The organism is Mesorhizobium sp. PL10, assembly GCF_053714315.1.
This window is the reverse complement of sequence record NZ_JBSKBR010000006.1, coordinates 111486-165185: the sequence shown is the minus strand read 5'-3', so window position 1 is coordinate 165185 and position 53700 is coordinate 111486. Positions and strand designations below refer to the sequence as shown.

Annotated in this window: 61 protein-coding genes (2 of these 61 running past the window's edge); 35 read left to right on the top strand and 26 right to left on the bottom strand. The window is 61.9% G+C overall.

All coding sequences use genetic code 11. The features are described 5' to 3' along the window. Together ACWGTO_RS12185 and ACWGTO_RS12180 are read right to left on the bottom strand one after the other, a co-directional pair. Positions 1-3718 carry the 5' portion of a cytochrome P450 gene (locus ACWGTO_RS12185; protein WP_454575102.1) on the bottom strand. Its footprint begins 608 nt before the window's first position, so 3718 of the gene's 4326 nt are visible here — the first part of the coding sequence; the start codon lies at positions 3716-3718; its stop codon lies beyond the left edge, outside the window. A gap of 129 nt (positions 3719-3847) precedes the next feature. Continuing rightward, positions 3848-5620: an adenylate/guanylate cyclase domain-containing protein gene (locus tag ACWGTO_RS12180; protein WP_454575101.1), complete on the bottom strand. Its 1773-nt coding sequence runs from the start codon at positions 5618-5620 to the stop codon at positions 3848-3850. A 346-nt stretch (positions 5621-5966) separates the two neighbouring features. On the opposite strand from ACWGTO_RS12180, the gene ACWGTO_RS12175 reads away from it, so the two are divergent. The 3 genes from ACWGTO_RS12175 (at position 5967) to ACWGTO_RS12165 (ending at position 7610) form a co-directional block, all read left to right on the top strand. Further along, positions 5967-6224: a PepSY domain-containing protein gene (locus ACWGTO_RS12175; protein ID WP_454575100.1), complete on the top strand. Its 258-nt coding sequence runs from the start codon at positions 5967-5969 to the stop codon at positions 6222-6224. An 81-nt stretch (positions 6225-6305) separates the two neighbouring features. Further along, positions 6306-7046 (top strand): lysozyme inhibitor LprI family protein, encoded by a 741-nt coding sequence (locus tag ACWGTO_RS12170; RefSeq protein WP_454575099.1) that lies wholly within the window; start codon positions 6306-6308, stop codon positions 7044-7046. A 99-nt stretch (positions 7047-7145) separates the two neighbouring features. After that, a complete protein-coding gene (locus ACWGTO_RS12165; protein WP_454575098.1) occupies positions 7146-7610 on the top strand; it encodes a hypothetical protein in 465 nt (154 codons plus the stop codon). Between the two features lie 91 nt (positions 7611-7701). Here ACWGTO_RS12165 and ACWGTO_RS12160 read toward each other — a convergent pair whose 3' ends face one another. Further along, a complete protein-coding gene (locus ACWGTO_RS12160; protein WP_454575097.1) occupies positions 7702-9576 on the bottom strand; it encodes a L,D-transpeptidase family protein in 1875 nt (624 codons plus the stop codon). Positions 9577-9948: 372 nt separating this feature from the next. On the opposite strand from ACWGTO_RS12160, the gene ACWGTO_RS12155 reads away from it, so the two are divergent. Next, on the top strand, positions 9949-10347 hold the full coding sequence (locus ACWGTO_RS12155; RefSeq protein WP_454575096.1) for a rhodanese-like domain-containing protein: 399 nt from the start codon (positions 9949-9951) through the stop codon (positions 10345-10347). Between the two features lie 45 nt (positions 10348-10392). Here ACWGTO_RS12155 and ACWGTO_RS12150 read toward each other — a convergent pair whose 3' ends face one another. Then, complete coding sequence (locus ACWGTO_RS12150) at positions 10393-11301, bottom strand: alpha/beta hydrolase (protein WP_454575095.1); 909 nt, start codon at positions 11299-11301, stop codon at positions 10393-10395. A 48-nt stretch (positions 11302-11349) separates the two neighbouring features. Here ACWGTO_RS12150 and ACWGTO_RS12145 point away from each other — a divergent pair, with 48 nt between their 5' ends. Together ACWGTO_RS12145 and ACWGTO_RS12140 are read left to right on the top strand one after the other, a co-directional pair. Beyond that, the gene (locus ACWGTO_RS12145; RefSeq protein WP_454575094.1) at positions 11350-11802 is read left to right on the top strand and encodes a MarR family winged helix-turn-helix transcriptional regulator; all 453 of its coding nucleotides are present in this window, start codon (positions 11350-11352) and stop codon (positions 11800-11802) included. 159 nt (positions 11803-11961) lie between these two features. Continuing rightward, on the top strand, positions 11962-13032 hold the full coding sequence (locus ACWGTO_RS12140) for a TolB family protein (protein WP_454575093.1): 1071 nt from the start codon (positions 11962-11964) through the stop codon (positions 13030-13032). Positions 13033-13068: 36 nt separating this feature from the next. On the opposite strand, the gene ACWGTO_RS12135 is transcribed toward ACWGTO_RS12140, so the two are convergent. Then, positions 13069-13680, bottom strand: a complete 612-nt coding sequence (locus ACWGTO_RS12135) for a pyridoxamine 5'-phosphate oxidase family protein (protein WP_454575092.1) — start codon at positions 13678-13680, stop codon at positions 13069-13071. Positions 13681-13747: 67 nt separating this feature from the next. Further along, positions 13748-14101 carry a gamma-butyrobetaine hydroxylase-like domain-containing protein gene (locus ACWGTO_RS12130; protein ID WP_454575091.1) on the bottom strand — a complete coding sequence of 118 codons (354 nt, stop codon included), beginning with the start codon at positions 14099-14101 and terminating at the stop codon, positions 13748-13750. A gap of 200 nt (positions 14102-14301) precedes the next feature. Here ACWGTO_RS12130 and moaA point away from each other — a divergent pair, with 200 nt between their 5' ends. The 13 genes from moaA to ACWGTO_RS12065 all read left to right on the top strand — a co-directional run bounded on the left by moaA (position 14302) and on the right by ACWGTO_RS12065 (position 23973). Further along, positions 14302-15297, top strand: a complete 996-nt coding sequence (gene moaA, locus ACWGTO_RS12125; RefSeq protein WP_454575090.1) for a GTP 3',8-cyclase MoaA — start codon at positions 14302-14304, stop codon at positions 15295-15297. Between the two features lie 55 nt (positions 15298-15352). After that, positions 15353-15865, top strand: coding sequence for a hypothetical protein (locus ACWGTO_RS12120; RefSeq protein ID WP_454575089.1), 513 nt, complete (start codon positions 15353-15355; stop codon positions 15863-15865). A 97-nt stretch (positions 15866-15962) separates the two neighbouring features. Further along, a complete protein-coding gene (locus tag ACWGTO_RS12115; protein ID WP_454575088.1) occupies positions 15963-16319 on the top strand; it encodes a hypothetical protein in 357 nt (118 codons plus the stop codon). Positions 16320-16455: 136 nt separating this feature from the next. Continuing rightward, on the top strand, positions 16456-17376 hold the full coding sequence (locus tag ACWGTO_RS12110) for a DMT family transporter (protein WP_454575087.1): 921 nt from the start codon (positions 16456-16458) through the stop codon (positions 17374-17376). A gap of 4 nt (positions 17377-17380) precedes the next feature. Next, positions 17381-18013, top strand: a complete 633-nt coding sequence (gene mobA / locus ACWGTO_RS12105; RefSeq protein ID WP_454575086.1) for a molybdenum cofactor guanylyltransferase MobA — start codon at positions 17381-17383, stop codon at positions 18011-18013. Further along, positions 18010-18513 (top strand): molybdopterin-guanine dinucleotide biosynthesis protein B, encoded by a 504-nt coding sequence (mobB, locus tag ACWGTO_RS12100; protein ID WP_454575085.1) that lies wholly within the window; start codon positions 18010-18012, stop codon positions 18511-18513. Before mobA ends, mobB begins: the two co-directional genes overlap by 4 nt. Before the next feature lie 216 nt (positions 18514-18729). Further along, positions 18730-19515 carry an ABC transporter substrate-binding protein gene (locus ACWGTO_RS12095; protein WP_454575084.1) on the top strand — a complete coding sequence of 262 codons (786 nt, stop codon included), beginning with the start codon at positions 18730-18732 and terminating at the stop codon, positions 19513-19515. Between the two features lie 77 nt (positions 19516-19592). After that, positions 19593-20312, top strand: coding sequence for an ABC transporter permease (locus ACWGTO_RS12090; RefSeq protein ID WP_454575083.1), 720 nt, complete (start codon positions 19593-19595; stop codon positions 20310-20312). Next, positions 20309-21130, top strand: a complete 822-nt coding sequence (locus ACWGTO_RS12085) for an ABC transporter permease (protein ID WP_454575082.1) — start codon at positions 20309-20311, stop codon at positions 21128-21130. Before ACWGTO_RS12090 ends, ACWGTO_RS12085 begins: the two co-directional genes overlap by 4 nt. Positions 21131-21233: 103 nt before the next feature. Beyond that, positions 21234-22103, top strand: a complete 870-nt coding sequence (locus tag ACWGTO_RS12080; RefSeq protein ID WP_454575081.1) for an NAD(P)-dependent oxidoreductase — start codon at positions 21234-21236, stop codon at positions 22101-22103. A 6-nt stretch (positions 22104-22109) separates the two neighbouring features. Further along, positions 22110-22814: a DNA alkylation repair protein gene (locus ACWGTO_RS12075; RefSeq protein WP_454575080.1), complete on the top strand. Its 705-nt coding sequence runs from the start codon at positions 22110-22112 to the stop codon at positions 22812-22814. Positions 22815-22910: 96 nt separating this feature from the next. Then, positions 22911-23357, top strand: coding sequence for a GNAT family N-acetyltransferase (locus ACWGTO_RS12070; protein WP_454575079.1), 447 nt, complete (start codon positions 22911-22913; stop codon positions 23355-23357). 46 nt (positions 23358-23403) lie between these two features. Then, positions 23404-23973, top strand: a complete 570-nt coding sequence (locus ACWGTO_RS12065; protein ID WP_454575078.1) for a DUF3299 domain-containing protein — start codon at positions 23404-23406, stop codon at positions 23971-23973. A gap of 11 nt (positions 23974-23984) precedes the next feature. Here the strand turns inward: ACWGTO_RS12065 and ACWGTO_RS12060 are convergent, their stop codons facing one another. From ACWGTO_RS12060 to ACWGTO_RS12045, 4 genes are all read right to left on the bottom strand, one after another. Next, positions 23985-24476, bottom strand: a complete 492-nt coding sequence (locus ACWGTO_RS12060) for an Lrp/AsnC family transcriptional regulator (protein ID WP_006333679.1) — start codon at positions 24474-24476, stop codon at positions 23985-23987. 144 nt (positions 24477-24620) lie between these two features. Then, positions 24621-25238, bottom strand: a complete 618-nt coding sequence (locus tag ACWGTO_RS12055; RefSeq protein WP_454575077.1) for a uracil-DNA glycosylase family protein — start codon at positions 25236-25238, stop codon at positions 24621-24623. 1 nt (position 25239) lies between these two features. After that, complete coding sequence (locus tag ACWGTO_RS12050; protein WP_454575076.1) at positions 25240-25851, bottom strand: glutathione S-transferase; 612 nt, start codon at positions 25849-25851, stop codon at positions 25240-25242. A gap of 48 nt (positions 25852-25899) precedes the next feature. Further along, positions 25900-26523 (bottom strand): thermonuclease family protein, encoded by a 624-nt coding sequence (locus ACWGTO_RS12045; protein ID WP_454575075.1) that lies wholly within the window; start codon positions 26521-26523, stop codon positions 25900-25902. Positions 26524-26598: 75 nt separating this feature from the next. On the opposite strand from ACWGTO_RS12045, the gene ACWGTO_RS12040 reads away from it, so the two are divergent. Continuing rightward, the gene (locus ACWGTO_RS12040; RefSeq protein ID WP_454575074.1) at positions 26599-28125 is read left to right on the top strand and encodes a sensor histidine kinase; all 1527 of its coding nucleotides are present in this window, start codon (positions 26599-26601) and stop codon (positions 28123-28125) included. A gap of 13 nt (positions 28126-28138) precedes the next feature. Here ACWGTO_RS12040 and ACWGTO_RS12035 read toward each other — a convergent pair whose 3' ends face one another. Next, positions 28139-29137 carry a nicotinate-nucleotide--dimethylbenzimidazole phosphoribosyltransferase gene (locus ACWGTO_RS12035; protein ID WP_454575073.1) on the bottom strand — a complete coding sequence of 333 codons (999 nt, stop codon included), beginning with the start codon at positions 29135-29137 and terminating at the stop codon, positions 28139-28141. A 200-nt stretch (positions 29138-29337) separates the two neighbouring features. Between ACWGTO_RS12035 and ACWGTO_RS12030 the strand changes: the two genes are divergently transcribed. Together ACWGTO_RS12030 and ACWGTO_RS12025 are read left to right on the top strand one after the other, a co-directional pair. Further along, positions 29338-29571 (top strand): DUF1289 domain-containing protein, encoded by a 234-nt coding sequence (locus tag ACWGTO_RS12030; RefSeq protein WP_454575072.1) that lies wholly within the window; start codon positions 29338-29340, stop codon positions 29569-29571. 13 nt (positions 29572-29584) lie between these two features. Beyond that, positions 29585-30289, top strand: a complete 705-nt coding sequence (locus tag ACWGTO_RS12025; RefSeq protein WP_454575071.1) for a TIGR02281 family clan AA aspartic protease — start codon at positions 29585-29587, stop codon at positions 30287-30289. 5 nt (positions 30290-30294) lie between these two features. Here the strand turns inward: ACWGTO_RS12025 and dusA are convergent, their stop codons facing one another. The 3 genes from dusA to ACWGTO_RS12010 all read right to left on the bottom strand — a co-directional run bounded on the left by dusA (position 30295) and on the right by ACWGTO_RS12010 (position 32104). Further along, a complete protein-coding gene (dusA, locus tag ACWGTO_RS12020) occupies positions 30295-31290 on the bottom strand; it encodes a tRNA dihydrouridine(20/20a) synthase DusA (RefSeq protein ID WP_454575070.1) in 996 nt (331 codons plus the stop codon). A 197-nt stretch (positions 31291-31487) separates the two neighbouring features. Further along, a complete protein-coding gene (locus ACWGTO_RS12015) occupies positions 31488-31802 on the bottom strand; it encodes a hypothetical protein (protein WP_454575069.1) in 315 nt (104 codons plus the stop codon). A gap of 92 nt (positions 31803-31894) precedes the next feature. After that, positions 31895-32104: a hypothetical protein gene (locus tag ACWGTO_RS12010; protein ID WP_454575068.1), complete on the bottom strand. Its 210-nt coding sequence runs from the start codon at positions 32102-32104 to the stop codon at positions 31895-31897. Between the two features lie 523 nt (positions 32105-32627). Here ACWGTO_RS12010 and ACWGTO_RS12005 point away from each other — a divergent pair. Beyond that, positions 32628-33533, top strand: a complete 906-nt coding sequence (locus ACWGTO_RS12005) for a LysR family transcriptional regulator (RefSeq protein ID WP_454575067.1) — start codon at positions 32628-32630, stop codon at positions 33531-33533. Here the strand turns inward: ACWGTO_RS12005 and ACWGTO_RS12000 are convergent. From ACWGTO_RS12000 to ACWGTO_RS11985, 4 genes are all read right to left on the bottom strand, one after another. After that, positions 33517-34221 carry a peroxiredoxin-like family protein gene (locus tag ACWGTO_RS12000; protein ID WP_454575066.1) on the bottom strand — a complete coding sequence of 235 codons (705 nt, stop codon included), beginning with the start codon at positions 34219-34221 and terminating at the stop codon, positions 33517-33519. The genes ACWGTO_RS12005 and ACWGTO_RS12000 overlap by 17 nt on opposite strands. A gap of 353 nt (positions 34222-34574) precedes the next feature. Beyond that, the gene (locus tag ACWGTO_RS11995) at positions 34575-35969 is read right to left on the bottom strand and encodes an NAD(P)/FAD-dependent oxidoreductase (protein ID WP_454575065.1); all 1395 of its coding nucleotides are present in this window, start codon (positions 35967-35969) and stop codon (positions 34575-34577) included. A gap of 42 nt (positions 35970-36011) precedes the next feature. Next, positions 36012-37169, bottom strand: a complete 1158-nt coding sequence (locus ACWGTO_RS11990; protein WP_454575064.1) for a patatin-like phospholipase family protein — start codon at positions 37167-37169, stop codon at positions 36012-36014. Positions 37170-37192: 23 nt separating this feature from the next. Beyond that, the gene (locus ACWGTO_RS11985) at positions 37193-37975 is read right to left on the bottom strand and encodes a 3-hydroxybutyrate dehydrogenase (RefSeq protein ID WP_454575063.1); all 783 of its coding nucleotides are present in this window, start codon (positions 37973-37975) and stop codon (positions 37193-37195) included. A 278-nt stretch (positions 37976-38253) separates the two neighbouring features. On the opposite strand from ACWGTO_RS11985, the gene ACWGTO_RS11980 reads away from it, so the two are divergent. After that, positions 38254-39165: a LysR family transcriptional regulator gene (locus ACWGTO_RS11980; protein ID WP_454575062.1), complete on the top strand. Its 912-nt coding sequence runs from the start codon at positions 38254-38256 to the stop codon at positions 39163-39165. A gap of 61 nt (positions 39166-39226) precedes the next feature. Here the strand turns inward: ACWGTO_RS11980 and ACWGTO_RS11975 are convergent, their stop codons facing one another. The 4 genes from ACWGTO_RS11975 to ACWGTO_RS11960 all read right to left on the bottom strand — a co-directional run bounded on the left by ACWGTO_RS11975 (position 39227) and on the right by ACWGTO_RS11960 (position 42621). Further along, entirely contained in the window at positions 39227-39691 is a 465-nt protein-coding gene (locus tag ACWGTO_RS11975; protein WP_454575061.1) for a DUF302 domain-containing protein, read from the bottom strand. 43 nt (positions 39692-39734) lie between these two features. Next, positions 39735-40937, bottom strand: a complete 1203-nt coding sequence (locus tag ACWGTO_RS11970; protein WP_454575060.1) for an MFS transporter — start codon at positions 40935-40937, stop codon at positions 39735-39737. A 91-nt stretch (positions 40938-41028) separates the two neighbouring features. Continuing rightward, positions 41029-41511 carry a cupin domain-containing protein gene (locus ACWGTO_RS11965; RefSeq protein ID WP_454575059.1) on the bottom strand — a complete coding sequence of 161 codons (483 nt, stop codon included), beginning with the start codon at positions 41509-41511 and terminating at the stop codon, positions 41029-41031. A gap of 195 nt (positions 41512-41706) precedes the next feature. Further along, positions 41707-42621, bottom strand: coding sequence for a LysR family transcriptional regulator (locus tag ACWGTO_RS11960; protein ID WP_454575225.1), 915 nt, complete (start codon positions 42619-42621; stop codon positions 41707-41709). Between the two features lie 376 nt (positions 42622-42997). Between ACWGTO_RS11960 and ACWGTO_RS11955 the strand changes: the two genes are divergently transcribed. The 5 genes from ACWGTO_RS11955 (at position 42998) to ACWGTO_RS11935 (ending at position 46677) form a co-directional block, all read left to right on the top strand. Continuing rightward, a complete protein-coding gene (locus tag ACWGTO_RS11955; protein WP_454575058.1) occupies positions 42998-43846 on the top strand; it encodes a patatin-like phospholipase family protein in 849 nt (282 codons plus the stop codon). Positions 43847-44076: 230 nt separating this feature from the next. Further along, positions 44077-44346 carry a BufA1 family periplasmic bufferin-type metallophore gene (locus tag ACWGTO_RS11950; protein ID WP_378916685.1) on the top strand — a complete coding sequence of 90 codons (270 nt, stop codon included), beginning with the start codon at positions 44077-44079 and terminating at the stop codon, positions 44344-44346. Between the two features lie 42 nt (positions 44347-44388). Then, positions 44389-45417: an MNIO family bufferin maturase gene (gene bufB / locus ACWGTO_RS11945; protein ID WP_454575057.1), complete on the top strand. Its 1029-nt coding sequence runs from the start codon at positions 44389-44391 to the stop codon at positions 45415-45417. Next, positions 45404-46189, top strand: a complete 786-nt coding sequence (locus tag ACWGTO_RS11940; RefSeq protein WP_454575056.1) for an HvfC/BufC family peptide modification chaperone — start codon at positions 45404-45406, stop codon at positions 46187-46189. Before bufB ends, ACWGTO_RS11940 begins: the two co-directional genes overlap by 14 nt. An 11-nt stretch (positions 46190-46200) precedes the next feature. Continuing rightward, on the top strand, positions 46201-46677 hold the full coding sequence (locus tag ACWGTO_RS11935; protein ID WP_454575055.1) for a DoxX family protein: 477 nt from the start codon (positions 46201-46203) through the stop codon (positions 46675-46677). Here ACWGTO_RS11935 and ACWGTO_RS11930 read toward each other — a convergent pair. Then, positions 46638-46847, bottom strand: a complete 210-nt coding sequence (locus tag ACWGTO_RS11930; protein WP_454575054.1) for a helix-turn-helix domain-containing protein — start codon at positions 46845-46847, stop codon at positions 46638-46640. The two genes, ACWGTO_RS11935 and ACWGTO_RS11930, sit on opposite strands and share 40 nt — an antisense overlap. A 101-nt stretch (positions 46848-46948) precedes the next feature. On the opposite strand from ACWGTO_RS11930, the gene ACWGTO_RS11925 reads away from it, so the two are divergent. The 4 genes from ACWGTO_RS11925 to ACWGTO_RS11910 all read left to right on the top strand — a co-directional run bounded on the left by ACWGTO_RS11925 (position 46949) and on the right by ACWGTO_RS11910 (position 49148). Then, on the top strand, positions 46949-47494 hold the full coding sequence (locus ACWGTO_RS11925; protein WP_454575053.1) for a carboxymuconolactone decarboxylase family protein: 546 nt from the start codon (positions 46949-46951) through the stop codon (positions 47492-47494). 213 nt (positions 47495-47707) lie between these two features. Next, positions 47708-48193 carry a DoxX family protein gene (locus ACWGTO_RS11920; protein WP_454575052.1) on the top strand — a complete coding sequence of 162 codons (486 nt, stop codon included), beginning with the start codon at positions 47708-47710 and terminating at the stop codon, positions 48191-48193. Further along, positions 48190-48630, top strand: coding sequence for a GNAT family N-acetyltransferase (locus ACWGTO_RS11915; protein WP_454575051.1), 441 nt, complete (start codon positions 48190-48192; stop codon positions 48628-48630). The genes ACWGTO_RS11920 and ACWGTO_RS11915 overlap by 4 nt, the downstream gene beginning before the upstream one ends. Beyond that, positions 48627-49148: a GNAT family N-acetyltransferase gene (locus tag ACWGTO_RS11910; protein WP_454575050.1), complete on the top strand. Its 522-nt coding sequence runs from the start codon at positions 48627-48629 to the stop codon at positions 49146-49148. The genes ACWGTO_RS11915 and ACWGTO_RS11910 overlap by 4 nt, the downstream gene beginning before the upstream one ends. 129 nt (positions 49149-49277) lie before the next feature. Here the strand turns inward: ACWGTO_RS11910 and ACWGTO_RS11905 are convergent, their stop codons facing one another. The 3 genes from ACWGTO_RS11905 to ACWGTO_RS11895 form a co-directional block, all read right to left on the bottom strand. Then, positions 49278-50636, bottom strand: a complete 1359-nt coding sequence (locus ACWGTO_RS11905; protein WP_454575049.1) for a chloride channel protein — start codon at positions 50634-50636, stop codon at positions 49278-49280. A 189-nt stretch (positions 50637-50825) separates the two neighbouring features. Next, the gene (locus ACWGTO_RS11900; protein WP_454575048.1) at positions 50826-51185 is read right to left on the bottom strand and encodes a hypothetical protein; all 360 of its coding nucleotides are present in this window, start codon (positions 51183-51185) and stop codon (positions 50826-50828) included. 76 nt (positions 51186-51261) lie between these two features. Then, positions 51262-52167 carry a LysR family transcriptional regulator gene (locus ACWGTO_RS11895; protein ID WP_454575047.1) on the bottom strand — a complete coding sequence of 302 codons (906 nt, stop codon included), beginning with the start codon at positions 52165-52167 and terminating at the stop codon, positions 51262-51264. Between the two features lie 171 nt (positions 52168-52338). Between ACWGTO_RS11895 and ACWGTO_RS11890 the strand changes: the two genes are divergently transcribed. Next, on the top strand, positions 52339-53415 hold the full coding sequence (locus ACWGTO_RS11890; RefSeq protein WP_454575046.1) for a class I SAM-dependent methyltransferase: 1077 nt from the start codon (positions 52339-52341) through the stop codon (positions 53413-53415). Positions 53416-53454: 39 nt separating this feature from the next. Continuing rightward, a protein-coding gene (locus ACWGTO_RS11885; protein ID WP_454575045.1) for a putative quinol monooxygenase crosses the window boundary here: on the top strand, positions 53455-53700 show its 5' portion. Its footprint extends 54 nt past the window's final position; only the first 246 of its 300 coding nucleotides appear in the window; it begins with the start codon at positions 53455-53457; the stop codon falls past the right edge of the window.

Below are 53700 nucleotides of genomic sequence, written 5' to 3'. Positions count from 1 at the left end.
AGTAGTCGTTGAAGACGTCGACATGCTGCTCGAACTGGCGAATAACGAGGAATGAGCCGTTGCGGCCGAAATCGCGCGGCGGTGTCGGCAGGCCCGGAATCAGCCGGCTACGGCGCACCTGCGAAAGGATTCCGGTCCGATCGCGTGATGCGCTTACCGAGGGCGAGGCTGGATAGAACCCATGCTCGTCACGATAACCGAACAGGAACTCGCCGGGCGCGACCAGATGCATGGGCGCGGCGCCCCTGCTGGCGCGGGTCGTGCCGCGGACAATCGGCTGTGAAATCCCGTCCGCGAAACCGAAATGCTCGTAGGCTGGCCCACGTTCCGGCCTATCGTCACGCTTTGCCGCGTCGGACGATTTTGTATTCGTGTCGGTCGGACCCCGATTTACGGCGAGCGGCAGTTCGGCGACGACCTTCATGCCTGCACCGGTCGTCTTTCGTTTCACGGTGGCAATCTCGGTCTTCAACCTTTCCGGTTCTTCAGCATAGCAGACGATGACCGCGTCCACAGGGTTCTCCAACGACCCCCACTCCCATTCGTCCGGGCCGTCGCGGGCTCGGTCGTCCAGTATGCGCCCACGCTCCGGATTGCCCATGCCGTGGCGAAAGGCGATCGGAAATGTTTCCAGTGGATCGTCCCCCAGGCTCTCGTCGAGCCCAAGCTGCCGCAGGCCACCGGGACCAAAGGCTACTATCATGGCTCGCCCGGCCGGCCTGCCTTCGCCGAAACTCGTCTGTTCGACAACGAAATCGAGCCAGGCCTTGCGCTTGGGCGCCGGCAATTTGTCCGGCACGCGGATCGCAAGCATATGCGAATAACCGAGCGGGCCGAGCGGGCCGAAGAAGATGGACTGGATCTCGCCGGTTTCCAGCTGCTGCTCGAGAGGTGCCGGAAAGGCAGAGCTGATATTGGCAAGCAGCGAGGTGGTCTTTTGAACGGTGGTTGTTTCGCTCGCCGGGCGCCGTAGCGAACCGAACAAGCTCAGCCAGTCGCGCGCCTCGTTGCCGACGGCGGAAGCAATGCCGCGCCTGACCCGGGAATTGATCCGGATGCGCGTTGTGTTGATTTGGGGATAGGCGGAGTACCAGAACAGTGTCGGCACCTGCTGGCGCCGCGCCCAGCGCTTGAAGCGATCGCCGTCGCGCGCGCCGTCAAGGAACAGCCATCGTGTACGTGGATAGCCCACGGTGTTGCTCCACACGCCGGTCAGGCCAGCAGATGCCTTGGCGATGAAGTCCTCAAGATAGCTTTCCCAGCTGCCACCGTAGTTGGAGAAGAACATCAGGCGGTTGGAGCCGGGCAGCAGTATCCAGCGGGCGAAATGGATGGTGTTGATGGTGTTGAGGAAGCCTGGCTTGAACACCTTCTGGGCAGCTATCGAGATCAGGTAGAAGGAAAACCTGAGCGCCAGCCGCCGCAAGATGCCAGCCTTCATCGTCGAAATCGCGGTCAGATGGTTCTGCGCCGCGTGGTCTTCCTTGACGAGTATCGCGTTCAATTCAGATATGCCGATCGATGTGCTTTCCGGCTTGTCCCGGTCCTCGCGGCGCCGCAGCGCCAGCAAGCACGAAAACACCAGCAGCGCCGCTGCCACCAACACTCCAAGTCCCGACAACAGAAGTGAAGTGATTGCTACGGCTATGGCGGTGAATGAGATTTCCTGGGAACTGATGTCGATAGATCTGCCGAACACCACACTGTAGGTCATGTACCAGCAAGCAACCCAGATGATCGCCACTGTGACGAAGACCGGCGGTACCAGCAAGGTTGTCATCAGAGCACGGCCCCAATGGCCCGGCGGCTTTTCCAGCAGGCTTTCGGCCGGCTCGAACGCCCAGGCAAAGGTCCCCAATGACTGAAGATGCTGGCGAGCTTCAGCGAGCACGGCGGGTGCGTTGCCGGCGCCTTTGCGTGGCCGCTCCACGATGCCGCGCACAGCTTCGAAAAGCTCTGCCTCGGCCCTGATGCGCTGGACCGAGTGACCGGGCGTGCCCGAAAACACCAGCCCGGCGTTGCTGCCAAAAGACGGCGATATGTCGACATTATGCTTGCGCAGGAAGTCGTTCAAGGCGCCACCGTCGCGCAGGTCGCAGACGTCCTTGAAGATCGGCCGCAGCCGGTGCCCGATGGCGTGCGTCACGGCATTGATGACGTCATCGATGCTGCCGTCGCCGGAAATCTCGAGCACCAGAGCTCCTTTTTCCTGACCGGACTCAGCATCGATCTCGCCAGTGCCGACAACGGCCAGGCTGGTGAAATGGATGGTGCCGACAATATCGAGCGCGGTGCGGACCTCTTCGCCGGCCGGATTGCCAAGACTGGCGACCTTGTCGCGAACAGCCTCCAGCGATCCGGATCGGGTGACCGGACAGACGACCGTCACCATCGACTGCGTGACGGTGCGGCAGAGTGCTGCCGGTTCGAAATCGACCTTGAGGGTTTCCGGATAGGCGCCGATGCGCGTCATCCGCCCGGCCTTGCCGGGCAGACGGCGCAGGCCTTGCTTCTGGAACAGAGCGCGCAGGCTTTCGCCGATCTGGATCCTGGCGATCTCGGCGCCGATGCATTGATGGATGCCGTGGCCGAAGACCATGTAGTCGCGATGCGGCCGCGATGTATCGAACTGGTCCGGGTTCTGCACGGCGTCCGCATCGAACATCGCCGACAAAGTGGCCGGCATCACCACGGTGCCTGCCTTCACCAGGCGCTCGCGGCGCGTGCCCTTGCCGATGATCGCATCGCGGGCGGTGTAGCGCCACGGACCGATCCAGATCGGCTTGAAGCGCATGGCTTCAAGGACGGCCTTGTCGAGCCTGGCGGTGTCGTTTTCGGCAAGTGCCGCGTCAATCGCTTGTCGAGCGTCGGGGCGCGACAGGACCACGTCGAGGCAATTGCCGGCGGCCAGCACATTGGTCGGGACAAAGCCGGCGATCATGCCGAGCATGATCGAGTTGAGGTCGTCCCGTGACAAGCGGCCCTGGTCCATCTGGGCAACCAGCCTCGCCAGCGGCTGCTCGGTCTTCAAGCCCCGGTCCCGGACCGACTGGATGGAGCGGTCGATGACTTTGAGAAGCCTATCGCCTGCCACCACCGCGAGCTCGCGCATCACGGGGCTCGCCCCCGGGTCCGAAAAGAACAGCGCACTCAGCGCGATCGCCCAGTCGGCGAATTCGGATTCATCGTCGATCTCAACACCGAAATAATCGCGGCAGATGTGCACCGGGACGATTTTCATCAACCTGGAGATCGCATCGAAGCCGGGGCTGGCGCGCATCATGATCTCTTGCGAATGACGCGCCGCGATCGGCCTGACGGCGGCTTCGACTTCGGCCGGTGGAAAGGCGCTCAGCACCGACGATTTCATTCGCCGATAGTCGGCGCCGTCCTGCATGCCGAGGATGAAATTAGAGCCTCGCGCGAACTCGGTCATTTCCGGGCCGTACGGGGTTTGGAATTCGTCGCCGCGCTCCAGTATGTCGCGGACATCGGCGTTCTTGGTGACCAGGAGAACGCCGAAGAGTTTTCCGGTCGGGCGGAAGCGCCGCAAGAACGCCAACCACACGCGCGGATGATCTTCGACGATAAATTCGGCGATGCGCGCCAACAGGCCCGTTTTGCGGATCCGGCCGAGATCGAAAGGCGGCATTTCCGACAGCGGTCGCTGGTTTTTCTGGGCCTCTCGAATGCCGTCGAAATACTTCAGTTTGGTCATGCGCGTTCAAGCCCCCCGGCTGTCCACGTCATTGCGATGCCGGCCGTTCAACGCCTAGGTTTGCATCGGTTGTACGTATGTGAATTTTTTCACAGTTAATCCGTGTTCGGCCAGCATTGAGCCTCATGCTCATTTGGCCAGTTGGAAATTGGCGACGAGGAACTCGTTCGCGGCCTTGTCGGTGAAGGGTATCCAGCGCACGCGCTGTTCTGAAAAATCGGGATGTCGGGTGGCGAAAATGGCCATCTCGCGCCGCGCCTGTTCCGGCCGGCCGCTGCGCATCAGTGCGCCGATTTTCAGGAACCTGGCATAGAAATATCCGGGAGACAGGTTGAGCGAGCGGTCGGCGGCGGCGATCGCCGCCGGCCAGTCCTCGACGAAACTGTAAGCGGCCGTCAGTTCCCCCAGATTGTGGAAGCGGTAGAGATCGAACGGGCTCAATCGCTCGGTGTCGAGAAAGAACGGTATCGCTGACGCGGCATTGCCGAGCAGCAGCTGGGCGCTGCCCATGGCCGAACGCGCGAAGGCAAAGCTCGGATTGATGTGAATCGCTTCCTCGAGATGGTCGACCGCCGATCGCGGCTCGCCCCGCATGATGTCGACGGCGCCGAGATGGGCGTGCGGGCGCGCATCCAGGCTGTCCATCAGCAAGGCCTTGCGGGCAAACTGCTCGACCTTGTTCAAATCGTCGCTATCGCCGAAACGCAGCCATGCCCGCCAGAAATACCACCACGCCATTTCATTCAGCACAGCGCTTGAATTGGGATCCTCGCGGTAGGCCTTCTGGAAGAATTCCAGCGCGGTTTCGGTGTCGCCGCGGGTGCGGCGGTTCATGTGCCAGCGACCGCGCCGCACCAACTGCCAGGTCTCCAGGCTTTCCCAGGGCACCTGGAAGGTGCGCGCCTGCTCCGCCCGATCGACCTCCTTGTCGAGGATCGAAACGATCTCGGCGCCGATCTGATCACGCAGGTTGAAGATGTCGACCAGCTCGCGATCGAAGCGCTGTGACCAGACCAGCCGCCCGTTGGACGCGTCCGCCAGTGAGGTGTTGAGACGGATCTGGCTGCCATTGCGCATCAGCGTGCCGCTGACGATGTAGCGCGCGCCAAGCGCGTTGCCGATCACCCGCGTGCCCAACGTATCGTCGCGAAACTGGAAGCTGGAACCCTTGGCGATGACCGAGAGCCACTTGGTGTTGGAAAGACCGTAGATGATGTCCTCGGCGATGCCGTCGGCCATATAGCCGATGTCGTGCTCGCCGCCATCGCCATGGAAGGGTAGCACGGCGATAGCCGGCGGCCCCTTGGACGAAAGCTTCTGCTGGACGTTCACCTGAGGAATGGCTGCGAACGATGCCGCAGGCGAGGATCCGTTGCCGCCGCGGCCGGCGATAAGCACGCGCACCGGCAGCGCAATGTTCTTCAGCATGAATTCGCCAAGATCGGTGAATTCGGCTGCCGTCTTGTCCTTCACATGGTGCCACGTCGTCTCCGAAACGGCGAGACCGTCGCCCGGCGCGAACTCCTGGATGCGGGCGGCGATGTTGACGTCGTCGCCGTAAAGGCGGCCGCCACGCACGATGACGTCGCCGGTGTTAATGCCAGCGCGAAACGGCATACGCATATCGTCGGCAGCGGATGCGTTAAGGGCGACGATGCGGCCCTGAAAATCGAAGGCCGCGCGCAGGGCCTCGATCGGATTGCCGAATTCGGCCATGATGCTGTCGCCGGCGTCGCCGAACGTGCGGCCGCCAAACGTGCCACAGCTGTCGGCGATGATGTCTCGCCGCTCCTCAAATGCCGCGACAGCAGACTCATCGTCGATGCCCATCAGCCGTGAAAACCCGACGGCATCGATAGAAATGATTGTCGCCAGCTGACGGGTGTAGTTCCGTACAGCCATGTTGGAGCCCCGGTCCCTTCTGGTTCTGATCCAGCACAGGCGACGACCCGTTCCTGAAACATTCCGCCGCGCACTGAGAGAAGAAATCCCGGCGGGTTTGGCGCGCCATGCCACCCCGCCAGGACCAGAACTTTAGCAGGGTCTTGGCGAAAGCTCTACCACCATCAATCTGCCAGGCGCAGGTCGTGGCAACGCACATGGTTAGCCAGCAGTTAGCACAAATATCACGAGCATGGTCGTTCCAACTAAAGCCTGGCGTACCTTCCCGACGCCAGCCTTGGCGGAACAAACTGGCCTGCGAGCGAGTTTTCCGTGCGATCCATGCCAACATGAAATGAGGGCAATCATGCGAAATCTTGTTTTGGCGACCGGCGCTGCTGTTCTTCTAGCCGGCTCAACAGCCTTTGCCGAGGATGACAGGCCGCTGCCGCCGACGAACGCCCAGAAACTGTCGGCAATCATCGCCAAGGTCGAACAGCGTGATGGCTTTCGCTATGTGAAGGAGGTCGACTGGGACAAGGACGGCTACACCGTCACCTACTACACTGCCGACAAGGCGAAAGTCGAGATCACCTTCGATCCGGTGACCGCCGAACCGAAATAGCGCTGCTCGCACCGCTTCGGCAATTCCGTCCGCTGCGCTTTTTGCCTACAATGGCGGCAGTTGTCGGACAACGGGGCGGCTATGCTTTCTTCCCATAGAATTGCCAACTGGCTCGTGCTCGTCATGGCGCTGGCCGGCGGAGCGATCTGCCTTGATCCAGCACGTGCCGAGGGGCCTTCCTTCGACTGCCGCAAAGCCAACCTGCCGGTGGAAAAGGCGATCTGTGCCGACCCGCAACTGTCGGCCATCGATGCGTTGGTGGCCAAGGCCTTCGTAGGCTTCGAGCCCGCCTTTGGCGGCGACAAGCGCAAGATCGCCCGGGCGCTGATCGCCGACAGGAATGCCTGCGGGCAGGACGCCGCCTGCATCGTCAGTGCCCAGAACAACGCCCTGCAGACCTATGGCAATGCGCCATCCTGGGTGCAGGACTACAATGTCGCCCTGATCGGCAAGAAGGCGCTCGACACCGCCGTGCGCCATCCGGGCAGCCCCGACCAGCCCCTGCCCTCGTCGATCGGAAAATGTGCCTTTACCCACATCACGGCGCTGACGACGCGGCTCGGCGACGACCCGCTGGAAACCGCAAGTCCTGAAGCCGGCAGTCTGGCGCGATTCAGCAATCATGGTGCTGGGGTCTCCTATGAGCGCGAGCCGGGCCTGGCCAGCTCGAAAGTCGGCGACCCCGTCGTGATGTGCCTGATATCAATCCCGCGGGACTGCCCGGAGGGCGATGAACGCGGCCGCGTCTACTATGGCGTCGACCTCACGATAAAGGGCACATGGGTGCTGCCCGATTCGCAGCATATGTGCGGCGGCGCCTGAAGTTTTGCCGCAAAAGCACTGCTGGATGCGCCCTTGCGCCGATACGCCTTTGATGGCTCAGTGCGCGCAACAGTTGCGGGGCACGGGGGTGCATTGGCGATGGTAAAGCACGTTTTGAAGCGCATCCTGATGATGCTTGCCGGCTTTTTCGTTTCGGTGCTGATCGGGTTGATCGCCGTGGTGGTGATCTACAGCGCGCTCGCCGCGCTGCCCAACGCGCCGGACTATTTCGGCACCATGTCAGCAACGCCGCTGGTGGTGCTGCTGTGGCCGCCGGTCGGCATTGTCGTCTATTTCTTTGCGATCATACTGACCTGTGTGCAGACGCTGATCTTCGCGCTGCTGACAGAGTTCTTCGCGCTGCGCAATTTCCTGATCCACATGCTGTTTGGCGCAGCCGCCGCCGCGGCGGGCTTCTTCCTGATCTGGCCCGGCGCGGAAGAGGATGTAGAACGCTGGGCCGATATCGGCATCATCGCAGCCGCCGGCCTGGTCGCGGGCCTGGTCTATTGGCTGATCGCCGGCCGCGACGCCGGCTTCCGGCGCCCGCTCTTCCAGCGCTGATCGCACGAAACGCGCGGCCGTCTGATAGTCTAAAGAAACCAAAGGGATGGGACAGGTCCCTCGTTTTGATGAACGAGGAACCCTGGTGGGGTCAGCTCGATGGCGAGCGCACCGCTTCGGTCGCGACCAGCGCCTGCATCAGCCGCGTGTCGCGATCGTAGACGTCGTTGAAATATTCGACGTTGCCGGACAGGTCCGGCCAGGCGGTGAAGTATGCGACGTAGACGGGAATCGTGCGCGTCACGTCTTCGGTCGCATGGCCGTGCTTCAGCTTTTCGGCGATGTCGTCGACCGAGACGCCAAGCACCGCCGCCGCCATGCCGCGCGGATCCTGCAGGCGAATACAGCCATGGCTCAGTGCGCGCATGTCACGCTCGAAAAACGACTTCTGCGGCGTGTCGTGCATGTAGATGGCGTGCTTGTTGGGGAACAGGATCTTCAATTCACCCAGCGCATTGGCTTCGCTCGGCTGCTGGCGCACACTGTAGGGAATGTTGGCACCGTAGGCGCCCCAATCGACAGACGACGAGGGAACCTGCCTGCCGCGCGAATCGGTCACCTCGTAGCCGGCGCGATCGAGATAGCCCGGATCGCCACGCAGCCTGGGCAGCATCTCGTTGACGATGATCGACTGCGGCACACCCCAATAGGGATGGAAATCGACTTGCTTGATCTCCTTGAAGAAGAAGGCGGTCTGATTGGTGGTCCTGCCGATGACGACGCGGGTCTTCAGCTTCTCCTCGCCATTGTCGATGTAAATGGCGGTGAAGGCGGGCTGGTTGATGAAGACGCGCGGGCTGCCGAGATCGGACGGCATCCAGCGAAGCTCTTCAAGTGCTACCTGCACTTTCTGCAGCCGGTCGGCCTTGGAGACGCCGGCGAGCGAAGCGACGGTGCGCGGGCCGATGACGCCATCGCCCTTCATTCCGGCCTTCACCTGCACGGCCTTGATGACCGGCACCAGTTCGGGAACATAGACGTCGCTGGTGCCGAGCCTGGACAGGATCTCGCCAAAGGCGCCGCCCATCTCGTCATCGAGATTGCGCGCGATCAGCGTCAGCAGCTTCGGGAGTTCAGCACTGGTCTCGCCGGGCTTCAGCAACAGCTTGGGATCGACGACGATTTCATTTTCGGCGCTGGCCTGCAGCGATTCCAGTTCGACGCGCAGCGCCTGATATTCCGCATTCTGCGGATGCCGCGATTCGAGATAGGTGCGCACTTGCTGGGTGTGGGCGAGCGTCTTCAGCACGCCTTCCATGTCGACCGGCTTGGGCGGAAATTCATAGTAGCCGGTGATGCGGTTGGGATCGACGCGGCCGCTCTGGGAGTCATGGGCATAGCGCAGCACGCGCGCCGACAACGCCATCTCGAAGCGCACGAGCTCCTTCAGATGCGTGTCGGCATCGACCGCCGATGCATTGGCTGCCGGCACCTCGACCGAGTAGTCGGCCGGCGTGAGACCGTAGCTTGCCGCTTCGCCAAGCACACGCACCGCATCCTGGGCGCGCGCATTGGGGTTGCCTTCGTTCACCCAGATGAAGTCCGGATTGGCCGAGTAATAGGCAATCAGCGCCTTGGCGATATCGGGCTCGGCATAGAGTTCGTAGTCGCTGAGGCCTGCAACGGCTTCGCGGAAGGCGGTGCTTGTCGCCGATGGTACAAAGGCAGCGTCCTGGGCAGTTGCGACCTGAGGCGGCGCGGCCACCAATGTCGTGAAGTCGACGCGAACCAGACGGTCGGCCTTGTAGGTGTAGTAGGACGGGCTGCTGATCCTGCTGCCACCTGATACGGCCGGCTTCGGCTTGCGCTTGGGCGGCGGCGGGAATTCGCCTTGCGGGTTGTGCCTGACGCCGCCGCCAAACAGCATGTCGAACAGCCCCTGCGCGCTTGCCTGCGGTACACCGAAGGCAAGCGTTGCCGCAACCGCAAGCGGCATCACAGTGGCTTTATTTCCCAGAAATTTCATGGATCTCCCGCTCCGGCTGCAAGCCGGCTCCCGTTCCGCGCCGCTAGACGATCTTGCCAACCGCATGGCGGATGTAAGGCGCTACTATACTGATTCATACCGATTTCGTTAAGCTTCCATAAATTTCGACGGGTCTGTTGCAGAACGGTTTCACAACATCGTGACGCCTGGAGCGGCGCTGCCGCCGCCCTCGCCCATGTGAACGGCTGCCGCCTTCGCGGCAACGAACGTGCCTCGCGCGCGTCACTTCTGGCGACCGTGGCCGGAGCGATGGCGGCGTGGCAGGGGCTGGCCGGAACGGCGTGACAAAGTACCGATGTTGTGCTGGAAATCGGGTTAGCGGCGAAACCGCGCGGCCGGGAGGGATTGTTCGTGAAAAAAGGGTATCGCGAGTTGCTCGACGAGGCCAATGCCGAGATCGAGGTGGTGTCGCCGGAGGAAGCAGCCGGGCTGCTCGACGACGAGGACACCATCTTTGTCGATCTGCGCGACCCTCGCGAGGTGGAGCGGGATGGCCAAATTCCCGGCGCCAAGCATGTCACCCGCGGCATGCTGGAATTCTGGATCGATCCCGAAAGCCCCTACCACAAGCCGTTCTTCGCCTCGGGCAAGAGCTTTGTCTTCTTCTGCGCCGGCGGCTGGCGCTCGGCGCTGGCCACCAAGACGGCGCAGGATATGGGGCTGGAGCCGGTCAAGCACATACTCGGCGGCTACACCGCCTGGAAGGCGGCCGGATTGCCGGTCGAGCCGGGCGGCAAGAAAAAGGGCTAGCCCAGCGCGCCAGCATTACTGGCGTCGACCAATACACCATCGGAATCAATGCAGTATCGGCTCGCGTTCACTCGCGACGAAGGTCACGGCGCGCTCGACGACGCCTTTGTCGGCGAGAATGCGGCGGTGGCCGAGCCCATCGGCCCAGTGTAGCAGCACATGGCTGCCCGCCCCTGCGTAGCGTTTGGCATGGTCGGCATGAACTTCGCGGTCGTCGGGCGCGTGGATGACGAGCGTCGGCACCGGCGCTTCGGCCAATTGACGGTCGCCGGTGAATTCGTTGAGCGGCCTGCCGGATAGCCGCTTCACCTGATCGGCCATGGAGACCTGCGAACGCGGGCCGACATTGAGCATGCGGCTGAAGTCGGCGAAGATTGCCGGCAAGGAGCTGGGTGCGGCGATCAGCACCAGTTGTTCGGCCGCCACCGGCTGGATCCCTCTGATCGAACCGGCAATGGCATTGGCGGCAACAGCGCCGCCGAAGGAATGGCCGACGATCGCCTTGAACGGCCCGAACCATTGACCAGCCACCTTTGCCGCTTCGACCGCGTTGACCATGTTGAGATGGCGGCCCAGTGACTGGCCGTGGCCCGGCAGGTCGAGCGAGGCGACCCGGTAACCGGCATTGCGAAAGCCTTCGATCAGCGCGCGCATATATTCGGTGCGCGAGCGCCAACCATGGATGACCAGCACTGTGCCGGCGGACGCCCCGCCCGGCTCGGGCCGGAATTCATGCACCATGACGCAGCCGTTCCTGGTCTTCAGCCGATGGTGGCGCGCCTCGGCCATGAAGCCCGCCGCACGGTCGACCGCGCGCCGCTCGCCGTCGCTGAGCGCCTTCACGCTCGGCGTGCGGCAGAACAGTTCGAAGGCGGCGCGGCCGCTCAGGCGTGGCGCCACATGCTCGGCGGCGCCGAACACGCCCCGGATGACCTTCAGTCCAAATGATGCCATAGTGGCGATCCATCCATTCCGTTCAAGCATGAACATAATAGTTCAAACATGAACATTAAACAAGACCTGCCCTGGGACAACCCGCGCTTCCGCAACTGGGTCGCGGTGGCGCGCGCCTGCCATGTGCTGGAGCGCGCGTTGGCGGTGAAGCTGGCGCCGCTGGATCTCAAGCCGGCGCAGCTCGACGTGCTGATGAACCTCTATCGCCATCCCGGCATGTCGCAGCACGATCTCGCCCGCAAACTGCTGGTCGGCCGCTCCAACATTACCATGCTGTTGCCGCAACTGGAGGCGCGTGGCCTGTTGCGCCGCGAAGGCGACGAGAAGGACAAGCGCGTGCTGCGGCTGACGCTTACCGAGGCCGGCACGGAGCTTTTGATGAAGGCGCTGAAGGTGCATATGGCGCTGATCGAAAAGGCGATGAGCCAGTCGACGCCGGAACAGTGCGACATGATCGGCGAACAAATGCGCAAGATCTACGATGTGCTGAAGGATACCTGAGCAGAGCCGGAGCATGATCCCGGGAAGATCATGCTCTTGCGTTTCGTCTGAGGGCCGATCGACATGACTGCGACTTTGCGCAATTTTTCCGTGGCTGTGCTTGGCATCGTTGTGGCTCTGTGCAGCCCTGCGGCGGCACAGGATTACGGTGGGTATCGCGTGCTCGACGCCAAGGTCATCAAGGATATGTGGACCGTTGCGGGTCAAAAGGCGGCGCTGCTGTCGCCTGATGGTAGCCGGCTGCTTCATCTCAACGGCGACGAGTTGTGTTTGCTGGCGCCGTCTCAGATCGGTCCCTGGGCAAGACTCGCCTGCACGCAATCCACGCCCGATAACCGCCCGGGCGAAGCGGCAGACATGTTCTGGTCGCCGGCCGGCAGACAGTTGCTGATGCCGACATATCGCAACGCATTGGAGGCTTTCCGGGATACGGACATCCGGCTCTTCGATCCCACCACGTTTGCCGTCAGGAGCCTGACCGAAGACAATTTCGACGGCAGCTTTCTCGACGGCAAGGGGCCCGCGAACCTGGACGTTCTCAGCCATTGGATCGACGGCGACACCATCGCCTTTATCCGCTACGCGATCCCCGAGGGAGGCATCAAGCAAGGTGTTTCGACGAGCCTGATGACGATCGAGGTTGGCGGCGGCGATCCTCGCCTTGCGTTCGAATTTGCTTCCAAGAGCAGGTTCCGGATTTGGGCGATGACCGCATCAGGGGACGGCAAGCAGATCGCCTATAGCGTGGCGGACAAGGACGATGCCGATAAAGCCGGCATCTATCTGTTGAACCTCGGCGAAGCGACGCCGAAGCGCGTCGCCGCGATGAGCGACACCGGCCAGCCGAGCGGGCTGGCTTTTTCGGCCGACGGGAAATTCCTGCTGCTGCTAGGGCGAACTGTCAGGGGCATCGATGCGAAGGTAATCGATCTTGCCAGTGGCGAGATCCAGCCGGTCGATCGCGCCCAGAACGTCGTGGGAGTGGCATGGTCACCGACCGGGTCGGCGCTCGCCTATATCACTTACGACAGCAAGAACGCCGATATGCCTGGCGGCCTGTTTCTCACCGATGCCCCCGGCAAGCCGGCCCGGCTGCTTATCGGCGGAGGATTTTTCCCGACCGTCTGCTGCGGCCAGCAGCCGTTCACCTGGGCCTCGAACGACACCATGATCCTTGCGCAGATGCGTGACAAACTGGGGTCGGTAATGTTCGTCCGGTTGGGGAAATAGCGCCGGAGCGGTTTTCGCTTCAGAAGAGCAACCCGCTCACCACATCGTCTTCTTCGCCCGTTCCGGCCATTCCTTGTCATAGGCCTCGCCGTCGATGTTCTTGAGGCTGGTGACCTCAAGGATTTTTCCCGGCGTCGGCAGCGATTTCGGGTCGACGTGTTTGGCCGGGTTCCACAGCTCCGAGCGGACGATTGCGCGGGCGCACTGGAAATAGACGGAATCGACATCGACCACGGTGACCGAGCGCGCCGGCTTGCCTTCGACGGTGAAGGAGGCGCAAAGCGCGGCGTCGGTGGTGATGCGCGCACGGCCGTTGACGCGCAGCGTCGTGCCCGAGCCTGGTACAAGGAACAGCAGCCCGACGCGCGGATCCCTAATGATGTTCTTCAGCGAATCGGCGCGGTTGTTGCCGCGCCGATCCGGCATCATCAGGGTCTTCGGGTCGTGGATGCGCACGAAGCCGGCGAGATCGCCGCGCGGAGAGCAGTCGAGCCCTTCCGGCCCGCTCGTCGCCAGCGCGACAAAGGGCGAGGCTTCCATGAAGGCGGCATATTCGGGGATGACGTGGTCGAGTTCCTTGACCGTCGACGCTTCGCCGGGCAGACCGTAGAGCGCTTCGAGTTGTTCAACCGATGTGATCTCAGACATTTTTTTCCGTCTCCGAACCTTTGCCGGCGCTACTCCCAATCAATGACGTTTTGACGACAGCGACGAACTAGCGGTCGCGGCTCAGCCCCTTCTCCTGGAGTTCGGCGAGATAGGCATTCCAGCGCTCGTCCTTTTCGTGGCCGAGCGTATGCAGATAGTTCCAGGTGAAGATGCCGGTGTCGTGGAAATCGTCGAAGGTGATGCGCACGGCATAATTGCCGACCGGCTCGATCTTCAGGATAGTGACGTTGCGCTTGCCCGGCACCGTCACCCGCTGGTCTGGCGAGTGGCCCTGCACTTCGGCCGAGGGCGATGCGACGCGCAGCAACTCGGCCGGCAGTTCAAACGGGCGATGATCGGGAAAGGTGACCGACAGCAGCTTTCTGTCCTTCGAGACCCGGAGTTCCTTCGGCGCCGTCATCGTTTTCAATCCTGCCTCAATCCGCCCTTCCCTACGCTGCTTCGCGCGGCCGGAAAAGGCCATTTGGACGCGGCCGACATCGGATGTCGGCCAGGGAATGTTACCAAAGATCAAGAGCCGCTATCTTGAATGGTGGGTTGGTTCGTATCACATAGCTGTATATAACGGCGCCACTCGCAGCCATTGGAAACGCTTGACGCATGAACATGATCGATCCTTTCGGGCGCACGATCAGCTACTTGCGCGTGTCGGTCACCGACCGCTGCGATTTCCGCTGCACCTATTGCATGGCCGAGGACATGGCGTTCCTGCCCAAGAAGGACTTGCTGTCGCTCGAGGAACTCGACCGGCTCTGCACCGTCTTCATCGAGAAGGGCGTGCGCAAACTGCGCCTCACCGGTGGCGAGCCTCTGGTGCGCAAGAACATCATGCATCTGGTACGCCAGCTCTCGCGGCACCTGAGAAGCGGCGCTCTGGAAGAGCTGACGCTGACCACCAACGGCTCGCAGCTGTCGCGTTTTGCCGCCGAGCTCGCCGATTGCGGCGTCAAGCGCATCAATGTCTCGCTGGATACGCTGAATGCCGACAAGTTCCACGCCATCACCCGCTGGGGCCATCTCGGCAAGGTCATGGCGGGCATCGACGCCGCGCAGGCGGCCGGGCTGAAGATCAAGCTCAACGCCGTTGCGCTGAAGGATTTCAACGACGCCGAACTGCCGGAGATGATGCGCTGGGCGCATGGCCGCGGCATGGACCTCACCGTCATCGAAACCATGCCGATGGGCGAGATCGATGCCGACCGCACCGATCAGTATCTGCCGCTGTCCCTGCTGCGCGCCTCGCTGGAACGCCAGTTCACGCTGAGCGACATTCCCTACAAGACCGGTGGCCCGGCCCGCTATGTCCATGTCGCCGAGACCGGCGGCCGGCTCGGCTTCATCACGCCGATGACGCATAATTTCTGCGAAAGCTGCAACCGCGTGCGGCTGACCTGCACCGGCACGCTCTATATGTGCCTGGGCCAGGAGGATGCCGCCGACCTGCGCGCGCCGTTGCGCGCGTCAGAAGGCAACGAACTGGTCGCTGCCGCCATCGACGAAGCGATCGGCCGCAAGCCGAAGGGCCATGATTTCATCATCGACCGCCGCACCAGCCGCCCCTCGGTGTCCAGGCATATGAGCGTCACCGGCGGCTGATTTCTTCCACGATTCGGTGCAAGGAGTGTCTTTGGTCGCAGGCCAAGGAGGTCCCATGCTGCGTGTTTGTCGTACCGGTTTGTCGTCGCTGGCTGCGGTTCTGTCGTTGGCGACGATCATCACAACAACAGCGATCGCGAAGCCTTTCACCTACATCAATGCGCGCTTCGGTACTGTGTGCGCCGTCCCGGAAAACATTTTCAGCAAACGCATGCCCGAGCCAGATAATGGCGACGGGCAACAATGGCTTAGCGCCGACGGCGCCAGCCTTGCCTGTTACGGCAGCTACAATGCCTTGGACAATACGCCCGATAGTATTGTGGACGAGGAAAAAGCCAGCACCGAGCCAGGCTACACGGTCACCTACAGCAGGACCGGCAAGAACTGGGTGGTTGTCTCCGGCACCAAGGGCGACAAGATCTTCTATGCGAGAAGCGTATTCGGAAGAAAGGATGTCATCCATACCGTCCGGATCGAATATCCAGCGTCGCTCAAGGCGAAATATGATCCACTGATCGGCGCCATCGCCCGCAGCCTGCACGAGGCATCCGGGTCACACTGGGAATAAACCTTTCTCCAATCTGCAAACCCGATTTACCGCCATCGCGTTCCGCCCTAAATTTCGGCCTATAGCGGCTCTTCGCTCGTCTTTGGGGGAATACGACATGCGCACAGTCCTGATTCCACTTGCAATGCTTGGGTTTGCAGCCGCACCGGCCGCAGCGCAGTCGATCGGTGGCACCTACACCGTCGCCGGAACCAACTTCGACGGCTCGAAATATGGCGGCGAGGCCACCATCACGCTGACCAGCGAGACCACCTGCACCATCCACTGGGAGACGGGCGGGTCGTCTTCGGACGGCATCTGCATGCGCAACGACAATGCCTTCTCCGCCGGCTATGTCATGGGCAAGGAAATCGGCCTCGTCGTCTACAAGGTAGAGGATGACGGCTCGCTGCACGGCCTGTGGACCATCGCCGGCAAGAACGGCAGCGGCACCGAGGTGCTGACGCCGAAATGAGGCTGCGGGTCACCTGAAAGGCCCTCTCTCGAGGATTTTGCAGGCCACGGATGAAAGTCCGTGGCCTATTTCTTTGACGTTGCTGTCTTGCCGCCGGCTGCTACAGGCTTGATCCCGTGCAAAACCGGTAACGCCCTTGCCTCTTTCCCCAAATCTTCGCGGTGCGCTGTTCATGATGGTGGCCATGATCGGCTTCACCCTTAACGACGCCATCACCAAGTTCTCGTCGGAATCGATGAACATGGCGCAGGTCATGCTGGTGCGCGGCGCCTTTGCATCGGTGCTCGTCGGCCTGCTCGCCTGGCAGCAAGGCGCGCTCAAACGACCGGGCTCGATGCTGCAGCCGCTGGTGGCGCTGCGCGTCGTCGGCGAGGCCGGCGCCACCGTCGCCTTCCTCGTTGCGCTGGCGCATTTGCCGATCGCCAATGTCTCGGCAGTGCTGCAGGCGCTGCCGCTGGCGGTGACGATGGGGGCAGCCCTTGTGTTCGGTGAAGGAGTCGGCTGGCGGCGATGGCTGGCGATCGCCGTGGGCTTCGTCGGCGTGATGATCATCGTGCGGCCAGGCTTCGAAGGGTTCAGCGTCTATTCGCTATACGCACTCGTCAGCGTCGCCTGTTGTGCTGTGCGCGATCTCGCCACCAAGCGCATCCCGCAGGCTATCCCCACATTGCTGGTGTCGACGGCGACCGCGATCGCCATGACCATCGTCGGCGCACTCCTGCTGTCGCCGATGGGCGGCTGGACACCGATGTCGGGCAAAGGCACCGCGCTGCTGGCTCTGGCGGCGGTGCTGGTGCTGATCGGCTACCAGTTCATCATTATGGCGATGCGCGCCGGCGACATCTCCTTCGTCGCGCCGTTCCGCTACACCGCGCTGTTGTGGTCGATCCTGCTGGGCCTCGGAATCTTCGGTGATATCCCCGACGTGCCGATGATCGTCGGCTCCGCCATCATCATCGGCTCCGGTCTTTACGCGCTCTATCGCGAGCGGGCAGTCGGCCGGCAAAAGCCCGCCGCCGAAAGCGCTGGACCCGACATGGCGCCGGACGGCATATAGGGCCATGAGCCGAGACATTGCAGGGATCATCCTGGCCGGAGGCCTGTCACGGCGCATGGGCGGCGGCGACAAGACCTTGCTCGCCCTTGGCGGGCGTCCGCTGCTCGACCATGTCGTTGCCCGCCTGGCGCCGCAGGTCGGATCGCTGGTGCTGAGCGCCAATGGCGATCCGGCACGCTTTGCGGCGTCCGGGCTTTCGGTTCTCGCCGATACGGTCGAAGGCCATGCCGGACCGCTGGCCGGGATCCTTACCGGCCTCGAATGGGCGGCAGCAAACAATGCCTCCGAGGCATTGGTGACGGCCGCCGGCGACACGCCGTTCCTGCCAGTCGATCTGGTCACGAGGCTGGCCGCCGCCGCAGCCAGTCGGGCGGGCTCGATCGCGGTTGCCAGTTCCAGCGGCAGGCGGCATCCGACCTTCGCGCTGTGGCCGCTCGGGCTGCGTCAGGCCTTGCGCCGTTTCCTGGTCGACGAGGACAACAGGCGAGTCTCCGCCTTCATCGAGCGCCACGACTTTATCGAGGTGGAGTTTCCGCTGCTGGCGGTTGACGGCGGTCAGTTCGACCCGTTCTTCAACATCAATGCACCGGACGATCTTGCGGTGGCCGAGCGTCTGTTGCAGAGCATCGCGCCATGAACATATTCGGCATCACCGGCTGGAAGAATTCCGGCAAGACCACATTGACCGAGAAACTGGTCACCGAGCTCGTCCGGCGCGGTTGGACGGTGTCGACGGTCAAACACGCCCATCATGAGTTCGACATCGACAAGCCGGGCGCGGACTCCTTTCGCCACCGCCAGGCGGGCGCCACCGAAGTCGCGGTGGTGTCTGGCACACGCTGGGCGCTGATGCACGAACTGCGCGGCGAAGACGAGCCGAGGCTGGAGACGATCCTGTCGCGGCTTGCACCGTGCGACATCGTGCTGGTCGAAGGCTACAAGCGCGAGGCGCACCAAAAGATCGAAACAAGACGGCTCGAGGCCAAGGACCGGTCGCCGCTCTCGGCAAACGACGGCCATATCGTAGCGATCGCCGCCGACTTCGCGGTCGCCGGCGAAAGCCTGCCGGTGTTCGATCTCAACGACACGGGATTGATAGCCGACTTCATCGAGCGCGCCACCGGCCTCAAAACCTGACGCCCCTGCCCGAGCCCGATTCAGCCGGTCTCCTGAGCGGTTCCATTGTCTGACCCGGCGTCAGCATTGGCTGGACCTGCAAATCCCGCAAGCAACGGTTTTACTGTTGCTTTTGTCCCGAAAACAGTGGGAGTATCGCGCCAGCGGGCGGTCAAAAGCACCGCCCCACAGAGCCGTTTCGGAACGACGGCCGGGAGCCATAAAGAGAGGACTATCATGCGTATTGCACTGCGTATCGCGCTCGCCGCATCGGCTGCGCTGCTGACGCTCGGCGTCGCCCAGGCTCAGGAAAAGACCCTGAGGATCGGCACCGAAGGCGCCTACCCCCCATTCAACAATCTGACCTCCGACGGCCAGCTCGTCGGCTTCGACATCGACATCGCCAAGGCGCTCTGCGACGAGATGAAGGTCAAGTGCACCTTCGTCGCCCAGGATTGGGACGGCATCATCCCGGCACTGCAGGCCGGCAAGTTCGATGCCATCGTCGCCTCGATGTCGATCACGCCGGAGCGTCAGGAAAAGGTCGACTTCACCAACAAATACTACAACACCCCCTCGGCGCTGGCTGTGCCGAAGGACTCGACGCTTAAGGGCGTTACCAAGGAAGACCTCGCCGGCAAGACGATCGGCGTCGCCACCACCACGACGCATTTCAACTACGCCTCGAAGACCTATACGGACAGCACGGTCAAGGGCTATCCGAGCAGCCCCGAGGAGCAGGCCGATCTCGCCAATGGGCGTCTCGACGCGATCCAGGACGATATCGTCGTGTTGCAGCAGTTCCTGGATTCGCCCGACGGCGCCTGCTGCAAGATTCTAGGCCAGCCTTCGCCGCAGCCGGTCGAGATTTTTGGGCCGGGCGCCGGCATCGCCGTGCGCAAGGGCGAGACCGATCTCGTCAAGCAGTTCAACGACGCGATCGCTGCCATTCGCAAGAACGGAAAATACAAGGAAATCAACGACAAGTATTTCAAGTTCGACGTTTACGGCGCCGAGTCCTGATCACTGTGGTCAACAGCGGCGGGGTTTTTCCCCGCCGCCTTCCTCATCTCTGATCGCCGTGGAGACAAGACCCGTCAATGCCAAGCCAGAACATATGGATACTTCTGAGTTGGGGACCCGATGGCTGGATTGACGATATTGCCTATGGCGCACTGGTCACCATCGCGCTTGCGCTGGCGACACTGCCCATCGGCTTGACGATCGGCTTCTTCGTCGCCTGGGCCAAACAGTCCGAAGAACCGTCGCTGCGGCTTGCCGCCAATATCTACACCACCGTCTTCCGCGGCTTGCCGGAACTGGTGACGCTGTTCCTGTTTTTCTTTGGCGTGCCAATCCTGCTGCAGCATCTCGTGCGATATTTCCGGCCCGACGCGACCGTCGACGTCAACAGCTTCGTCGCCGGCATGATCGTGCTGTCGCTGATCTTTTCATCCTATGCCAGCGAGGTGTTTCTTTCAGCCTTTCGTGCCATACCGAAAGGCCAGTATGAGGGCGGCTATGCCATCGGCCTGTCGAACTGGCTGACCATGCGCAAGGTGATCTTGCCGCAACTCCTTCGCATTGCATTTCCCGGACTTGAGAACTGCTGGCTCAGCCTGCTCAAGGATACGTCGCTCGTGTCGGTCGTCGGCCTCGCCGAGACGCTGCGCAATGCCTACACTGCTGCCCGCGTTACCAAGCACGCTTTCCTGTTCTATGGCGTTGCGGCCCTGGTCTTCCTCGGTCTGGCCATCGTTTCATCCTTTGCCACCAGCGCGATCCTGCGCTCGCTCGGCCGGCGAGAGGCACAACGATGAGCGTCACCGCCACCATGGTCGAACGGCCGCCACCACGGGCGCGTGGGTGGCCGCGCAGCCGTGTCATCGGCTATGCGATGGTCGGCTTCTGGATCCTGTTCGGCCTCGGCATCGTCAGTTACCTGATCTTTGCCTGGAACGCCGACTTCTTCGCCAAATATGCCCCGGCCTATCTCAAGGGCCTTCAAACCACGTTGTTGCTGGTCTGCATATCGATGGTGCTCGGAGCGATCCTGTCGGTGCCGGTCGCCTATGGACGTATGTCCAGCAACCGGCTCTTGTCCGGCCTCGCCTATTGCTATGTCTATTTCTTCCGCGGCACGCCGCTGCTGGTCCAGACATATCTGGTCTACTACGGCCTGGGATCGTTCAGGGCTGAACTTCAAACGATTGGCCTCTGGGATTTTTTCAAAGACGCTTTCAATTGCGGTGTGTTTGCCTTCGCACTCAACACCGCCGCCTATCAGGCCGAAATCCTGCGCGGCGCCATCGAAAGCGTGCCAAGAGGCCAGTGGGAAGGCGCCGCCTCGCTCGGCCTCCACAAATTGCAGACGCTGCGAAAGATCATCCTGCCGCAGGCGTTGATCGTCGCCTTGCGTCCCTATGGCAACGAGTTGATCCTGATGGTCAAGGCCTCGGCTATCGTCGCCATCATCACCGTCTACGATTTGATGGGTCAGGCCAAGCTTGCCTTTGCCAACTCGTTCGACATCCAGGCCTATATCTGGGTCGCCCTTGTCTATCTGGTGATGGTCGAGATCTTGCGCCATGGCGTTGAATGGATCGAACGCCGCATCACCATACATCTGAAGCGCTGACTGGTCAGCTGCACCAGTCGATCGGCCCATGCACGTCTTGACGAATTGCGCGCAGAGCCTAGAGCTTTCGCAGCAAATTTCGTTCCATCTGAAGGGCAAACCTATGGCATCTGTGGCATTTCTTGGTCTGGGCGTGATGGGCTATCCCATGGCCGGGCACCTCAGGAACAAAGGCGGCCACGAGGTCACCGTCTACAACCGCACGGCCGTGAAAGCCGAGCAATGGGTGGCCCAGCATGGCGGCAAGCTTGCTTTGACGCCGGCCGAGGCGGCAGAGGGCCAGGATTTCGTCTTCTCGTGTGTCGGCAATGACGACGACCTGCGCTCGGTAACGACCGGGGCCAAGGGCGCGTTCGCCGCTATGAAGAAAGGCTCCGTTTTCATCGACAACACCACAGCCTCGGCCGAGGTGGCGCGCGAACTGGCCGAAGCCGCTGAAAAGGCCGGCTTTTCCTTCCTCGACGCGCCGGTCTCCGGCGGCCAGGCGGGCGCCGAAAACGGCGTGCTGACGGTGATGGTCGGCGGCGAGCAGAGCGCCTTCGACAAGGCCAAACCGGTCATCGACGCCTTTGCCCGCATGGTCGGGCTGATGGGGGCGTCGGGCGCCGGCCAGCTCACCAAGATGATCAACCAGATCACCATTGCCGGGCTGGTGCAGGGGCTGGCCGAAGGCATCCATTTCGGCAAGAAGGCAGGGCTCGACATCGAGAAGGTGATCGAGGTGATCTCCAAGGGCGCGGCCGGTTCCTGGCAGATGGAGAACCGCCACAAGACGATGAATGCCGGCAAGTATGATTTCGGCTTTGCCGTCGACTGGATGCGCAAGGATCTCGGCATCTGCCTCGATGAAGCCGACCGCAATGGAGCGAAACTGCCGGTGACCGCCCTCGTCGACCAGTTCTACAAGGATGTGCAGGCGATGGGCGGCAAGCGCTGGGACACGTCGTCGTTGCTGGCGCGCCTGGAGAAATAAGCTGGGATGACCGAGCTTTCGCCCCAATCCAGCGCCGACGAGATTGTCGCGCATTTGCGGTCGATCGGCTCGGAAGAAAATCGCCGCGGCATGCTGCGCTATGGCATCAGGATCGAGCGGGCGCTCGGCATTTCGCATGGCATGCAGCGGCAGATCGCCAGGAAGATCAAACGCAACCACGAGCGAGCGTTCGAGCTTTGGCAGACCGGCATCATGGAGGCGCAGTTCATCGCATCCGTCACGGCCGACCCGAAGCGCTTTTCCGCAGCGGATGCAAGGCAATGGGCGGCGTCCTTCGATTCCTGGGATATCGTTGACGGCGTCTCCGATCTCTTCGTCGACACGGACGCCTGGAAGGAACTGGTCGAAGAGTTCGCGGCGGACGAACGGGAATTCGTTCGACGCACGGCCTTTGCCATGATGGCCTGGTCTGTCGTTCAGCGGAAGCAAGAGCCGGTAGCGACTTTCCTCGGCTTCCTGCCGATCATTGAAGCGCACGCCACCGATGGCCGCAATTTCGTGAAGAAGGCGGTAAACTGGGCGCTTCGTTCGATCGGCAAGCGCTCGATGGAGATGCACGGCGCTGCCCTTTCCGTCGCGCAGAAGCTCGCTATGTCACCGGACAAGACAGCGCGCTGGATCGGCAAGGACGCGGTGCGGGAACTGAGCAATGCCAAGACGCTCGAGCGGATCGCCGCCAGAAAAGCCTGACCTGGACAAAGTCCGGTTCAGCGCGGTGACGCGAATGACGCGAACCGATTTCGAGGGCCTCTTCGAAGCGCAGGCGGGCCGAAATATTGCTGGTGCATGGCCTGGCGGCCCCTGCCCGGTCGCCGCGAGCATGTCCGGCACGCTGAGCTGAAACAGGCCATGATGGCGCTCGTCGAGGCCGGCACGCCGGTCGGCATTCTCGCCGAGCTCGATGGCAAGACTGTCGGCTGGTGCTCGGTCGCGCCACGCCAGACCTACCGCAAGCTGTCGCCGCAACAGCACGATGGCGAGACGGGCATCTGGTCGATCGTCTGCTTCTATGTTCCAAGAGCGCTGCGCGGCGGCGGGCTGGCGGCAGCGCTGCTTGACGCCGCCATCGATCACGCCTTTGCCAAGGGCGCCAGCACGATCGAGGCCTACCCCGTCGACCCGGCATCGCCGAGCTACCGTTTCATGGGATTTCGCGACATGTTCGCCGCTCGCGGGTTTCATGAGATCGGCATGGCCGGTTCTCGCAGACATGTGATGCGGCTCGAACGTTGACGCGATCGGCCACGGCGTCTTTACTTCTGCCCAAAGGAAGCAACGGATGAGCAGTCCTCTCAAATCGACCCCGGCGCTTGCAGCCGCGTTGTTGGTGTTCATCGCAACCAACGCGTCGGGCCAAACCGCGCGCATCTTCTGGAAGGATCTGCGTCCGGCCACACAAGCGGTGGCCGAGGATGCCGGCCTGCCGATGATCGCGGCAAAACTGCCCGATCATGGCGAGACGCTGTCTACAAATCTGCAGGACAAGACGATACAATTAGCCGGCTATGCATTGCCGGTCGACCGCGACGGCGACCTCGTCTACCAATTCCTTCTGGTGCCGTGGACGGGCGCCTGCAGCCACATGCCGACGCCGCCGCCGAACCAGATCGTGCTGGTGACGCCGGCCCATCCCTACAAGATGTCGGAAGCCTATGAAGCAGTTGCCGTGACCGGCGCCTTGCAGCCCGGCATGGAGAAGAGCCAACTGTTCATTCTCGACGGCGTCAGCATCATCCAGTCCGGCTATACCGTGCACAAGGCCGAGGTGGCGGCTGTCGACACCGTGCCGGACACGATAACGCTGCCGGTCAACTCGCCTTGGACTTTTCTCAACAAAAAGAAGAACTAGCGGGTTGAGCCTCAAGCGGCGTTGGCGCCCGATTCCTTGTCCAGCACCATGTAGTCCAGCGGCATTTCGGTCGTGTATTTGATCTGCTCCATGGCGAAGGACGACGACACGTCGCGGATCTCGATCTTGGCGATCAGCCGCTTGTAGAAGGCGTCGTAGGCGGCGATGTCGGGCACAACCACGCGCAGGAGATAGTCGACGTCGCCGCTCATGCGGTAGAACTCGACCACTTCGGGAAATTCCTGGATGACTTCGGAGAAGCGGCGCAGCCATTCATGGCTGTGCGAATTGGTGCGGATCGACACGAAGACCGTGACGCGCACATTGACCTTCTCATGGTCGAGAATGGCGACGCGCCGCTTGATAACGCCCTCTTCCTCGAGCTTCTGAATGCGGCGCCAGCAGGGCGTCGTCGACAGGCCGACTTTCTTGGCGACATCGGCAACCGCGAGCGTCGCGTCCTCCTGCAGGAGGCGGAGAATTTTTCTGTCGAGGCGATCCATTGAGGTGCTCCCTGGTGCAGGCCGCGTTCCCTCGGGCGCGGCGCGCTTTGGGAATAGATTGGCTATACTCCCTCTTATTTAGGCCTTTCACAAGAAAGAAATTCTGCCGAATGGCACAAAAGCGAGTGATATCTTGCTTAAAGCTTAAGCAATGCGATAGCGGATTTCCGATCTCAGGAAGGGCAGCAAATCCATTTCAAACCATGGATTCTGCTTCAGCCAGCCGGTGTTGCGCCATGACGGATGCGGCAGCGGCAGTACCTTGGGGTTGGCCGGCGCATCCCAGATGGCGCGCCAGCCCATCACGGTTTCAGTCAAAGACGGCCTGCGCGCGGCGCCCATATGCCAGGATTGCGCATAAGAGCCGATCGTCAGCACGAGATCGATCTGCGGCATCAGCGCCATCAGCGGCGCGCGCCATGCCGGCGCGCATTCGCGGCGCGGCGGCAGGTCGCCGCCCTTGGCGTCCTGGCCCGGGAAACAAAAGCCCATCGGCACGATGGCGAATTTTTCGGTGTCGTAGAATTCGTCGGTGCTGACACCCAGCCAGCTGCGCAAACGGTCGCCTGACGCGTCGGTGAATGGCATGCCGGATAAATGCACCTTGGTGCCCGGCGCCTGGCTGGCAAGCAGAATGCGGGCGCTGGATGAGGGCAGCAGCACCGGACGCGGCTCGTGCGGCAGCGGCCGGCCGACCGGATTGTCGACGCAGATGCGGCAGGCGCGGATCTTTGCCGTCAGGCGTTCGAGGTTCGCCTCCATCTCAGGCAGAGGCGCTCGGCCGGCTGGAGACTGCCGCATACCAGCGCAGCACATTGGTGCACTCGTCCGGTACCTTGATGCGCGCCGGTTTCATGAAATCGATGGCGATCATCCCGGTGATGTCGGCAATCGAATAGCTATCGCCGGCGGCGAATTCCCGGTTTGCCAGTTCGGTGTCGAGCAGGTTCAGGAACTCGACCGCTTTCGTCTTGTTGGCTTCGCCCCACTCAGGAATTTGCGGAATTTCCCACTCCTTCATCGCCGGATGGATGTGGCGAAAGGCCTGAGCGACGCAACTGAGCAGATTGAACTCCATGCGCCTTTGCCACATCTCGACCTTTGCCTTGCCAAGCGCGCCTTGCCCGAACAGTGGCGGCTCTGGATGCAGTTCCTCGAAATAGCGGCAGATGGCGACGGATTCGGTGATGATGCTGCCGTCGTCGAGCTCGAGCACCGGCAGGCGTCGCAGCGGGTTGCGCGAACTGACCGGCTCTTGCTTGTGACCCATTGCGCCCATGTCTACCCGCACCAGCGGCACCTCGATGCCTTTCTCGGCTAGGAAGACCCGGACACGCCGCGGATTGGGGGCGCGGCCACCGTCGAACAGTTTCATCTCAATCCTCCCGATCTTGCGGACAGACTATAGGACACGGCGCGCTCCTCATCGGAAGCGAAAGATTTCGCGCAAGGCGTCGCCGATCGAAGCCAGCGTGCCGTGCCGTCTTTCGACCGGGCCTTCATGGTGGCTTTCGCGCCAGTCCTGCGGGGCATCAAAGGTGCCGGCCCAGATGCCGGCCTTGCCGGCGCGGGCAACGGCCTGCTCGGTTTCGTAGTCGCCATAGGCAATGGCCCAGCCAGCCTCGACCTGTGCCCGGTTGAGATCCTTGCCGCCCGCTTTGCACTCGCCGAGCAGGCGGCCGTAGCGGTCGCGCTGCCAGCCGCTGCAGGTCACCGGATTGCCGGATATCAGCCGCACCAGCGCCTGCCGCGCCAGCCTGCCGCAGGCATAGTCGGCGCCGTCCTTGCGGCATATCTGCTGGTATTCCGGGGCATCGATGCCGCGCATGCGGATGCGCTCGGTGCCAAGCGTGAGTGAATCGCCGTCATTGACGATCGCAGCGCCCTCCGCCTTGCGCGTCTCGAAGCGGTCGAGCCGCGCTGCGAGCAGGATCAGCAGGCCGAGCAGGATGATCGTCAGCCCGTAGTCCAGCAGCTTGCGCCACAGGCTTCGCGGCGGCGGCGGATAGTATCGCCGGCGCGGCCTTGGCGACCACGAACGGCTCATATGGCAAACAGTCTCTTAATCATTCGAACGTAGCTTAACGAATTGAGATCGCTGCGCGCATAAATTGAAGTTTCCATGCCTCTGCTACGCTCGAACACAGCGGATAAATTCATTGTGGACCGCAGGAAACCGCACCGCAACAGCGATGTGGCGCGCGCGGTGCGCAAGACGCGCGACCGTCTTTCGCAACAGGTCGGCAATCTCGACTTCGACCGCGAGCTCCTAAGGCTGCATGCGCGCGCCATGGTGGGACGTGCGACCGTCATTCCGCTTTTGGTGCTGGTGATCGCGGCGGCCGGGCTGCTGGCGGGCATGGACAAGCAGATCAGCATCTGGGCGCTGTTCACGCTGATCTGCTATTCGATCGTTGCCGTAATGGCGCGGCGCGTCGAACGCACCGAAGCGGCCGAACTCGATCCTTTGGTGACACGCCGGGATTTCCTGATCGGCCATTCGCTGTGCGGCCTCGGCTGGGCCTGGTTCGCCTGGCTCGGCTGCGCCGCTTGCCAGATCGATTATTTCCCGGTGATCAAGGCGATGGTGCTGCTGCTGGTGATGGCGGCGACCGCCATCACGGCGTCGTCCTTGCGCGGCTCGCTGCTCGCCACCTTCGTCATTCCGGTGGCGGTCTATGCCTATGCCGAATCAAAACTGTGGATGTCGGTCGAGACGATGATGGTCGCACTGCTGGTCGCGGCGCTGCCGTTCTTCGCCTACATCGCGCGCCATCTCAATCAATCGTCGCTGATGCTGTTGTCGTTCCGCTCCGAAAAGGACGCGCTGCTCGCCGAGGTGGAGACGGCAAAATCGATGTCGGACGAAGCCCGTCGGCGGGCCGAAGACGCCAATCTGGCGAAGTCGCGCTTTCTTGCCTCGATGAGCCATGAGCTGAGAACACCGCTCAACGCCATTCTCGGTTTTTCCGAGGTGATGGCCAATGAGGTGCTGGGGCCGATGAGCAACCCCACCTATCGCGACTACGCCCGCGACGTGCACGATTCCGGCCAGCATCTGCTCGACCTGATCAACGAAATCCTCGACCTGTCGCGCATCGAGGCCGGCCGCTACCAGCTCAACGAGGAGCCGGTGATGCTGCTCAACATCGCCGAAGATTGCTGCCACATGATGGAGCTCAAGGCGCGCAACAAGGACATCCGCATCGTCCAGGATTTTGAAATTGCCTTGCCGCGCCTGTTCGCCGACGAACGCGCGGTGCGGCAGATCATCCTCAACCTTCTGTCCAACGCCATCAAATTCACCGCCACCGGCGGCGAAGTTCGTGTGCGCGTCGGCTGGACGGCGGGCGGCGGCCAATACATTTCGGTCAAGGACAACGGGCCGGGCATTCCGGAAGACGAAATCCCGATCGTGCTGTCCGCCTTCGGCCAGGGCTCGATCGCCATCAAGAGCGCCGAACAGGGCACCGGGCTCGGGCTGCCGATTGTCCAGGGCCTGCTCGCCATGCATGGCGGTGAATTCGAACTTCAGTCCAAATTGCGTGAAGGCACAGAGGCGATCGCCATCTTCCCGCTCACCCGGGTGATGGAGGAATTGCCGGCCCTGCCGACCAAGACGGTGGCCGCGGCGGCGCGGCGGCGCTGATCGCCGGAGTCGCTTAGCCTTTGACCGCGGCGGCCATGCCCGAACTGGTAAGCGCGGCGGCCTTGACCAGGCCGGCGGCAAGGGCTGCCCCCACCCCCTCGCCGTGGCTGACGCCGAGATCGAACAGCGGATTGAGGCCGAGCCGCTCGACGGCGCGCCTTTGGCCGGGCTCCGGCGACAGGCTGGCCAGCAGACAATGGTCGAGTGCGGCGGGATTGGCGGCGTGCAGCACAGCGGCGGCGGCGGTCGCGGCAAAGCCGTCGAGCAGCACCGGGATCTTCTGCATCCGGGCAGCGATGATGGCCCCGGCGATGGCAGCGAACTCGCGGCCACCCACGCGTCGCAGTGCCTCCAGCGGGTCCTTGAGAGCAGCGCCGTGGAAGGCAACGGCTGCATCGACCACTCCCGCCTTGCGCGCCTGCATGACCGCGTCTGCACCCGATCCCGGACCGACCCAGTCGGCGCCGCTGCCGCCGAACAGGGCCGCGCACAAGGCTGCCGCGACGGTGGAGTTGCCGACGCCGAGATCGCCGAGGCAGATCAGATCGGCGCCGCCGGCGATGGCTTCCATGCCGAAGGCCATGGTGGCGGCGCAGCCGCGCTCGTCGAGGGCCGCGTCCTCAGTGATATCGGCAGTCGCAATGTGCAGCGCCAGGTCGAACACCTTGAGGCCGAGATCGTTGGCGATGCAGACCTGGTTGATCGCCGCACCACCGGCGGCGCAAAGCTCGACGGCATTGGCGGTCGCCGCGACAGCGCGCGGCGAAATGCCGTGACGGGTGACGCCATGGTTGCCGGCGAAGATCGCCACCAGGGGCCGGTTCACCGCCGGCGGCGCGCGCCCGCTCCAGGCGGCAAGCCATGCCGCGATGTCCTCGATGCGGCCTAGCGAGCCCGCTGGCTTGTCAGCCCTGGCAAACAGCGTGCGCACGCGCGCTTCGGCCGTCTCGTCAGCCGGCGGCAGGTTCGCCAGCAGATCGCGGAAATCGTCGAAAGGCAGTGCGCTGGTCATGGCGTCGGTGCTCGTCCTGGATGAATTGCCCAGCGGCATAGCCGCCTTGCCCGGGCGGCACAACCACCAAGCCGCAACACTGGGCCGTGCCGCAAAAGCGGCGGCCGGCGGCGAAATCCGGAGGGCTTGCATTGGCTTTGCCGTTGCACCATGTGGAAGCGAGGCAAGGGATTTCCAAAGAGAATCCCCAAGAGAACATCATGACGGCCATCGAATCTCCGTGCATCCTAGTCTGTTCGATCGACATGAAAACCGGCTTCTGCTTCGGTTGCGGCCGCACGCGCGATGAAATCGGCGCGTGGTTGGGAATGACGCCGGAAACCCGCCGCGACGTCATGGCGGAATTGCCGGCCCGGCTGGAAACGGTCGAGCGCCGGCCGCGCCGGGAAACACGCCGCACCCGCATGGCGCGCGAGCGCGACGTCCTCTCGTGAAACGGCAGACCCAATGAACCGACTGTTCTGGATCGTGATGGCGGCAGTCGGCATCGGGCTGGTGCTGCTGATGGTCAACAATGACGCCGGCAGCACGTTCGGCATCGAGAACTTCGATTTCAGCCGGCTGGTCTGGCTGGGGGCGATCGGCCTGCTGGTCAGCGCCGGCCTCATCCGATCCGGCAGGCCGCTCGGCGCCATGGCCCGCAATCTCGGCACCTGGGCCGTGATCGTGCTGGCGCTCGTCGCCGGCTACCAGTACCGCTACGAGTTGCAGGATTTCGCCAGCCGGGTGACCGCCGGCCTCGTTCCCGGCAGCCCGCTGGCGCTGGGCGTTGAGGACGGCCATGCGACCGTGACTCTGGACAAGGCCGACAGCGGCCATTTCGAAGCCCGCATCACCATCAACGGTGCGCCGATCCGCACCGTGGTCGACACCGGCGCGACCAGCACGGTGCTGACGGCCGAAGACGCGCAAGCCGCCGGCTTCAACCCGGCAGCATTGAGCTTCACCGTCCCGGTCTCGACCGCCAACGGCATGGCGCACGCGGCGTCGGTGCGCACCGACGAACTGGCGATCGGTGGCATCGTACGCAAGAACATGCAGGTCATGGTCGCAGCCCCTGGCACGCTCAGCCAGAGCCTGCTCGGCATGAATTTTATAGGCTCGCTGTCGGGTTTCGACGTGCGCGGCGACCGGATGATTTTACGCGACTGAACCGCTTAAGCGGCCTTTTCAACACGGTCGAAATCAACGGCAGCGAACGCTGCCTTCAGCACATTCGGTCCCGCACCGGGTTTCGTTGCGTCGGTGGACAGGATCTGCCGGAAGCGGCGCGCGCCAGGCAGACCGTGGAACAGCCCAACCATGTGGCGGGTGACGTGGCCGAGCCGGCCGCCATGCGCGATATGGCGCGCGGCGTACTCGGCCATCGTGTCGATCAGCGCGGCAAAATCGAATGCGCCGGGTTCAGCCCCATAAAACGCTGCATCGACGCCCCCCAGAATGCCCGGCGTGTGGTAGGCGGCGCGGCCAAGCATGGCGCCATCGACATGGTCGAGGTGACGGGCAGCCTCATCGAGCGATTGAATACCGCCATTGATTCCAATGAATTTATTCGGTTTTCCGGCTTTGAGACGATAGACCCTGTCATAGTCGAGCGGCGGGATATCGCGATTTTCCTTCGGGCTCAGCCCCTCCAGCCAGGCTTTGCGCGCGTGCACCCAGAGCGCGTCGGCGCCAGCCGCGAACACGCCGTCGGTCAGCGCGTTTAGCGCGGGCTCGGGATCCTGCTCGTCGACGCCGATGCGGCATTTTACGGTCACCGGGATCTTCACCGCGGCCTTCATCGCCGCAACACAGTCGGCGACGAGGTCAGGCACCTTCATCAGGCAGGCGCCGAACGTGCCCGACTGGACGCGGTCCGACGGGCAGCCGACATTGAGGTTGATCTCGTCATAACCGAACGCCTCGCCGATGCGCGCCGCCTCGGCCAGTTTCTGCGGATCGGAGCCGCCGAGCTGGAGCGCGACCGGATGTTCGGTCTCGTCAAAGCCAAGCAGCCGCTCACGCGCACCATGGATGACAGCATCCGCCACCACCATCTCGGTATAAAGCAGCGCGCGGCGCGTCAGCTGGCGATGGAAGAATCGGCAATGCCGGTCCGTCCAGTCCACCATCGGGGCTATGGCCACTCTATGATCTTGATTTTTCAGCATTTTTTCTTTAGTATCGAATCGTTATAACCTGCCGGGTGCACACGAATTTACGCCAGAATACGGCCCTTTTCGCCACGTTTCGATCTCTCAGTGCACACGGAGCGCACGCGAAAAATGGCCACCTATACAAAGCTCTCGTCCGGCTCCCGGCGTGTTCCAGTCCGTTGCAAAGGTCGCTACGTCAGCGAGACCTTCCTTCACCGAGACGACGCTGGGCAGCCGACACCGAGCGCCAGGTCGATCGTGGTGAGACGCCGACCAAGCCCCGTATGGCGCGCCTGAAAACGTTCGGCGAACTCATCGACCTTCATATCGACGACATGTGCGATGTAGGCAAGTCCCCTCGCCGGCCCAAGGCCGCAGCCCTCGATATGCTGCAGAGGCGTCTTGGGACGTGCAGCATCGCCGCCCTCGATCGCGAACGGCTCATTCGCTTTGGTCGTGATCGAGCCGCCCAAGGTGCCGGACCAATGACTCCCGATATCGACATCGGCTTTTAGGAACCGCTGCACGCGGCCAGTTCTCCTTCCAGCGAGGGTGCCGGAGGTGTTCGGTCAGAGAAACGAAGCCCGCGAACGGGCCCCGTCGCAGGCATAAGATATGCTTAGCCCTTCTTCATTGCTTTCATGGCCATATCCATGTGCATCATGCAATCGTCCGCCTTGTTAGCCTTCATAGCGTCCTTGGCCATTTCCATCTCTTTCATTGCCGCTTCCTTCTGCGGCTTCATTGCTTCGCCGGTCATCGCGTCCATGTCAGCCTGCATCTTCATCATCGACGCATCGTCGCATTTCATCATGGCATCGTCAGCCATCGCCGGCAGAGCACCGACAGCGGAAAGAACGATGGCTGCGCATAGCGATTTCAACATAGTGTTCTCCTACCTTTTTCGCGGGGAAGAATTTCCCCGTTATCAAGGTTCGGCGGAACGGAGGTGTCGTTACACGTCTTTAGTCAGATTTTTTTTGTTTTTGCCGGGAACTTTGCTGCTGCTGCGTTCATGGCCATCCGATTGTGCAGAAAGTTGACGCCGCCAGGGGACGCGCGGTTTGAACGTCGAGATTCAAACCGGTACAATATCGCCAGCAATGCTCGCTTGGTGTCGGCCCGTTGTGCCTGGGACGTGACGAACCGGATTTGCATGAGAACATCGGCGCAAATCATGGCGACGCACGTTCAAAATTGACTTGCGCCTCGGAACAATCCAGATTCCAGACAGGCCTCGACCCCAATAGTACACACTTGTTAAGCTTCCTTTGCCGGAAGCCTTCCATTGCATTAGTCTGCGAACATGTCGTAGTTCATGATTGATCGTTTCGCTGAGGGGGCGAAAATTCATGGAGATGCAGCAGGTCCGTTATTTTCTGGCCCTGTCCAACACGCTTAATTTCACCAGAGCAGCGGAAGAGTGCAATGTCACGCAGCCGGCCCTGACGCGTGCCATCAAGACCCTGGAAGACGAGTTGGGCGGGGAACTGCTTCGGCGCGAGCGCCAGCATTCCCATCTGACCGAGCTTGGCCGGCGCATGCTGCAACTGCTGCAACAATGTTACGATGCTGCCACCTCCGCAAAATCTCTTGCCAAGGCAGTGCAAAGCAGCGACGTCGCTCCACTCAATGTCACCATTTCCAACAGCATCAACATAGCGCTGCTGGTTTCACCCTTCACCGAGCTTTTCCGAGCTTACCCTGGAGTGCATCTCAAGATCAGTCGCGGGTCGCCGGCCGCTGTCATCGAAGCCCTCAAGAACGGCGAGGTCGAACTGGCGGTTGCCGGCCCGCTGGGACAGGCGTGGGATCGGCTCGACGCATGGCCGCTTTTCCAGGAAGGGATCGAACTCGTCGTGAACTCCGATCACCCTCTTGCCCGCCGAAACGAGGCGGACGTCGCGCTGAGCCAGTTGGCCGCAGAGCCTGTGCTCAGTCGGATCGACTGGGAAACGAGCGAAGATCTGTCGCGCGGTCTCTCGGCCAGAGGAATTTCGCCTCGCACCGCACATGAGGTTGAAACCGATCAGGACCTGTTGGCGCTGCTGGAAGCCAATGCGGGCGTTGGCTTTGTCTCCACGACTGCACCCCGCTCGCCCAACGTCCGCCGACTCAAGCTGCGTGATCTGGATGTTTCGCGGATCGTCGCCGTATATGCGGTCGCCGGCCGACATCGCTCACAGGTGGCCATGACGCTCCTCAACCTCCTGCGATCGACCGACTGGTCGACATTTGGCGTCAGCGAGCCCGCCTGAGTGCGGCGATCAAGTCGTCGATGTCCATTCGCCGACGGTAATCGGGATCGACGAACCGATCTGTGATGATGCCATCAGTTCCAACAACGAAGGTAGCCGGGATCGGCAGGAACCAGCTGTTGTTGCCCTGATAGTTCGGCAGATCGAGGCCAAGGCCCATCAGGCGCTCCATCTCGGCTCCAACCCAGATCGCGAGGTTGAGGGACAAAGCGTAGCCATTGTCCATATCGGTCAGGAAAGGAAATTGCGCACCAACCGATGCCTTCATCGCCTTCGCGAATTTGCGCCGCTCAGGCATGATCACCGCGACCTGGCCGCCCAGTGTCGCAATCTCCTGTTGGGCTTCGACGATGCCGATCGCATTCAGGCGGCAATAGGGACACCAATGTCCCCGCTGAAAGGTTATGACGGCCGGCCCGTGGGCAAGGATTTCAGACAGACTCACGAGCCTGCCCTCGTCGTCAGGCAGCAGGAATACTGGCATGACATCGCCGGGGGCGGGAGCACTTGCCCCGGCCCCCTGCTCCCGGAGGCGCGCTACCAGCCGGTCAACCGCGTCAGCGAAATCCGAATTCAGTCGGCGAACTGCACTCGCGATCACCGCCAGCCGCTCGTTGAGAGGCGCATCGAGTTCTATGGCAGCCTGAACGGACTGTTCGAATGTCATTGGCTGTTCGTCGGCGGCCATGTCTGGACTCTCGCAATTTGCATACAGCCTATCATTGAAGCCCCGTGAGCACGGCCATGCTTTTCCTGCATGGAGTCGATGCCTTGCGTGCATCGAAGCTGCGGAAGTTCATCTTCTGTTCGATATCTTGAGACGAATCGTTACAGCATATTCGTGATATCTGAAGCGAAGGTCGAAAAGCGCGCAGACCACTTGTCGACCCATTGTGCCTTTTGGCCGTTCGACCTCTTGAAACGTGAGCCGCCGCGACGAGGACTCTCTTCGGAAAGCATCCGCCATTCATCCCGCAAAGTTGCGCGTCTCTATCACCGCTATCGACAGCCCAGGAGTGCATATGCCCGGCCTTCCGCGACTCAATGCAGTTTGACTCGCGGCCTGGCGCGGCGTGACAGGAAGCCGACTGCCGTGTCCAGCACCGTCTTGAAGGTCCCGTGCACCGCCTTGAGATGCATCTTGTAGAGCGAGCGATACATCAGCCGGGCAAGCAGACCCTCGACCTTCAGTCCGCCGATCAGGCTGCCGAAAGAGCCGTAATCCGCCAGTGAAACGAGAGAACCGTAATCGCGGTAACGGAACGCCGGCGCCGCCTGCCCTTCGAGACGCGCCGCGATCACCTTGACCATATGATCGGCCTGCTGATGGGCCGTCTGAGCGCGCGGCGGCAAGGGGCCTTCGCCGCCGGGCAATACACAACTCGCGCAGTCGCCGATCGCAAACACATTTTCGTCTCCCTTCGCCCGCAGCGTCTCATCCACGACCAGGCGGTTGATGCGATCTGTATCGAGGCCATCGAGCCCTTTCAGAAAATCCGGCGCCTTGATCCCGGCGGACCACACGACGAGTTCGGCTGGAACGAACAGTTTCTCGCCAAGCTTGATACCGTCTTCTGTCACTTCGGTGACCCTGATGCCGCATCGGATCTGAACACCCAGATCTACAAGCCGGCGTGCAGAAGAGCGCGCAAGGTGTTCCGGCAAAGCCGGCAGGATGCGCGGTCCCGCCTCGACGATGGTGATGCGGATCAGCCTCTCGAAATCGATGTTGTCGAGATTGTGCGAGGCGATTTCCCGCATCGACTTGTGCAACTCGGCGGCCAGTTCAACGCCGGTGGCTCCGGCACCGACGATGACGCAGTGGAGCTGACCTGGCGACAGTTGCTCGTATTGCGCATTGGCACGCAGGCACGCGTCGATCATGCGCCTGTTGAAGCGGGCGGCCTGACCGGCGGTATCGAGCGCGATGGCATGACGCGCCGCCCCCGGCGTGCCGAAATCGTTGCTGACACTGCCCACGGCCAGCACCAGCGTGTCGTAGCCCAGCACGCGTGGCGGAATGATCTGTCTGCCATCGTCGTCGAAGCTCGGCGCCACAAAGACTTGGCGCTTGGCGCGGTCGATGCCGACGACTTCGCCGATCCGGTAGCGATAGTGGTGCGTGCTGGCATGTGCGATATATTCCACCGCATCGTTCGACGGGTGCAACGTGCCCGAGGCCACCTCGTGCAGAAGCGGCTTCCAGACATGTGTGCGGTTGCGATCGACAAGTGTTATGGAAAGCCGCCGCTTGCCGAATTTGCCGCCAAGCCGCGTTGCCAGCTCGAGTCCGCCAGCGCCGCCGCCGACGATGACCACGCGGTGCCGAGTGCTGTCCGCGTGCGATGGCGTCTCCGCTATCGTGCGGAAAAGCGCGGCATTGTTGGCAAGCACAGCTTCCGGAACCAGCCGCATCCCTGGAGTGATGACCTGCATCAATATTCTCCGTCTTTCTTCTCGGCGCCGCGATCGAACCGATCACTCTTGCGATTCGTGGATGACGATGCCCTGCAGCATGTCGACGTCGCATTCCCACGGCTTCTCCGAGAGGACGCGCTGGCCGTGCTCGTAACCGGCCTGCCAGCGCGTGCGGATGCCGACGCGGGTGAAGTCGATGTCCTTTGTGTGGTCCTCGCCGTCCAGGCGTGGCGAAAGCAGCCGCACAAGGTGCATGACCGACGGGCAGCCGTAGGAAGCAAGCTCCTTGAACATCGGATCCTCACGCCGCTCCTCGGGAACCAGCTTTCCCATCTCACGCACGACATGCCGCAGGCGATGCAGTTGCTCTTGTCTCGCAACATGGCTCCGGCCCCGGCTGGCGTATTGAAGGTCTTTCTGCCGGCCCATGACCTGCCAGATCGATTTGGGCTCGGTGGCGCGAGGCTGCCACATGTTGACGGCAAAGATCAGCGAGTCGCGCCGCGGACGTGCGTCGAGCACGACCTCGATGGGCGTGTTCGAATAGATGCCGCCGTCCCAGTAAGGCTCGCCGTCGATACAGATCGCCGGAAACGCCGGCGGCAAGGCGCCCGACGCCATGATGTGCGCCGCCGACAAGGTCATCTCTCGGGTGTCGAAGTATTTGAGTTCACTGGTGTTGACGTTGACTGCGCCGACCGTCAGGCGGGTATGGCGCCGGTTGAGATAGTCGAAGTCGATCAGGTCATTCAGCGTCCTCTTGAGCGGATCGGTCGTGTAGTAGGAGGCGTTCTCGACGCCCACTTCGCGGTTCACTCCAAACATGGCGCCTGGATTCGGTTCGAAGAATCCCGGTATGCCCCGCATCACGGTGCCCATATTGGCGAAGACATTGCTTGGCACCATCATTCGGAAAAACTCATCGAGAGGGCTGATACGGCTGACGCCTTCCCAGAATTCCTGAAGCCTCGCCAGCCGAACCGTTGGATCGTTCCCGGCAATCAACGCCGCGTTAATGGCGCCGATCGAGGTGCCGATGACCCATTCCGGCTCTATCCCGCCTTCGACGAGCGCCTGGTAGACACCGGCCTGGTAGGCACCCAGAGCGCCGCCGCCTTGCAGCACCAACACCGTTTGCCGCTTAACGGCAGCATCGGCCGGATGGGCGACCTCCGGCAAAGGTTCGGCGATCGGAGGATTTCGGGTGATCTTGTTCATGGTCTTTTCTCCTCGTTGCCGGTTCAATGAGCGGTCCAGCCGCCTTCGATCGGGATAATGGCGCCGGTGATCGAGGCCGCATCGGTCGAGGCCAGGAACAGGCAGAGGGCCGCGACCTCGGCCACGGTCACGAACTGCTTGGTCGGCTGCGCCGCCAGGAGCACATCCTTGATCACTTGTTCTTCTGTGATCCCCCGGGCCTTGGCCGTATCCGGTATCTGCTTTTCGACCAGCGGGGTGAGCACGTATCCCGGGCAAACCGCATTGACGGTGATGCCCTGTTCGGCGACCTCCAGCGCAACCGTCTTGGTCAGACCGGCAACGCCGTGCTTGGCAGCGACATAGGCGGATTTATACGGCGAGGCGACAAGGGCGTGGGCCGACGCAACATTGATGATGCGGCCCCATTTGCGTTCTTTCATGGCCTGCAGCGCGCGCCGGATCGTGTAGAAGGACGACATCAGATCGATCGCCACGACTGCTTCGAATTTCTCGATCGGAAAGTCATCGATCGGCGCGACATGCTGGATGCCGGCATTGTTGACGAGGATGTCGACCGCGCCGAACTCGGCGATTGCCTTGTCCATCATCGCGGTGATCGCGCTGCCCTTGCTCATATCCGCACCGTCGTAGCGAACAGTCACCCCATGGTCCGCGGCAAGCTTTGCCCGCAGCAACTCAATCTCGCCGGGATCGCCGAACCCGTTCAGAACGATGTTGCATCCCTTCGCGGCGAAGGCTTCGGCAATGCCTTGGCCGATGCCGCTGGTCGAGCCTGTAATCAGTGCCGTCTTTCCTCTGAGCATCGTTGTTTCCTTCGGTTGAAGCCGCGGCCGAAATGGCCTGCAAACGGCTGCGAGCACGGGCCTTGACGCCCGGGTCTCGATTTCTAGGCCGAGTATGGCGGGCGGCTGGAGACAGCGGAAATGCCGTTGAGACATGGATTCGATAGCCGCCGGTCGGATCGTCAACTGTCGCCTTGGACATCAATCACCAGATCGGGTTGTTTGACGTTGGGGCAACTAGTAAGATCATGCGGCAAAGCGGGTCGTGCCGCATGCCAGCCGCTGGGGGAGAGCGCGCAGTGGAGATCAGCCAGGTCAGGTATTTCTTGGCCGTCGCCAAGGAACTGAATTTCACCAGGGCGGCCGAGCTGTGCAACGTTACGCAGCCGGCACTGTCACGCGCGATCAAACTGCTCGAAGACGAGTTCGGCGGCGCTCTATTTCACCGCGAGCGACGCTTTACACATCTGACGGAACTCGGTCGCATGGTCGAGACCTATCTCGAAGGCGTTTTCGAGAACTCCCGGCAGGCAAAAGAGATCGCCGAGCAATATGTGCACCTCAAGAAAACGCCTCTCCGGGTCGGCATCATGAGCACGATAGCTCCGGATGAAATCATCGAACTCATCTCGTCCGTGCGCACGCACCATCCCGGCGTTGAGCTTCATCTATGCGATGCAGATGCACCGAGCTTGCGACGGCGGCTGCTCGGAGGCGACCTTGAGGCAGCTATTTACGCGCTGCCGTCAAAAGTGCCCGATGAGGAAGTTCACTCCCTCCCGTTGTTTCAGGAACAGATGGTGATGGCTGTTCATCTCAACCATCGCCTGGCCAACCAGCGCAGCGTGCGGGTGACGGATATGAGCAATGAGACCTACATCCACCGCAACAATTGTGAATTTGCCGGTTATGCTGATGCTATTCTGGCCGACCAGGGTGTCACGGTCAGTCCCGTTTACTGGAGCGATCGTGACGATTGGACACTCGCGATGATCGCCGCCGGGCTCGGTTTCGGGTTCATGCCTGAGCATACCGCCAAGCACCCCGGAGTGGTGCCGTTGCCGATCACCGATCCGGAATTCTGGCGCGAGGTCAATCTCGTCACGGTGCGCGGCCGCAGGCATTCGCCGGCGGTTGGCGCACTTGTGCGCGAGGCCACGCAGAAGAAGTGGTTCGGCGAGCGTGCAAAGGCGTTATCCGCCGCTGAATAGCCTCTGGGCGAAGACAGCCTTTCCCAGGCCAGAGCGACGGATCTCCGGCACCTGCCCAGGCTCAGTTCTTCCTGATCGTCGAGGTCACGGACTGGATGACCTCGGTCGCCATCTTGAACTGCGGGGCGCGATCGGTGATGCCATGGCGCTTGGCGATCCAGTCGAAATCGCTATAGGCGGCGTAAACCGCGCCATCCGCAGTCTGGTAGACCAGCACGCGCACCGGCCAGTCGAGACCGGCTTCGGGATTGGATGTGATGAAGGTCGTGCCGAGCGCCGGATTGCCGAACATCACCAGCCGCGACGGCCTGACATCGTTGCCGGCATTGTTGCCAAGCTTTGCCTGGTCGATGACGCCGAAGAACTTGATGCCCTTCTTGAGGACATCCTTCTTGATGCGGGCGACGGTTTCAGTGACGGAATAGTCGCTCTTCACCGTGACAACGCCATCAGAAGCGGCGGCCGGGATGACGGCAGCTATCAGTATGGCGGCTCCGGCAATCATGGTCTTCAGGTAGTTGGTCATGTCAGTCTCCTTTGTTGAATAGCCATTTTTTCGGTCTTGGGTGTCACGACTTTGGCGGTTGAAGCGCGCGAGCCACTGCGATCGCGCCGGCAAGGAAAGCAGCGAGCACGGCCACGCATACGGTCCACCCGATCCGGTCGTAAATCTGTCCGATGACGAAGCTGCCAGCGAGCCCACCCGCATAGTAGGAGGCCAGGTAGATGCCGCTCGCGGCGGTGCGATCGCGCGAGGCGGTGCGGCTGACGTGCCCCGTGGCTATCGCTTGCGCCAGGAAGGTTCCCATGGCGACCAGCGCCATCCCTGCAAGGACGATCGGCAGGCTGGCCGTGAGCAACAGCAGCAGCCCGACGATCGCCATCGCAAGCGTTGCACCGATGCCGATCCTCGGGCCGAGACCGGCCGTGACACGCCCGGCGAGTGGCGTGGTCAACATCGATGGCAGGAAGACGAAATAGATCAGTCCCAATGCCATCGGCGACAGCGACAGCGGCGGGGCGACAAGTTGGAAATTCACATAAGTGAAGGTTCCAATGAAGACGAAGAGGATCAGGAAGCCGATCGCGAAACAAGCGCGCAGTTCGGCATTTTCCAGCGGGCCCTTCCAGGACGCACGAACAGATTGACCGATCGTATCGGCGCGCATCGTTGCGGAGGTCTTTTGCAGCGTGAACCAGACGAGCGCCGCGCCAAATAGATTGAGGGCGGCGAAGGTCAGGAAGTTGGTGGAGATGCCGAACGTGTCGGCGACGGCGGCAGACATCAGCCGTCCGAAGAAATTGCTGGCGACATTGCCCGTTACATAGGCAGCGAGCGCACTGGTCGTCTGCCGTGCGGAGAAATGTTCTGCCAGGTAGGCCATCGTCAGAGTGAACGCGGTCGACATGCACAGGCCTTGCGCCACGCGCAAAAGGGCGAAGACGACGATGCTGTCTGTTTGCGAAAGCAGCGTCGTTGGGATGGCGAGGATGGCGAGGCTGATCCAGATGCCATTGCGGCGATCTATGCCGCGCCCGAAGAGGGCAACGGCGACACCTGCCACCGCCATGCCAAATGTGCTGGCGTTGACGGCGAAGCCCATGGTTGCACGGCTGACGCCGAATTTTATCACCAGTGAGGGCAGTATTGCTTGGGTGGCGAACAGATCGACAAGCGTAAGAAATGCGATCAACGCAACAAGGCCAAAGCGCCAACTGTCGGCGACCACCGTATGCAGCCGTGCCGTCTCTGTCTGTTCACTGGTTGTCATGACGAGGCTCCGTGGCCGGACGTCCCCAGGTAATCACCTGAGGACGCGCTTTCGGTTGCTGAGGGTGGGACTGTTCGCCGAAATGTCCGGATCACATCATGTGGTCGTCGGGCATCGCGGGCGGCAAGACGTCGGCGGAATAGAGCACGGCGGGAACCTTGCCGTTGTTCTTCCACCAATGGGCGAGCTGGCCGAACTCGGCGGTCACATCGCCAGCCGGGTGCTCGATGCCCACCTTGCAGGTGCTGCGGTATTCGGTGATCGAGCCTTCGATGACGAGGATGTTGGCCGGGCGCAGATTGTGCTCATGCCACGGCACGACGCCGCCTGGCTGAACGACGAGCTTGCGAAGACGCAGCATATTGCCTTTCCAGGCCTCGCCCTTGCTGCTCAGATCGATGGCCGAGAGAACCGTGTCGACAACGCCAACCGGTTTGCTGGGATGTTCCTGAATATCGGTCGTTGCGGCCTGGCCGGCAGGGCAGTCGCCGGCGAAGGCCGGAGCAGAGGAAAATGCAGCGGTTGCCGAAAGCAGACCTGCCGCAAATGCAAGGGTGAGTTTCTTGATAGCCATCTTGTATTTCTCCTTTGTCGGTGCCCAAACGCGGGAGGCGGGGCATGACGGGGAGAGTGACCGGAGCGATCCGAAAAGAGAAATGCTGACTGGCTCTGAAATCGATACCTGAAAACTATGGTAGACCACGGCAACTGCATCAGGACCACACGCGGCAACCGCCCCCGTGTGATCCCCTAATTCTTCGATTTTGCTTCAGGCAGCGGTCTTTTGGATCGCCTGGACGATTGCGCTCTCAGGCCAGCCATGCGCCTTGACGCTGTTTACGAAAGCCGACGCCGCAGGCGAGAACCTGCGTCCCGCAACGACGACCAGGGATACTTCCCGCCAGACCTCAGGATCAATGACGGGACGGATCTGCAACCCTGGAATCACCGCACTGAATTCGGGGATGAAGCAGATGCCCAGTCCTCCGGACACCATATTCTGGATCCAGTCCTCGCGCTCACTGGCGTAGGAGATCCTGAGCTTCACGCCCCGATCCGTGCACAGGCCGGCAAGGTGATCGCGATACTCGCAATTGAGACGTCTGAGATAATTTTCGCCATCGAGTTCGGAGATGGCCACGTTGTCATTGCGGGCCAGCCGGTGGCCGTTTGGAAAGGCGAGGACAAAGCGCTCGCGATAAAGCGGCGTGACGTCGAAGCGGTCCGGGAAGCTGTCGCTTGACGCCATGATGGCGACGTCGATCTCGCCGGACTCCAGAAGTTGGGAGAGCGATGCCGGCACGCCCTCAACCAGTTGCAGCTGGATGCCCTGCTGCCGCCGATTGAAGTCGGTCAGCAGGCCGGTGAAGCGACGGGGGCCGATCGTGCACATGACGCCGACCTTCAGGTTGGCGTTTTCCAGGCACAGGAACCTCGATGCCTCCTGGCGCACTCCAGTCAGTTCGTCGAGGATCTGCTGAAAACGGGGGCGAAGCAGCACACCCAGGTCAGTCAGGTGGGTCAAGCTTCGTTCGCGGCGAAACAGCAGCCCTCCGACCTCTTCCTCGAGTTGCTGGATGGCGCGGGACAGAGCCGGCTGAGTGACGTTGCACTTTTCGCCTGCCCGCGTGAAGTTTCGTGTCTCGCACACGGCCAGGAAGTAGCGGATGTGGTGAATGTCCATGCCGATTTGTCCCGAGTTGCAGACGAGGCTGTTCGTGCTTCGGAGACTGCCGCAACGCTCGCATTGGCGCCAATGCACTGCGGCTATAAAGTCGATAGCGGTCCGTCATGGCGCCCGTGACGGCCGCTGCGGACAGCTTGTGTTGCTGACACGCTCCCCTTTGTGCTGAAGGCCTGCCGGCGACCGTCTTGGCCTCCGTTCCAATTCGAGATCGCGGGATTCTCGCCAGCCTCGCAAAATCTTGCGGTGCGCAAGGGATTGCAGCCAATGCAATCTCCCTATCGAGTTCATGCCACCTTGGCATTTCGCTAATGGAGGATCATGCGGCAGTGTCTCCATCAAACGCCCTGCCTGGCGTTTCGGGAGGAGACCCAAGATGCAAATCCAGGCCGCAACCGACGAAGCCTTCATTGCTGGCGCAAGACCTGCGATGGAAGACCGCCAGCTGATCGACATTACCCTGGCAAACGACGCGCACGGCGCATTTGCCTGGGGCGTGCTCGATCGCTTGCTGGATGAACCTCGCCTTTCCTTCCGCAGCATCACCGCATCCGGTTTCGGAGGCATGGAAGCAGCGGTTCTTGCCTACGGACTGGCTTTGGGCGGCAGGCGTGGGGCAAAGACGGCGCTTACCAATTTCTGGCGGCGCGTCAGCCACGCATCGATGTCTGTGGCCGCGATAGCCAATCCATTGAAATCAATCCTGGAACAGTCGATCGACATTGCCGAGTTGCACAAAAATAGCTGCCAGTTGAAGCTCAACATCCTGGCTTCAAATGCCCGCACCGACACCGTGACGATTTTCTCCGGCGACCAATTGTCGATCGAGGCCATCCTGGCGGGAGCGACGGTCCCATTCCTCTTCCCGGCCGTGGAAATCAACGGCGATACATATTGGGGCGAAGGCGACTTTTCGGCATTGCCGCCGGTGCAGCCGATCGAGGCTGGGCATCGGCTCATCGTCAGCGGCAAACCCTCCGGCTGCATGACGCCTTGTGCGGATTACCGCCTCGCTGCAAATGCCGTGAACTCTGCATCTGTCCACATCATCTTCGACAGTCATCACAGAACAAGCGCTGCACTGTTTACCAGGCCCTGGACCGACTGGGGCGAATTGACCGAGTTGCGTGACCGCGGACGGCAGCGAGCCGAGGACTGGCTTCTCGCCGACCATCCGATCTTGAGCGGAAGCTCAGTCGTCGACAGCAAAAATCGATACGTCTAGGCGCCTCCCTCCGCCTAGCCACGCCTGCTTCGCTCCGCTCACGAAGTGCAGGCGCCAAAGCCCTCCGGTTCCCCGCCGGAGGGCTTTTTGCTCGTTATCCCTCAACATAGTGACCGCGTATCAAATCCATGCCGAGACAGCATTTCAGCTTTATCGCGCGTTGGACGACACTGCTTGCAGACAGGCCGCCAGGTCAGTCTTTCCTCGAAACGCAACCAGGAGAAATGACCGTGATCAACACCAAGACCCTAATCGGATCGGCCCTCGCTGCCGCCACCTCGCTTGCTGCAACTGCAGCTTATAGCGGCCCGGCCGCTCAGCCCAACTTCTCGTTCGAGAAGTGCTATGGCGTCGTCAAGGCCGGCCAGAACGACTGCCAGACCGCGACGCATTCATGCGCGGGCACCTCGACCGCCGACAACCAGCCGGACTCCTGGCTCTACGTGCCAGCCGGCAGCTGCGCCAAGATCACCGGCGGCAGCGACAAGCCGAAAGCCTGAACAGCCAGACTTCGAGCCAACCCCTAGGAATGGAGCAGACCGATGTCCCGTGCGTTTCAAGATATCGCCGTCCCCGCAACCGCGGGCATCGGTCTTCGCTCTCCTCACATCAGCGAAATGCTGAGCCGCAGGCCTTCCGCCGGCTGGCTCGAGGTGCATGCCGAGAATTATATGGGCGACGGCACCGCCGTCGAGGCGCTTGAGCGGCTGCGCCAGATATATCCGCTGTCAGTTCACGGTGTTGGCCTGTCTCTGGGCAGCGCACAAGGGGTGGACCGCGACCATCTGGAAAGACTGCGCAAGGTCTGCGAGCGGTTCCAGCCTGATCTCGTTTCGGAGCATCTTGCCTGGAGCGTTGCCGACGGAGCCTATCTCAACGACCTGCTGCCGCTTCGCTACGACGAAGAGGCGCTGGCGATCGTGGCGCGCAACGTGGCGACCGTCCAGGATACGTTGAAGCGACGTGTGCTGATCGAGAATTTGTCCGCCTATGTCGCGTTTGCGGACTCGTCGATGAATGAAGCTGAATTTCTGGCTGAGCTGGTGGCGCAAACTGGCTGCGGCCTGCTTCTGGATGTCAACAATGTCCAGGTTTCGGCGCATAATCTCCAGTACGACGCAAAGACCTTCATCGACGCTTTGCCCGCCGATGCCATCGGGGAGATCCACCTTGCCGGTCACGCGACCAATGAGGTCGGCGGCGACACCGTGCTGATCGACGATCACGGCTCCCGTGTGCCGCCAGTTGTGTGGGGGCTCTATCACCATGCCATCAGCCATCTCGGGCCGCGCCCGACGCTGATCGAATGGGATACCGATGTTCCGGTTCTCGACGTGCTGCTCGGCGAGGCTATGTGGGCCGACATGCTTTCCGCTTCGATCATGTTCAGCCGCAAGCAGGCCGCAAGGCAGACCGCCCCCACCATGGTCCTGCCGGTGTCCAGCCTGCCAACTTTCGAAAGCACGCGAACCAGCATGCCTGTGCTTGCGGCATTTGCCGCCGCCAAGACGAGACCGGCCATGCCCGTCGCCCTGCCGACAATCGAAGGAGGATATCATGCTGCCGCTTGAACATCTGCAGACCATCGTGGCGCGCTCGGTGCTGGCCATGGAGCCTCTGATCGACGCGAGAATGCTAACCGCTGGCAAGGCCGACCCAATGGCTCGCCTGCGCATCTACCAGAACAACACACGCAGTTCGTTGACTGCCGTGCTGATGGCGGTGTTTCCCGTTACGGCCCGCCTCGTCGACGAACGTTTCTTCCGCTTTATGGCGAGCGAGTTCATTCGACGGCATCCGCCGGCGGAGTCACGCCTGGTGCGATATGGTGCGGGCTTCCCTCGCTTCCTGAAGACCATCGACACCCTGTCCAACATGCCGATCGTCGCCGAGACGGCGCGGCTCGAATGGGCCATTGCCGAAGCGCTCGATACAGCTTCGCTGACGGCCCGCAGCCTCGCAGAATACGACAGCAACGACCTTGGGCTGTCGCCGGATATCCTGCTCCAGCCCTCACTGCGATTGATCGTCTCGCACTGGTCGATCCTATCGGTATGGATGGAGCATCAAAAGGAGACGGCGGCCGATGAAAAAATCACCTGGACAAGGCGCCCCGAACGCGTGGCGCTGTGGCGATCGGGGAACTATGTGCGGCTTTTTCTGCTCGACCGCGCGAGCTTCGCGTTCTGGCATTCGCTGAAGCACGGCTTCGGCCTTGAGCATGCCGCTGGCCGCGCCTTGGCGCTCGACCCGGCCTTCGACCTGGTTTCAGCGCTTGTGCGCCTGTTCCGCGACAGGCTCGTCACGGACGTGCGCGTTCCGGTGCACCCCCTCTCAAACTGAAGGAGACGATCATGACTGCGATACCGGAATATTCCACCCCTCGCCCTGCCGGCCTTGTTGGTCTTTACCGACGAGTGATCAAGTTGCCGGAGCGTATCCCATTTTCGCTGGTCCAGCTCGCAGCTCGAGTCGCGATTGCGCATGTCTTCTGGCAGTCAGCACAATCGAAGCTGGCATCCTGGCCGGTGACGCTGCAACTGTTCGCCAGCGAATACAATCTACCCCTCATCGATCCGTCGATCGCGGCGCCGCTGGCGACAACGGCAGAGATCACCGGGGCGGTGCTGCTTTTCCTGGGGCTGTTCTCGCGTCTCGGCGCGCTGATGCTGCTCGGCGTTGTTTCAGTGATCCAGATCTTCGTCTTCCAGGAGAACTGGGCCGAGCATCTGCTGTGGGCCTCGCTTTTGCTGCTCGTTCTAACACGGGGCGCCGGCGTCCTCTCGCTCGACTACGTCGCAGAGCGGACCTTTTCAGCGCCTGGAAAATGACCGGGGAAGCACGGTGCGAGCAGGCGGGTGTGAAGATAGGCCTCCAATTCCGCCACCTTGCGACTGACAAGCGGTGTTCCGAGTTTCCGCCCTGCCGCCGAGACACTGCCGGTCTCGACAGCGGCGATCAGAATGGCTTCGAGGCGGTCCACGCGCAAGCCCTTCCACATATTGAGAGGTCATATCTCCTAGTTAGTCGATACTCTCGCCTTCTGGAAGATAATAGGTAGCTGCCTGTCGCACCGACATCATCGAACAGGAGAGCTATAAAATGTCCCGCATTGCCATCCCGACCCGTGAGGCAGCCCCGACCGCCTCGCAACCCATTCTAGACGCCGTGAACAAGCAGCTTGGCGTCGTTCCCGGCCTTTTCCGCCTCGTATCCATAAGCCCTGCCGCTCTGGCGGGCATGACCAGCCTGTCCGGCGCTCTCACCAGAGCACTGGATGTGAAAACCCGCGAGCGCATTGCATTGGCCGTTGCCCAGGTGAACGGCTGCGACTACTGCCTGTCCGCCCATACCTATCTCGGTCTTAACCTGGCAAGGATGAGCCCCGAGGAGATCGCGCTCAACCGCAAGGGCACGTCGAGCGATCCGAAGGCTGACGCGGCGGTGCGTTTCGCGGCCAGGGTGGCGGAGACCCGCGGCAAGGTAACGGACACCGACATAGCGGCGGTGAAATCGGCGGGTTTTACCGAGGCTCAAGTCATCGAGATTGTCGCCATCGTAGCCGAGAACTTCCTGACCAATCTCATCAACAATGTCGCCGAGACCGATATCGACTTTCCCGTCGTTCTCGCCGCCGAAGCCGCCTGACCGATGCCCGATCCGCCGCCCAGGGTGGATCGGGCGATTTCGGTTCTGCTCTCGTCGAGGCTCGCGCAGCGGCGGTAACGATGCCGTGAGGCTGTAACGGTCGGTTCCCATGGGGCGAATAAGAGACCGTCTCCCGAGCCCCATGGCGGGCTTTTCGGATAGTGCCGTATCCAGGCACGCCGCCCCAGAAAGGTATACCGGTAATGAATCTCCGTGGACACGAGAACTACACTCTCCTCGTCCGCTGCAGCAGCCGGGTGGGCGCCGTTGCCGACAAGGTTGATCGTGGGTTTTGGCTTCCTTGCCCATGGCTATGCCAAACTCAGCAGAGGGCCGGGAAGCTTTGGCGTCGTGCTTCAGACACTGGGAGTTCCAGAGCCTCAGGCGCTAGCATGGTTGACAACGCTGGTTGAACTTGTCGGCGGCAGTGCTGTGCTGGCGGGCGCTTTCATTCCGATCGTCAGTGTGCCGATGGCGATCGTGCTTTTGACTGCACTGGTTACAGTCCATTCCCAATACGGATTCTTCTCGGTGAAGTTTGCCGAAGTGTCAGCCACAGGAATCCGGTTTGGGCCCGTCGGCTACGAAATCATCCTGCTTTATCTGGCCGGCCTTGTAACGCTTGCAGTAGGCGGCCCCGGCCGTCTGTCGCTTGAGACGGTCTTGTCTCGGCCCAAGGGAATCGAGCGCTCGAGATGACTACCCTTGCCCAACCCCAGCACGATCTTTCTGCAATTGAGATCGACGCCTTCGAAGACAGGATCTATGCCTACAATCGGGAGGCGGTAGGGCGCGATGACGCCCAGGGCCTTGGCTTTGTGATCCGCGACCCGGTTGGACGCATCATCGGTGCTGCAACAGGATTTTCCTGGGCAGGCACTTCCGAACTCAAACAGATGTGGATCGACGAGGGCCATAGGGGACGTGGCTATGCGCGGGCGTTGTTGAACGCCTTCGCGGCCGAGGCCAAAGATCGAGGCGTTCGGCGGATTTGGGTGCAGAGCCATGATTTCCAAGCGCCAGGAATGTATGAAAAAGCCGGCTTCGTGCGTGTAGCTGAATTTGCGGATTGGCCCGAGGGACACTCCAACGTCATTCTCTGCAAAATACTTGAAGATCCGACTGCAACCCAATGACCACCATCCGAATTGCGCAAGACGCTGACGCGGAAGCCCTGCCCTATATCGAACAGTCGGCGGGTGAGGCCTACCGCGAGATCGAGGAGTTGGCCTGGATTGCCGACGACGACAACCAGACCGTCGAGCGCCACCGTGAACTCATCGCCAAGGGCACGTCCTGGGTCGCGGCGGACCCCTACGATCGGCCGGTCGCATTCCTGAGCGCGGAGATCCAGGATGACACATTGCACATCTGGGAACTTGCCGTGCGCCTTGATCGACAACGCTCGGGTATCGGACGGGCCTTGCTGGAAAAGGCAATTGCGGATGCGAGGCGTCGCCGCCTTGTCGCTCTTACCCTGACGACGTTCCGGGACGTGATCTGGAACGCGCCATTTTACCAGAAGCTGGACTTTCAGGTGCTGGATGACGCGCAGGCCGGAGAGCGGCTTCGCCAGGTGCTGCGCCGAGAGGTCGAGCACGGAATGCCGGCAAGGAGACGTTGCGCCATGCGCCTTGTCCTCACTCAAGTTTGAGCTTGCTGGCGAAACTCAGACTGCGCTCCAGAGCGGTTCAGCGTTTCACGGAATCGCTAACCCGCTCTAACTCTTTGTGTTTTATGCAATTCCGGACGGATACCGTTACACACTTATCCTGGAATTGCTCTAAGCGGCGGCATCGGGTGTTTCAAGGTTTCTGGTTCTTCTGCGCCGGATCGCCTCGGCGATGAACAGGCGAGATAGGGCGTGGTAGAGCGGCTCGTTCGAAATCAATCGCGCTGTCCCATAGCCCAGCATCGATGCGCACATCAGCGCAATGACATTGTCGTGGTTGCCGGTCATTTCGAGGATGATGACGAAGGCCGTCATCGGAGCCTGCACAACGCCGGCAAAATAGCCGGCCATGCCGAGCAACGCAGCGGTGCCGGTGGCGGCGCCGAGGAGTAGGCCAAGCGTGCTGCCAAGGCCGGCTCCCACGGCCAGCGATGGCGCGAAGATGCCCCCCGGGATGCCCGAAACCATCGAGAGCAGGCCAGCCGCGAATTTCTCGGCAAAGAAGAACGCGGGCAGCGGCGTGCCTTCGATGGCTCCGCGCGCCTGCGCATAGCCGGTGCCGAAGGTGAGGCCATTCGAGGCGATCCCGATCGCGGCCACCGCCAGCCCGCAAATGCCTGCCACAACCATTGTTCGCCAGAGCGGCTGCAACGCGTTCCAGCGCCGGATGCGACGCGTCGCTTTCAGCGCCAGCAGCGAAAACAGCGCGCCGACGCCGCCGCCGACGATGCCGCAGGCAAGCACCAGCGGCCAGTCGCTGGCAAAGGCCACTGTTTCTTTGGCGACGCCGAAGTAAGTGTAGTTTCCGACCAGGCCCAACGAGGCGAGTCCGGCGAGGATCACCGCCGTTAACACCAGCCCGTTGGTGCGGGATTCATAGGCGCGGCCCATCTCCTCGATAGCGAAGACAATGCCGGCAAGCGGTGTGTTGAAGGCAGCCGCTATGCCTGCCGCCGACCCGGCCAGGATCAGCCCGCGCGCCTGCCCCATGCCGCCCCAGCGCGCGACCTGCAGCATCAGCGAGGCGCCGACCTGCACTGTCGGTCCCTCCCGGCCAATCGAGGCCCCGCAGCCGAGACCGACGACGGTGAGCGCGATCTTGCCCACCACCAGCCGCAGCGACAGGATGTGGCCGCGGTCGTCGTCATCGCGCAAATGACGTGCGGCGATCGCCTGCGGAATGCCGCTGCCCTGCGAGCCCGGAAAGAAAGAATGCGCAAGCCAGGCGCACAGAACAAACCCGAGCGGCGTCATCACCAGCGGCAGGTAAAAGCGCCAGCCGCCCTGATGGCCAATCGCGATGTGGAAAAGTGCCTGCGCTTGGTCGGCCAGAACTGCGAACAGCACGCTGATCAGACCAATCGAGATGGCGCCTGCCCAAAAGACGATGCGGGGCTGCCAGACGCGCCGCGAAACCCACATTGCCTGCGAGCGCCGCAGCATCGGGTGTTTTCGCGAAATGGGTGCCATGTCGGATCCTGTCGTGATCGATCCGGCCTAGCACACCCATGGAGCCGATCAACCCTGCGAGGCCAGGGCCATGGGCAGACGGGATCAGCGACGAGTGCTCCGACAGAACTCCGACGGCGAAGGATGGATGGGACATCCCGCCAGCGCGCGTGCCGGCGGGACGAAAGCGTCGGCGGAGCCCGGTGGCTTCTACATCGCCATTTTTTCGCACTCGGCCTGGGCCTTCTTGGTCGACGTGTCGATCATGTAGGTTTTGCCCTTGGCGTCGGTCATCATCATCATGCAGTGCTTGATCGGCTTGGCCATTTTCATCATTTCGGCGCTCATTTTGGCGTCCGGCATCATGGTGCCCATATGCCCGTCGGGCATGATCGCTGTGACTTGCCCACCCTTCATCATGGACATCGTGCCCATCGTGTCTTCGGCGAACGCCTGCGACACACACAGGGCGGCAATGCTGGCGGTGACAAAGATCTTGAACGAATGCATCTGGAATACTCCCATTTTTTTGAGGGGCACAGTTGCCCCATTCGTGGGTTCGCCGGACATTGGGGTCCGTTACATCGACACGAAGATGTGATCGCATGTTGCCTGTTTGACTGGCGCGGAAGGCGGAACCGCGGACCTACAGACCAGTCGATTGCGCCGTCATCGGTATGTGCCAGTCATACTCCATCACAGCTTTGGCAAATGCCGAGATGGCGGGCGATGGCAGGCGGTCTGCGACGGAAACCAGCGACACCTCGCGCACGATCTCGGGATCGACGACTAGCCGGTGGCAAACGCCGGGCTGGCTCGCCGAGAATTCGGCGATGAAGCAAACACCCATTCCGGCAGCGACCATGGCCAGGATCCAGTCCTCGCGCTCGCTGCGGTAGGCGCTCTTGATCTCGAAGCCGAGGTTTTGGCAGAGCTCATCGATATGATTGCCGTATTCGCAGTTGATGCGCTCGAGATAGGGCTCGCTGCGCACGTCGGCGAGTTGTAGCGTGTTGCGCGTCTCGAATGGATGCCCTGTTGAGAAGGCGAGCCCGAAGCGCTCCGCATAGACCGGCTCCGCTTTCAGCCGGGGGTCGAAGGGCTCGGGCCGTGCCAACAGCGCGATGTCCAGCTTGCCCTTCAGCAGAAGATCGGTGAGGTGGTCGGCGGCGCCCTCGATCACAGTCACATGAATGCCGGGAAAACGCTCGCGAAACGCGTTGAGGAAACCGATAAAGCGCAGCGGGCCGATGGTGCACATCACGCCCAGCGTCAGCGGTGCGGCCTCCAGCGACAGGAAGCTTCTGGCGGTGCGTTTGGCATGCTCCGAGCGCTGCTCGATCTCGTCGAGGTGGCTTCGCATCAGCCGGCCGAAATCGCTTAGTTGGACATGGCTCTTGTCGCGATGGAAGAGCAGGCCGCCGAGTTCGGCTTCCAGCTTCTGTATGGCGCGGGTGAGCGCAGGCTGCGTGATATGCACAAGGTCCGCCGCCTGGCGAAAGTTGAGCGTCTGGCAGGCGGCCAGAAAATAACGAATTTCGTGCATTTCCATGACACATCCCCGCTGATGCCCGGCATGCATCGCCGCAATCAGAACTCGGCACTATCGGCGGGTGCTATCCTCAGGTAAACTTTCTCCGCTGTCCATGGGAGACCCTCCCGGTGGCCGAACCAGGTGTGCCGCCATGGCGAGTGTTTGGGACCGAGCCGGAGGAGAAAGCCGATGCTGGAGCGCAACAAGGAGAAACAGCCCGACCAGGAAAAACTGGAGGCGCTGCTTGGAAAGATGGTCGGCGATCTCGGTGCCATCACCACTGGGGCGGCGGTGTTGTTGGGCGACAGGCTCGGCCTTTTTGCGGCCATGAGCAAGGGCGGCAATATGACTGCCGGACAGCTTGCCAAAGCGACCGGGACACAGGAGCGTCTGGTCCGCGAATGGCTTTCCGCCCAGGCGGCCGCCGGCTATGTCGAATATGACGAGGCCGGCGACAGCTTCTACCTCAGCCCCGAGCAGGAACAGGTCTTCGTCAATGAGGACAGTCCGGCCTTCATGGCCGGCGCCTTCGAGGTCGTCTCGACGCTGTGGCTTGACGAAGAAAAGGTGCGGCAGGCGTTTCGCTCGGGCAAGGGACTGGGCTGGCACGATCACAGCGCCTGCCTGTTCCGCGGCACGGAACGGTTCTTCCGGCCCGGCTACAACGCCAATCTGATCGGCTCCTGGCTGCCGGCGCTCGATGGCGTGGTCGAGAAGCTGGAGCGAGGCATAGACGTTGCCGACGTCGGCTGCGGCCACGGCACCTCGACCGTGCTCATGGCCAAGGCATTCCCGAATTCGCGCTTCACCGGCTTCGACTATCATGCCCCGTCGATCGAACGGGCGCGCGCCGCCGCCAAGGAGGCCGGCGTCGCCGGCAACACCCATTTCGAAGTGGCGGCGGCCAAGGATTTTCCGGGCACCTACGACCTCGTCGCCTTCTTCGACTGCCTGCATGACATGGGCGATCCGGAGGGCGCTGCCAGGCATGTGCACAAGGCCCTGAAGCCGGACGGCACCTGGATGATCGTCGAACCGTTCGCCCACGACCAGCTTTCAGCGAACCTCAACCCGGTTGGCCGCATCTACTACGCCGCCTCGACCTTCATCTGCACGCCTGCCTCGCTGTCGCAGGAGGTTGGGCTGGGCCTCGGCGCCCAGGCGGGCGAGGCCAGGCTGCGCAAGGTGGTTACCGGCGGCGGCTTCCGCCGCTTCCGCCGCGCCACCGATACGCCGTTCAACATGGTTCTGGAGGCTCGCCCGTAAGCCCGGTTGATCCAAGTTAGCTATGGGTTGGAGGAAGGCATGACTGCTTACAATGTTGTTCGGTTTCGCACCAAGCCAGGCAAGGAACAGGCCTTCATCGATGCCCACAAGAAGGCGAGCCTCGACGTCAAGGGATTTCGAAAGGCCGCGCTGATCAAGACCGGCGACCGGACCTTCTGTGTCGTCGGAGAATGGAACGACATGGACAGCCTCGCGGCAGCGCGGCCGCAGATGATCGGCCTTCTCGATACGATGCGCGACATGCTGGAGGATCTCGGTGGCGAC

What these genes read in the sequence shown, in the direction of transcription:
- ACWGTO_RS12180 (WP_454575101.1), bottom strand. Translation starts at nt 5,620, where the DNA reads ATGGCTGTACGGAACTACACCCGTCAGCTGGCGACAATCATTTCTATC.
- ACWGTO_RS12175 (WP_454575100.1), top strand. Translation starts at nt 5,967, where the DNA reads ATGCGAAATCTTGTTTTGGCGACCGGCGCTGCTGTTCTTCTAGCCGGC.
- ACWGTO_RS12170 (WP_454575099.1), top strand. Translation starts at nt 6,306, where the DNA reads ATGCTTTCTTCCCATAGAATTGCCAACTGGCTCGTGCTCGTCATGGCG.
- ACWGTO_RS12165 (WP_454575098.1), top strand. Translation starts at nt 7,146, where the DNA reads ATGGTAAAGCACGTTTTGAAGCGCATCCTGATGATGCTTGCCGGCTTT.
- ACWGTO_RS12160 (WP_454575097.1), bottom strand. Translation starts at nt 9,576, where the DNA reads ATGAAATTTCTGGGAAATAAAGCCACTGTGATGCCGCTTGCGGTTGCG.
- ACWGTO_RS12150 (WP_454575095.1), bottom strand. Translation starts at nt 11,301, where the DNA reads ATGGCATCATTTGGACTGAAGGTCATCCGGGGCGTGTTCGGCGCCGCC.
- ACWGTO_RS12145 (WP_454575094.1), top strand. Translation starts at nt 11,350, where the DNA reads ATGAACATTAAACAAGACCTGCCCTGGGACAACCCGCGCTTCCGCAAC.
- ACWGTO_RS12135 (WP_454575092.1), bottom strand. Translation starts at nt 13,680, where the DNA reads ATGTCTGAGATCACATCGGTTGAACAACTCGAAGCGCTCTACGGTCTG.
- ACWGTO_RS12130 (WP_454575091.1), bottom strand. Translation starts at nt 14,101, where the DNA reads ATGACGGCGCCGAAGGAACTCCGGGTCTCGAAGGACAGAAAGCTGCTG.
- moaA (WP_454575090.1), top strand. Translation starts at nt 14,302, where the DNA reads ATGAACATGATCGATCCTTTCGGGCGCACGATCAGCTACTTGCGCGTG.
- ACWGTO_RS12120 (WP_454575089.1), top strand. Translation starts at nt 15,353, where the DNA reads ATGCTGCGTGTTTGTCGTACCGGTTTGTCGTCGCTGGCTGCGGTTCTG.
- ACWGTO_RS12115 (WP_454575088.1), top strand. Translation starts at nt 15,963, where the DNA reads ATGCGCACAGTCCTGATTCCACTTGCAATGCTTGGGTTTGCAGCCGCA.
- mobA (WP_454575086.1), top strand. Translation starts at nt 17,381, where the DNA reads ATGAGCCGAGACATTGCAGGGATCATCCTGGCCGGAGGCCTGTCACGG.
- mobB (WP_454575085.1), top strand. Translation starts at nt 18,010, where the DNA reads ATGAACATATTCGGCATCACCGGCTGGAAGAATTCCGGCAAGACCACA.
- ACWGTO_RS12095 (WP_454575084.1), top strand. Translation starts at nt 18,730, where the DNA reads ATGCGTATTGCACTGCGTATCGCGCTCGCCGCATCGGCTGCGCTGCTG.
- ACWGTO_RS12090 (WP_454575083.1), top strand. Translation starts at nt 19,593, where the DNA reads ATGCCAAGCCAGAACATATGGATACTTCTGAGTTGGGGACCCGATGGC.
- ACWGTO_RS12085 (WP_454575082.1), top strand. Translation starts at nt 20,309, where the DNA reads ATGAGCGTCACCGCCACCATGGTCGAACGGCCGCCACCACGGGCGCGT.
- ACWGTO_RS12080 (WP_454575081.1), top strand. Translation starts at nt 21,234, where the DNA reads ATGGCATCTGTGGCATTTCTTGGTCTGGGCGTGATGGGCTATCCCATG.
- ACWGTO_RS12075 (WP_454575080.1), top strand. Translation starts at nt 22,110, where the DNA reads ATGACCGAGCTTTCGCCCCAATCCAGCGCCGACGAGATTGTCGCGCAT.
- ACWGTO_RS12070 (WP_454575079.1), top strand. Translation starts at nt 22,911, where the DNA reads ATGGCCTGGCGGCCCCTGCCCGGTCGCCGCGAGCATGTCCGGCACGCT.
- ACWGTO_RS12065 (WP_454575078.1), top strand. Translation starts at nt 23,404, where the DNA reads ATGAGCAGTCCTCTCAAATCGACCCCGGCGCTTGCAGCCGCGTTGTTG.
- ACWGTO_RS12060 (WP_006333679.1), bottom strand. Translation starts at nt 24,476, where the DNA reads ATGGATCGCCTCGACAGAAAAATTCTCCGCCTCCTGCAGGAGGACGCG.
- ACWGTO_RS12055 (WP_454575077.1), bottom strand. Translation starts at nt 25,238, where the DNA reads ATGGAGGCGAACCTCGAACGCCTGACGGCAAAGATCCGCGCCTGCCGC.
- ACWGTO_RS12050 (WP_454575076.1), bottom strand. Translation starts at nt 25,851, where the DNA reads ATGAAACTGTTCGACGGTGGCCGCGCCCCCAATCCGCGGCGTGTCCGG.
- ACWGTO_RS12045 (WP_454575075.1), bottom strand. Translation starts at nt 26,523, where the DNA reads ATGAGCCGTTCGTGGTCGCCAAGGCCGCGCCGGCGATACTATCCGCCG.
- ACWGTO_RS12040 (WP_454575074.1), top strand. Translation starts at nt 26,599, where the DNA reads ATGCCTCTGCTACGCTCGAACACAGCGGATAAATTCATTGTGGACCGC.
- ACWGTO_RS12035 (WP_454575073.1), bottom strand. Translation starts at nt 29,137, where the DNA reads ATGACCAGCGCACTGCCTTTCGACGATTTCCGCGATCTGCTGGCGAAC.
- ACWGTO_RS12030 (WP_454575072.1), top strand. Translation starts at nt 29,338, where the DNA reads ATGACGGCCATCGAATCTCCGTGCATCCTAGTCTGTTCGATCGACATG.
- ACWGTO_RS12025 (WP_454575071.1), top strand. Translation starts at nt 29,585, where the DNA reads ATGAACCGACTGTTCTGGATCGTGATGGCGGCAGTCGGCATCGGGCTG.
- dusA (WP_454575070.1), bottom strand. Translation starts at nt 31,290, where the DNA reads ATGCTGAAAAATCAAGATCATAGAGTGGCCATAGCCCCGATGGTGGAC.
- ACWGTO_RS12010 (WP_454575068.1), bottom strand. Translation starts at nt 32,104, where the DNA reads ATGGCTGACGATGCCATGATGAAATGCGACGATGCGTCGATGATGAAG.
- ACWGTO_RS12005 (WP_454575067.1), top strand. Translation starts at nt 32,628, where the DNA reads ATGGAGATGCAGCAGGTCCGTTATTTTCTGGCCCTGTCCAACACGCTT.
- ACWGTO_RS12000 (WP_454575066.1), bottom strand. Translation starts at nt 34,221, where the DNA reads ATGGCCGCCGACGAACAGCCAATGACATTCGAACAGTCCGTTCAGGCT.
- ACWGTO_RS11995 (WP_454575065.1), bottom strand. Translation starts at nt 35,969, where the DNA reads ATGCAGGTCATCACTCCAGGGATGCGGCTGGTTCCGGAAGCTGTGCTT.
- ACWGTO_RS11990 (WP_454575064.1), bottom strand. Translation starts at nt 37,169, where the DNA reads ATGAACAAGATCACCCGAAATCCTCCGATCGCCGAACCTTTGCCGGAG.
- ACWGTO_RS11985 (WP_454575063.1), bottom strand. Translation starts at nt 37,975, where the DNA reads ATGCTCAGAGGAAAGACGGCACTGATTACAGGCTCGACCAGCGGCATC.
- ACWGTO_RS11975 (WP_454575061.1), bottom strand. Translation starts at nt 39,691, where the DNA reads ATGACCAACTACCTGAAGACCATGATTGCCGGAGCCGCCATACTGATA.
- ACWGTO_RS11970 (WP_454575060.1), bottom strand. Translation starts at nt 40,937, where the DNA reads ATGACAACCAGTGAACAGACAGAGACGGCACGGCTGCATACGGTGGTC.
- ACWGTO_RS11965 (WP_454575059.1), bottom strand. Translation starts at nt 41,511, where the DNA reads ATGGCTATCAAGAAACTCACCCTTGCATTTGCGGCAGGTCTGCTTTCG.
- ACWGTO_RS11960 (WP_454575225.1), bottom strand. Translation starts at nt 42,621, where the DNA reads ATGGACATTCACCACATCCGCTACTTCCTGGCCGTGTGCGAGACACGA.
- ACWGTO_RS11955 (WP_454575058.1), top strand. Translation starts at nt 42,998, where the DNA reads ATGCAAATCCAGGCCGCAACCGACGAAGCCTTCATTGCTGGCGCAAGA.
- bufB (WP_454575057.1), top strand. Translation starts at nt 44,389, where the DNA reads ATGTCCCGTGCGTTTCAAGATATCGCCGTCCCCGCAACCGCGGGCATC.
- ACWGTO_RS11940 (WP_454575056.1), top strand. Translation starts at nt 45,404, where the DNA reads ATGCTGCCGCTTGAACATCTGCAGACCATCGTGGCGCGCTCGGTGCTG.
- ACWGTO_RS11935 (WP_454575055.1), top strand. Translation starts at nt 46,201, where the DNA reads ATGACTGCGATACCGGAATATTCCACCCCTCGCCCTGCCGGCCTTGTT.
- ACWGTO_RS11930 (WP_454575054.1), bottom strand. Translation starts at nt 46,847, where the DNA reads ATGTGGAAGGGCTTGCGCGTGGACCGCCTCGAAGCCATTCTGATCGCC.
- ACWGTO_RS11925 (WP_454575053.1), top strand. Translation starts at nt 46,949, where the DNA reads ATGTCCCGCATTGCCATCCCGACCCGTGAGGCAGCCCCGACCGCCTCG.
- ACWGTO_RS11915 (WP_454575051.1), top strand. Translation starts at nt 48,190, where the DNA reads ATGACTACCCTTGCCCAACCCCAGCACGATCTTTCTGCAATTGAGATC.
- ACWGTO_RS11910 (WP_454575050.1), top strand. Translation starts at nt 48,627, where the DNA reads ATGACCACCATCCGAATTGCGCAAGACGCTGACGCGGAAGCCCTGCCC.
- ACWGTO_RS11905 (WP_454575049.1), bottom strand. Translation starts at nt 50,636, where the DNA reads ATGGCACCCATTTCGCGAAAACACCCGATGCTGCGGCGCTCGCAGGCA.
- ACWGTO_RS11900 (WP_454575048.1), bottom strand. Translation starts at nt 51,185, where the DNA reads ATGTCCGGCGAACCCACGAATGGGGCAACTGTGCCCCTCAAAAAAATG.
- ACWGTO_RS11895 (WP_454575047.1), bottom strand. Translation starts at nt 52,167, where the DNA reads ATGGAAATGCACGAAATTCGTTATTTTCTGGCCGCCTGCCAGACGCTC.
- ACWGTO_RS11890 (WP_454575046.1), top strand. Translation starts at nt 52,339, where the DNA reads ATGCTGGAGCGCAACAAGGAGAAACAGCCCGACCAGGAAAAACTGGAG.